This window comes from Bacillus sp. AFS023182 (genome assembly GCF_002560575.1).
Taxonomy (GTDB): Bacteria; Bacillota; Bacilli; order Bacillales; family Bacillaceae_G; genus Bacillus_A; species Bacillus_A arachidis.
Genome location: NZ_NTRO01000072.1, coordinates 1 through 57,671, shown reverse-complemented (window position 1 = coordinate 57,671; position 57,671 = coordinate 1). Strand labels below are relative to the sequence as shown.

The 57,671-nt window shown below is 35.6% G+C and carries 49 protein-coding genes and 1 pseudogene (1 of these 50 running past the window's edge); 30 read left to right on the top strand and 20 right to left on the bottom strand.

Annotated features, from left to right (window positions below; translation table 11 throughout):
* From CN288_RS24010 to CN288_RS23985, 5 genes are all read left to right on the top strand, one after another.
* On the top strand, positions 1-1,133 hold the 3' portion of the coding sequence (locus CN288_RS24010; protein WP_026592933.1) for a sugar ABC transporter ATP-binding protein. Its footprint begins 352 nt before the window's first position; only the last 1,133 of its 1,485 coding nucleotides appear in the window; its start codon lies off the left edge, out of view; the stop codon is at positions 1,131-1,133.
* A 3-nt stretch (positions 1,134-1,136) separates the two neighbouring features.
* A complete protein-coding gene (locus tag CN288_RS24005; RefSeq protein ID WP_026592934.1) occupies positions 1,137-2,072 on the top strand; it encodes an ABC transporter permease subunit in 936 nt (311 codons plus the stop codon).
* 14 nt (positions 2,073-2,086) lie between these two features.
* A complete protein-coding gene (rbsB, locus tag CN288_RS24000; protein ID WP_026592935.1) occupies positions 2,087-3,010 on the top strand; it encodes a ribose ABC transporter substrate-binding protein RbsB in 924 nt (307 codons plus the stop codon).
* A 35-nt stretch (positions 3,011-3,045) separates the two neighbouring features.
* Positions 3,046-3,693: a fructose-6-phosphate aldolase gene (gene fsa / locus CN288_RS23995; RefSeq protein WP_026592936.1), complete on the top strand. Its 648-nt coding sequence runs from the start codon at positions 3,046-3,048 to the stop codon at positions 3,691-3,693.
* Between the two features lie 1,019 nt (positions 3,694-4,712).
* On the top strand, positions 4,713-5,552 hold the full coding sequence (locus CN288_RS23985) for an N-acetylmuramoyl-L-alanine amidase (RefSeq protein WP_098303263.1): 840 nt from the start codon (positions 4,713-4,715) through the stop codon (positions 5,550-5,552).
* Between the two features lie 32 nt (positions 5,553-5,584).
* Here CN288_RS23985 and CN288_RS23980 read toward each other — a convergent pair whose 3' ends face one another.
* On the bottom strand, positions 5,585-6,739 hold the full coding sequence (locus CN288_RS23980) for an MFS transporter (RefSeq protein WP_090694187.1): 1,155 nt from the start codon (positions 6,737-6,739) through the stop codon (positions 5,585-5,587).
* A gap of 227 nt (positions 6,740-6,966) precedes the next feature.
* Between CN288_RS23980 and bdhA the strand changes: the two genes are divergently transcribed.
* The 5 genes and pseudogenes from bdhA (at position 6,967) to CN288_RS23955 (ending at position 12,211) form a co-directional block, all read left to right on the top strand.
* Positions 6,967-8,019, top strand: coding sequence for a (R,R)-butanediol dehydrogenase (bdhA, locus tag CN288_RS23975; RefSeq protein WP_026592939.1), 1,053 nt, complete (start codon positions 6,967-6,969; stop codon positions 8,017-8,019).
* A 287-nt stretch (positions 8,020-8,306) separates the two neighbouring features.
* Positions 8,307-8,472, top strand: a pseudogene (locus tag CN288_RS23970) (ion channel); the annotation flags it as partial.
* A gap of 226 nt (positions 8,473-8,698) precedes the next feature.
* Entirely contained in the window at positions 8,699-9,550 is an 852-nt protein-coding gene (gene cerA / locus CN288_RS23965) for a phospholipase CerA (protein ID WP_098303262.1), read from the top strand.
* A 187-nt stretch (positions 9,551-9,737) separates the two neighbouring features.
* Complete coding sequence (locus tag CN288_RS23960) at positions 9,738-10,910, top strand: amino acid deaminase/aldolase (RefSeq protein WP_026592941.1); 1,173 nt, start codon at positions 9,738-9,740, stop codon at positions 10,908-10,910.
* Complete coding sequence (locus tag CN288_RS23955) at positions 10,898-12,211, top strand: D-arabinono-1,4-lactone oxidase (RefSeq protein WP_026592942.1); 1,314 nt, start codon at positions 10,898-10,900, stop codon at positions 12,209-12,211. The genes CN288_RS23960 and CN288_RS23955 overlap by 13 nt, the downstream gene beginning before the upstream one ends.
* Positions 12,212-12,215: 4 nt before the next feature.
* Here CN288_RS23955 and CN288_RS23950 read toward each other — a convergent pair whose 3' ends face one another.
* Both CN288_RS23950 and CN288_RS23945 read right to left on the bottom strand, forming a co-directional pair.
* Entirely contained in the window at positions 12,216-13,367 is a 1,152-nt protein-coding gene (locus CN288_RS23950; protein WP_026592943.1) for a VanZ family protein, read from the bottom strand.
* A gap of 324 nt (positions 13,368-13,691) precedes the next feature.
* Complete coding sequence (locus CN288_RS23945) at positions 13,692-13,994, bottom strand: hypothetical protein (RefSeq protein WP_098303261.1); 303 nt, start codon at positions 13,992-13,994, stop codon at positions 13,692-13,694.
* A gap of 690 nt (positions 13,995-14,684) precedes the next feature.
* On the opposite strand from CN288_RS23945, the gene CN288_RS23940 reads away from it, so the two are divergent.
* The 5 genes from CN288_RS23940 (at position 14,685) to CN288_RS23920 (ending at position 19,121) form a co-directional block, all read left to right on the top strand.
* Positions 14,685-15,968: a 3D domain-containing protein gene (locus CN288_RS23940; protein ID WP_026592945.1), complete on the top strand. Its 1,284-nt coding sequence runs from the start codon at positions 14,685-14,687 to the stop codon at positions 15,966-15,968.
* A 109-nt stretch (positions 15,969-16,077) separates the two neighbouring features.
* The gene (locus tag CN288_RS23935; protein ID WP_090694212.1) at positions 16,078-16,305 is read left to right on the top strand and encodes a helix-turn-helix transcriptional regulator; all 228 of its coding nucleotides are present in this window, start codon (positions 16,078-16,080) and stop codon (positions 16,303-16,305) included.
* Positions 16,298-16,771 carry a hypothetical protein gene (locus CN288_RS23930; protein WP_026592947.1) on the top strand — a complete coding sequence of 158 codons (474 nt, stop codon included), beginning with the start codon at positions 16,298-16,300 and terminating at the stop codon, positions 16,769-16,771. Before CN288_RS23935 ends, CN288_RS23930 begins: the two co-directional genes overlap by 8 nt.
* A gap of 136 nt (positions 16,772-16,907) precedes the next feature.
* Positions 16,908-18,344 (top strand): choice-of-anchor I domain-containing protein, encoded by a 1,437-nt coding sequence (locus CN288_RS23925; protein WP_035415342.1) that lies wholly within the window; start codon positions 16,908-16,910, stop codon positions 18,342-18,344.
* A gap of 144 nt (positions 18,345-18,488) precedes the next feature.
* Entirely contained in the window at positions 18,489-19,121 is a 633-nt protein-coding gene (locus CN288_RS23920) for a class A sortase (protein ID WP_026592949.1), read from the top strand.
* A 149-nt stretch (positions 19,122-19,270) separates the two neighbouring features.
* On the opposite strand, the gene CN288_RS23915 is transcribed toward CN288_RS23920, so the two are convergent.
* A complete protein-coding gene (locus CN288_RS23915) occupies positions 19,271-20,656 on the bottom strand; it encodes a peptide MFS transporter (RefSeq protein ID WP_098303260.1) in 1,386 nt (461 codons plus the stop codon).
* A 513-nt stretch (positions 20,657-21,169) separates the two neighbouring features.
* On the opposite strand from CN288_RS23915, the gene brnQ1 reads away from it, so the two are divergent.
* Positions 21,170-22,471, top strand: a complete 1,302-nt coding sequence (gene brnQ1 / locus CN288_RS23910) for a branched-chain amino acid transport system II carrier protein BrnQ1 (RefSeq protein WP_098303266.1) — start codon at positions 21,170-21,172, stop codon at positions 22,469-22,471.
* 42 nt (positions 22,472-22,513) lie between these two features.
* Here the strand turns inward: brnQ1 and CN288_RS23905 are convergent, their stop codons facing one another.
* On the bottom strand, positions 22,514-23,062 hold the full coding sequence (locus tag CN288_RS23905) for a DUF3916 domain-containing protein (protein WP_026592952.1): 549 nt from the start codon (positions 23,060-23,062) through the stop codon (positions 22,514-22,516).
* A 208-nt stretch (positions 23,063-23,270) separates the two neighbouring features.
* Between CN288_RS23905 and CN288_RS23900 the strand changes: the two genes are divergently transcribed.
* Positions 23,271-24,998 (top strand): DUF2339 domain-containing protein, encoded by a 1,728-nt coding sequence (locus tag CN288_RS23900; RefSeq protein ID WP_090694227.1) that lies wholly within the window; start codon positions 23,271-23,273, stop codon positions 24,996-24,998.
* 34 nt (positions 24,999-25,032) lie between these two features.
* Here the strand turns inward: CN288_RS23900 and CN288_RS23895 are convergent, their stop codons facing one another.
* Together CN288_RS23895 and CN288_RS23890 are read right to left on the bottom strand one after the other, a co-directional pair.
* A complete protein-coding gene (locus tag CN288_RS23895) occupies positions 25,033-26,580 on the bottom strand; it encodes a DNA-binding protein (RefSeq protein ID WP_026592954.1) in 1,548 nt (515 codons plus the stop codon).
* Between the two features lie 182 nt (positions 26,581-26,762).
* Positions 26,763-28,154: an amino acid permease gene (locus CN288_RS23890; RefSeq protein WP_026592955.1), complete on the bottom strand. Its 1,392-nt coding sequence runs from the start codon at positions 28,152-28,154 to the stop codon at positions 26,763-26,765.
* Between the two features lie 271 nt (positions 28,155-28,425).
* Here CN288_RS23890 and CN288_RS23885 point away from each other — a divergent pair, with 271 nt between their 5' ends.
* On the top strand, positions 28,426-29,718 hold the full coding sequence (locus tag CN288_RS23885; RefSeq protein ID WP_098303259.1) for an NCS2 family permease: 1,293 nt from the start codon (positions 28,426-28,428) through the stop codon (positions 29,716-29,718).
* Between the two features lie 167 nt (positions 29,719-29,885).
* Here CN288_RS23885 and CN288_RS23880 read toward each other — a convergent pair whose 3' ends face one another.
* The gene (locus tag CN288_RS23880) at positions 29,886-30,161 is read right to left on the bottom strand and encodes a hypothetical protein (RefSeq protein ID WP_026592957.1); all 276 of its coding nucleotides are present in this window, start codon (positions 30,159-30,161) and stop codon (positions 29,886-29,888) included.
* Positions 30,162-30,261: 100 nt separating this feature from the next.
* Here CN288_RS23880 and CN288_RS23875 point away from each other — a divergent pair, with 100 nt between their 5' ends.
* Positions 30,262-31,017, top strand: coding sequence for a prolipoprotein diacylglyceryl transferase (locus CN288_RS23875; protein WP_098303258.1), 756 nt, complete (start codon positions 30,262-30,264; stop codon positions 31,015-31,017).
* Positions 31,007-32,413 (top strand): radical SAM protein, encoded by a 1,407-nt coding sequence (locus tag CN288_RS23870; protein ID WP_098303257.1) that lies wholly within the window; start codon positions 31,007-31,009, stop codon positions 32,411-32,413. Before CN288_RS23875 ends, CN288_RS23870 begins: the two co-directional genes overlap by 11 nt.
* 19 nt (positions 32,414-32,432) lie before the next feature.
* Here CN288_RS23870 and CN288_RS23865 read toward each other — a convergent pair whose 3' ends face one another.
* The 8 genes from CN288_RS23865 to CN288_RS23830 all read right to left on the bottom strand — a co-directional run bounded on the left by CN288_RS23865 (position 32,433) and on the right by CN288_RS23830 (position 40,776).
* Complete coding sequence (locus tag CN288_RS23865) at positions 32,433-32,870, bottom strand: GNAT family N-acetyltransferase (protein ID WP_026592960.1); 438 nt, start codon at positions 32,868-32,870, stop codon at positions 32,433-32,435.
* A 16-nt stretch (positions 32,871-32,886) separates the two neighbouring features.
* Positions 32,887-33,120, bottom strand: a complete 234-nt coding sequence (locus tag CN288_RS23860; RefSeq protein WP_170833695.1) for a DUF4022 family protein — start codon at positions 33,118-33,120, stop codon at positions 32,887-32,889.
* A 133-nt stretch (positions 33,121-33,253) separates the two neighbouring features.
* A complete protein-coding gene (locus CN288_RS23855) occupies positions 33,254-35,083 on the bottom strand; it encodes a monovalent cation:proton antiporter family protein (protein WP_098303256.1) in 1,830 nt (609 codons plus the stop codon).
* Positions 35,084-35,300: 217 nt separating this feature from the next.
* Positions 35,301-35,612, bottom strand: coding sequence for a cytochrome aa3 quinol oxidase subunit IV (gene qoxD, locus CN288_RS23850; RefSeq protein WP_026592963.1), 312 nt, complete (start codon positions 35,610-35,612; stop codon positions 35,301-35,303).
* A gap of 2 nt (positions 35,613-35,614) precedes the next feature.
* Positions 35,615-36,217, bottom strand: a complete 603-nt coding sequence (qoxC, locus tag CN288_RS23845; protein WP_026592964.1) for a cytochrome aa3 quinol oxidase subunit III — start codon at positions 36,215-36,217, stop codon at positions 35,615-35,617.
* 13 nt (positions 36,218-36,230) lie between these two features.
* On the bottom strand, positions 36,231-38,165 hold the full coding sequence (gene qoxB, locus CN288_RS23840; protein WP_026592965.1) for a cytochrome aa3 quinol oxidase subunit I: 1,935 nt from the start codon (positions 38,163-38,165) through the stop codon (positions 36,231-36,233).
* 33 nt (positions 38,166-38,198) lie between these two features.
* A complete protein-coding gene (gene qoxA, locus CN288_RS23835) occupies positions 38,199-39,074 on the bottom strand; it encodes a cytochrome aa3 quinol oxidase subunit II (RefSeq protein ID WP_026592966.1) in 876 nt (291 codons plus the stop codon).
* Between the two features lie 283 nt (positions 39,075-39,357).
* Complete coding sequence (locus tag CN288_RS23830; RefSeq protein ID WP_026592967.1) at positions 39,358-40,776, bottom strand: amino acid permease; 1,419 nt, start codon at positions 40,774-40,776, stop codon at positions 39,358-39,360.
* Positions 40,777-41,199: 423 nt separating this feature from the next.
* Here CN288_RS23830 and CN288_RS23825 point away from each other — a divergent pair, with 423 nt between their 5' ends.
* The 6 genes from CN288_RS23825 (at position 41,200) to CN288_RS29870 (ending at position 47,476) form a co-directional block, all read left to right on the top strand.
* Positions 41,200-41,913, top strand: coding sequence for a C39 family peptidase (locus CN288_RS23825; RefSeq protein ID WP_090694268.1), 714 nt, complete (start codon positions 41,200-41,202; stop codon positions 41,911-41,913).
* A 125-nt stretch (positions 41,914-42,038) separates the two neighbouring features.
* Positions 42,039-43,214: a M20 family metallopeptidase gene (locus tag CN288_RS23820; RefSeq protein WP_098303255.1), complete on the top strand. Its 1,176-nt coding sequence runs from the start codon at positions 42,039-42,041 to the stop codon at positions 43,212-43,214.
* 308 nt (positions 43,215-43,522) lie between these two features.
* Positions 43,523-44,992 carry a spore germination protein gene (locus CN288_RS23815; protein WP_026592970.1) on the top strand — a complete coding sequence of 490 codons (1,470 nt, stop codon included), beginning with the start codon at positions 43,523-43,525 and terminating at the stop codon, positions 44,990-44,992.
* A gap of 1 nt (position 44,993) precedes the next feature.
* Positions 44,994-46,109: a GerAB/ArcD/ProY family transporter gene (locus CN288_RS23810; RefSeq protein WP_098303254.1), complete on the top strand. Its 1,116-nt coding sequence runs from the start codon at positions 44,994-44,996 to the stop codon at positions 46,107-46,109.
* Positions 46,093-47,268, top strand: a complete 1,176-nt coding sequence (locus CN288_RS23805) for a Ger(x)C family spore germination protein (protein WP_026592972.1) — start codon at positions 46,093-46,095, stop codon at positions 47,266-47,268. The genes CN288_RS23810 and CN288_RS23805 overlap by 17 nt, the downstream gene beginning before the upstream one ends.
* A gap of 79 nt (positions 47,269-47,347) precedes the next feature.
* Complete coding sequence (locus tag CN288_RS29870) at positions 47,348-47,476, top strand: hypothetical protein (RefSeq protein ID WP_255260049.1); 129 nt, start codon at positions 47,348-47,350, stop codon at positions 47,474-47,476.
* 114 nt (positions 47,477-47,590) lie between these two features.
* Here CN288_RS29870 and CN288_RS23795 read toward each other — a convergent pair whose 3' ends face one another.
* Genes CN288_RS23795 through CN288_RS23785 form a run of 3 tightly spaced genes read right to left on the bottom strand, consistent with a single transcriptional unit; the run spans position 47,591 to position 49,945 of the window.
* On the bottom strand, positions 47,591-48,991 hold the full coding sequence (locus tag CN288_RS23795) for a nucleoside recognition domain-containing protein (RefSeq protein WP_090694286.1): 1,401 nt from the start codon (positions 48,989-48,991) through the stop codon (positions 47,591-47,593).
* Positions 48,969-49,691, bottom strand: coding sequence for a FeoB small GTPase domain-containing protein (locus CN288_RS23790; protein WP_098303253.1), 723 nt, complete (start codon positions 49,689-49,691; stop codon positions 48,969-48,971). Before CN288_RS23790 ends, CN288_RS23795 begins: the two co-directional genes overlap by 23 nt.
* Complete coding sequence (locus tag CN288_RS23785) at positions 49,688-49,945, bottom strand: FeoA family protein (RefSeq protein WP_090694293.1); 258 nt, start codon at positions 49,943-49,945, stop codon at positions 49,688-49,690. Before CN288_RS23785 ends, CN288_RS23790 begins: the two co-directional genes overlap by 4 nt.
* A gap of 502 nt (positions 49,946-50,447) precedes the next feature.
* On the opposite strand from CN288_RS23785, the gene CN288_RS23780 reads away from it, so the two are divergent.
* From CN288_RS23780 to CN288_RS23765, 4 genes are all read left to right on the top strand, one after another.
* Positions 50,448-51,350 (top strand): phosphate ABC transporter substrate-binding protein PstS family protein, encoded by a 903-nt coding sequence (locus CN288_RS23780; RefSeq protein ID WP_090694296.1) that lies wholly within the window; start codon positions 50,448-50,450, stop codon positions 51,348-51,350.
* 70 nt (positions 51,351-51,420) lie between these two features.
* Entirely contained in the window at positions 51,421-52,311 is an 891-nt protein-coding gene (gene pstC / locus CN288_RS23775; RefSeq protein ID WP_026592977.1) for a phosphate ABC transporter permease subunit PstC, read from the top strand.
* A 2-nt stretch (positions 52,312-52,313) separates the two neighbouring features.
* Positions 52,314-53,231 (top strand): phosphate ABC transporter permease PstA, encoded by a 918-nt coding sequence (gene pstA, locus CN288_RS23770; protein WP_026592978.1) that lies wholly within the window; start codon positions 52,314-52,316, stop codon positions 53,229-53,231.
* Between the two features lie 171 nt (positions 53,232-53,402).
* Positions 53,403-53,927 carry an AAA family ATPase gene (locus tag CN288_RS23765; RefSeq protein WP_098303252.1) on the top strand — a complete coding sequence of 175 codons (525 nt, stop codon included), beginning with the start codon at positions 53,403-53,405 and terminating at the stop codon, positions 53,925-53,927.
* A 69-nt stretch (positions 53,928-53,996) separates the two neighbouring features.
* Here CN288_RS23765 and CN288_RS23760 read toward each other — a convergent pair whose 3' ends face one another.
* Positions 53,997-57,041 (bottom strand): efflux RND transporter permease subunit, encoded by a 3,045-nt coding sequence (locus CN288_RS23760; protein WP_098303251.1) that lies wholly within the window; start codon positions 57,039-57,041, stop codon positions 53,997-53,999.
* Positions 57,042-57,671: the final 630 nt, after the last annotated feature.

Sequence of the window (57,671 nt, the reverse complement as noted above, 5' to 3'; positions counted from 1 at the left end):
ATGACATCGCAGAGAGCCAATTAGCAAGTTTAGGACTTCACGTAAAAGGGGCTATGCTTGCCGGGGAATTATCAGTTGGGCAACAGCAAATTATTGAAATTGGTAAGGCTTTAATGACAAATGCGAGCGTTATTATTATGGACGAGCCGACAGCGGCATTAACGGACCGCGAAATTGAAACGCTCTTTACGGTTATAAATAAATTACGTAAAGAAGGTGTATCGTTCGTTTATATTTCGCATCGCATGGAAGAAATTTTTTCAATCTGTGACGCCATTACAATTTTACGTGATGGAGAATATGTTGGAACACGGTTAATTCCTGAAACATCATTTGATGAAGTAGTAAGTATGATGGTTGGCCGTAGCATTGGAGAACGTTATCCAGAGCGCGATGCTAAGATTGGCGAAGTCATCTTTGAAATGCGCAACGGAACGAAAGAAGGAAAGTTCGAAAATATTTCGTTTCAAGTGAGAAGAGGGGAAATTCTCGGTGTTGCTGGATTAATGGGGGCAGGGCGTACAGATATTATGAAAGCAATATTTGGACATGAACCGTTAGACTCAGGCCAAATATTTATGAACGGTCGAGAGGTAAAAATTGATAGCCCAATTGATGCAATACGGCAGCGAATTGCCTTTATTACAGAGGATAGAAAATCAGAAGGACTTGTATTAGATTTTTCAATTCGTGAAAATTTAGCATTGCCAAATTTAGAGAGCCTTTCAAAAGGTAGTGTGATGGATAATGGGGCAGAAGCACAGTTTACAGAGGACATGATGAAGCTCCTTAATGTAAAAGCGGCAAATGGAGAACAAGCTGTCAAATCGCTTTCTGGTGGGAATCAACAAAAAGTTGTGATTGCAAAATGGCTAGGAATCCATCCACAGCTGTTAATTTTAGATGAACCAACTCGAGGGGTTGATGTTGGAGCAAAAAAAGAAATTTATTCTATTATGAACAAGCTTACAAATCAAGGAGATGCCGTTATTATGGTTTCATCTGAACTTCCAGAAGTATTAGGGATGAGCGATCGAGTCCTTGTTATTCATGAAGGAAAAGTAGGCGGTATTTTAGAGAAAGATAAAGCAACACAAGAGTCCATTATGGCATTAGCTACAGGGGGAGAGTAAGGTATGGCTAAAAAGGGAAATATATTGCAGCAGCTAGGTTCTTTAATTGGATTGGTACTGATTATTGTAGTTATTACAGCATTAAATCCAGCTTTTATTGAGATTCCAAATTTATTTAATATTTTGCGACAAGTGTCGATTAATGCACTCATTGCATTTGGAATGACCTTCGTTATTTTAACTGGGGGTATTGACTTATCGGTAGGTTCTATTTTAGCATTATCAAGTGCACTTGTTGCTGGAATGATGGCAAGTGGCATGGATCCGTTCCTTGCAATGGCAATTGGATTGTTAGCAGGTCTTGTAATGGGGATTGTAAACGGTATCATTATTACAAAAGGAAAAGTGGCACCATTTATTGCGACATTAGCAACAATGACCATTTTCCGAGGGCTCACGCTTGTTTACATGGACGGACGTCCGATCACTGGCCTTGGTGATCACTTAATGTTTCAAATGTTTGGTCGTGGTTATTTCCTTGGTATTCCTGTACCAGCTGTAACGATGATGATTGCTTTCGCAGTTCTGTACTTTATTTTAAAGAAAACAACATTTGGTCGCCGTACTTTTGCAATTGGTGGGAATGAAGAAGCAGCGGCACTATCAGGTATTAATGTAACGAGAATAAAAATAATGATTTACGGTCTTTCTGGTATTTTGGCAGCGCTTGCAGGTATTGTGTTAACATCGCGCTTAGATTCTGCACAGCCAACTGCTGGTTCTTCTTACGAATTAGATGCAATTGCTGCAGTTGTTTTAGGAGGAACAAGTCTTTCGGGCGGAAGAGGATGGATTGTTGGTACATTCATCGGTGTACTTATTATCGGTGTATTAAACAACGGCTTAAATTTATTAGGGGTATCTTCTTTCTTCCAACAAGTTGTCAAAGGGCTTGTTATCTTACTTGCTGTATTAATTGATCGTCGAAAAGAAGCGTAATGGAGGGACAATTCATGAAAAAATGGTTGCTTATGCTCGTTGCATTTATCATGGTAATTACTGCCGGATGTTCAATGGAACCACCGGAATGGGCAAAGGATTCTGGCGAAAAAGGGAGAAATAAAACTATTAAAGTTGGATTTTCTGTTTCCACTTTAAATAATCCATTTTTCGTCACATTGAAAAAAGGTGCAGAAAAGAAAGCGAAAGAAAGTGATATCGAATTGATTGCTGTTGATGCACAAAATGATGCAGCTAAGCAAACAAATGATGTCGAAGATTTAATTCAAAAAGGCGTTGATGTAGTTGTTATTAACCCAACAGATTCAGATGCGGTTGCTTCAGCAGTGAGTGCAGCAAATGCGGCGAATATTCCTGTTATTACAGTAGACCGTGTTGCAAACTCAGGGAAAGTTGTTTCTCATATTGCTTCAGATAATATCGAAGGTGGCAAAATGGCAGGCGAATACATTCATGAACTTATTGGTGAAGGGGCAAGCGTTGCTGAGCTAGAAGGAATTCCTGGATCATCTGCTGCACGTGAGCGTGGGAAAGGATTCCATAAAGTAGCTGATAAGGGGTTAAAAGTTACTGCTAAGCAAGCTGCTGATTTTGACCGTGCCAAAGGATTGTCCGTTATGGAGAATATTTTACAAGCTAATAGCGATATTAAAGCAGTATTTGCTCATAATGATGAAATGGCATTAGGCGCACTTGAAGCATTAAAATCTGCTGGAAAAACAGATGTGGCTGTTGTTGGTTTTGATGCAACGGACGATGCTGTAAAAGCGGTTAATGAGGGACGTATGGCAGCAACTGTTGCACAAAAACCAGAATTAATCGGAGAGAAAGCGATGGAAACAGCAAAACAAGTGACCCAAGGTAAAAAAGTGGAAAAATTCATTCCGATTGAATTAGAGCTTATTAAGAAAAAATAAAATATAAACTTACATTTAGGAAGGAAGAATAACAAATGAAATTTTTTATTGATACAGCAAATATTAACGAGATCAAAGAAGCAAATGAACTAGGTGTATTAGCAGGCGTAACAACAAATCCATCACTTGTAGCAAAAGAAGGCGTGGATTTCCATGAACGCATTCGTGAAATTTGCAATGTTGTAGAAGGACCCGTAAGTGCAGAGGTTATTAGCCTAGAAGCAGATAAAATGATTGAAGAAGGAAAAGAATTAGCAAAAATCGCTCCAAACGTTGTTGTAAAAGTTCCAATGACAAAAGAAGGATTAAAAGCAGTAAAAGCATTCTCAGATTTAGGAATTCGTACAAACGTTACATTAGTGTTCTCTGCAGTACAAGCATTACTTGCAGCACGTGCTGGTGCAACATATGTATCTCCATTCTTAGGTCGCTTAGATGATATTGGTCATAATGGTATGGACTTAATTCGCCAAATTGCTGAGATTTTTGCAATTCACGGTATTGAAACAGAAATTATTGCAGCATCTGTACGTCATAGTGTTCACGTAACTGACGCAGCATTAAATGGCGCACACATCGCAACAATTCCAGCGAATGTAATCGGAGCATTAGTGAAACATCCGTTAACAGATCAAGGAATTGAGAAATTCTTAGCTGATTGGGAAAAAACACAAGAGAAATAAACATATAATAAAAAATCACAGCTCATTTGTTTGAGTTGTGATTTTTTTGTTATTTAGATGGTTAAAAATTCCTATAAATATGTTGCAACGATACTGAAAATAACAACAGATACCTGTAATAACATTTCTTTTTAAGTCATGAAGTGTCTATCAAATGTTGTAGGGAATAGGAATATTTCCGAGGAAATTGTCGAGATATAGTTGGTGTTTATGCATTTTAAAAAATGAGTGAAGAGTTATAGCTTTTACACAAGATTATTGGCATTTCTAATTATAAGATAGGGTTTCTTTTATTAAAAAGAAAGAAACAAAAGTAACGCCATTTTTAATTGCGATAGATATTTTTATTATTCCATTCTTTACCTTTATCTGGGCACGAATAAAAGAGTTAGTAGTCGATTATTTTTCTATTATAGGGCATGTACTCACTGCGCTTATATTTTTTCCTGTTTTGTTAAAAAGTACAATGCATTATGGATTATTAGGAGAGGGAAATTGACGGTGAAATCTTGAGATGTATGTTGAAATAAGGTGCTAAATAAAAATATCCATGTTCATGGGGGAAGATTGTATCAAGATGATTGGTATAGAAGAAAGAGGAGTTTCAACAAATTACAATGCGTAGTATTCGAATACGCTTATTACTGAAAAGTAAAAAAGAACAATAGGAATTTTTAAATATAGTAAATAAAAATCGGAAGTAATAAACTTATGAAACATGATAAAAATATATTTTTAAAATATAGAGACAAATAGAGTTTACCCCTTTTTTTAACGAGAATAAATACATATATTTCAAGATTTTACTAATTTTGAATCTAAAATAATAATTATTTATAAAAAACAAAATTATATATTGATTTTGTCTTTTATTTTGAGTAAAATTCAAAAGGATTAATAAGATAGTGATAGTTTAATAGTTTAATAGAAATCCTTTTTTAGGAAGAGGATGTAGAGTCTAGCAGACTTAGAATGTAGGGAATATTTGTAAATCCATACACAAAGGGAGAGTAAAGTAAGTGACAGCATTGAAAAAATTATCAGCTTTTGTGAAAGGTAGTATTGTTTTATTATGTGTAGCATGTATGTATTTTGCTATACCAACTACACATGCAAGTGCGGAGACAGTTAAGATTTATCTTGATCCAGGTCATGGCGGAACGGATACAGGAGCGATTGGAAATGGTTTAAGAGAAAAAGACTTAACATTAGATATTGCAACACGTATTCGTAACATTTTAAATGCAGAGTATACAGGTTATGAACTTAAAATGAGTCGTACGAGTGATGTATACCCTACGTTAACGCAGCGAACAACTGATGCAAATAATTGGGGAGCAGACTTTTTCTTATCTGTACATATTAATAGTGGTGGTGGCACTGGCTATGAAGATTATAGTTATCCAAATGCAGGAGCACCAACTACGACTTACCAAAATGTAATTCATCAAGAAATTATGAAAACAACTGACCTTTATGATAGAGGAGTTAAAACGAGTAATTTCCATGTGTTAAGAGAAACGAATATGCCAGCAGTATTAACTGAAAATGGATTTATTGATCGAGCAGAAGATGCACGAAAATTAGGTAATGCAACATTTAGAGAACAACTTGCAAGAGGGCATGTAAATGGCTTAGTAAAGGCATTTGGATTACAGAAGAAAACATTTTTAGTTCGTGTGAAAGCAGAAGAATTATATTATTATAATCAACCTGATTGGAATGCAAAGGCTGGTACTGTGAAAAAAGGTGATGTGTTCACTGTTGTGGAAACGTTAACTGTAAATGGTTCAAAAATGTATAAGCTAAAATCAGGAAACTATATAACTGCTAATCCTTCATATGTTGAGGTTTTATAATAAAGATTTAATTAAAAAAAGACAATGATGAGTTAATTCATCATTGTCTTTTTTATTTTTCCTCTGACATAAATCATTCCAGCAAATGTGAGTAAGAATGCTGTTCCAATTACAAAGCTTACACTTGGTGATGCACCGATTGCTCCAACTGTAAAGGATCCAGCGACAACGCCTAATGAGAAGAAAGCATAAAATAATCCGAATGCCTTCCCGCGTTTATCTTCAGTTGTATTTTCAACAAGTAAAGCATTAATAGATGGGAAGAGGATGGCGAATCCAATTCCGTAAATCATCATAACAACAAAGAGCATGCCTTTTGTTGTAAATATACCAAGTAATGATAAGGCAAGTGCCATGACTGCAATACCGATTAGCATCATCTTTGAACGGTCAAATCGATCATAAATACGATTTGTTGGTAGCAAGAAGAAGAGGATGGCAGTAATCCCAAAGACACTTAACATCATACCTGTTGTAGACGCTTTGAGTGCTAATGCCTCTACTTTTACAGGTAACATATATGTGACGATACCTTGTGAGAACATTAATGTAAAAGCGCCAATATAGGCTTGTAATAATGGTTCGGATCTTAGTAATCCTATCATATCTTCTTTGTTCATCATTTGCGTTCGTGATGTATCTTTTCTAGTCACATTGTTTGGTAATAAGAAAAGGGCCACGATTGTACCGAGTACCATTAAGAGCGAAATCGTAATAAAGACCCATTCAACGCCTACTTTTGCTTTCATAATTCCACTGAAGGCTGGACCAACGATAGCTGCTGTTCCGACAGCGGCACCAGATAGTGCCATTGCTTTTCCTTGTTTTGTTGATTTTGTTTGTTTAGATAAGAAAGTAAAGGCTGCAGGAATTAAGAAGCCGTCACTAAATCCATGTAAAAAGCGAACGATGAGTAATTGCTCGCCGCTCTGAACAACGGTATACAATAGTACTATGAAACTTGTAATTCCCATACTCATATAGAGAACTTTCTTTGCACCAAATTTATCAACAGATGCACCTGCGATAATATTTCCAATCATATTGGCAAACGAGTACATACCTACAACAAGGCCGATAATAAGAGGGGTTCCCCCGAGGCTTTGCGCGTAAGTACTCATAATTGGTAATTGTGAAAATGTATCTAAAAACGCTACGATAACAATAAAATAAATGAAATATTTCAAGTGATGTTCACCTCTCCTCTGCTATTATGGCATAATGCGAATTTCACCTGCAATGAAATTGAATTAACAGATGTGGAAAAAAGTACAAAGTGACAAAAAAGTGAACTTTTTTCGTTAAAATTTGGTGAATTTCAGTTTGGCTTTTTGAAATATATGGATAAAAGTACTATAATAGATTAGTAAACTTCACTAGGTTAAGTATATGTACATAGAGAGGGATGCATAAAATGAAAGCATTACTTTGGTATGATCAACGTGATGTAAGAGTAGAAGAAGTTCCAGAACCAGCTGTTCGGCCAGGAGCAGTAAAAATCAAAATTAAATGGTGTGGTATTTGTGGAACAGATTTACACGAATATTTAGCGGGACCTATTTTTATTCCAACAGAAGAACATCCATTAACACATGTGAAAGCACCTGTTATTTTAGGTCATGAATTTAGTGGGGAAGTAGTTGAAATTGGTGAAGGCGTTACAACTCATAAAGTTGGGGACCGCGTTGTTGTAGAACCTATTTATTCTTGTGGCAAATGTGAAGCTTGTAAACATGGTCATTACAACGTTTGTGAACAACTTGTTTTCCATGGTCTTGGTGGAGATGGCGGTGGCTTCTCTGAATATACTGTAGTTCCAGCAGATATGGTTCACCATATCCCGGATGAAATGACTTATGAACAAGGTGCACTTGTAGAACCAGCAGCAGTTGCAGTTCATGCAGTACGTCAAAGTAAATTAAAAGAAGGTGAAGCTGTAGCTGTATTTGGCTGTGGACCGATTGGACTTCTTGTTATCCAAGCTGTTAAAGCGGCAGGTGCAACGCCTGTTATCGCAGTTGAACTTTCTAAAGAACGTCAAGAGTTAGCAAAAATAGCGGGTGCTGATTATGTATTAAATCCAGCAGAACAAGAGGTACTAGCAGAAATCCGTAACTTAACAAACGGTTTAGGTGTAAATGTTAGCTTCGAAGTAACAGGTGTTGAAGTTGTACTTCGTCAAGCGATTGAAAGTACAAGCTTTGAAGGACAAACTGTAATTGTCAGTGTATGGGAAAAAGATGCGACAATTACCCCAAACAACTTAGTATTAAAAGAAAAAGAAATTGTAGGTATTCTTGGATACCGTCATATCTTCCCATCTGCTATTAAATTAATTAGCTCTGGACAAATTCAAGCAGAGAAATTAATTACGAAAAAAATTACTGTGGATCAAGTTGTAGAAGAAGGATTTGAAGCGCTCGTAAAAGATAAAAATCAAGTGAAAATTCTTGTTTCGCCTAAATAATGTATAATATAGAAGAAAGTAGCCTTTTTCTAGAAATAGAAGAGGGCTACTTTTTTTATGTATAGAAAGGTGATGGTTATGGTGCAAGAACTTCAAAACACTTGCAATGAATCTGTAAATCTTGAACGTACTGATACTATTACTTTAAAAAAGAGGCAGGATCGGTATGGAAACCAAAATTTGTTCAAAAGGAAGAAATTTCATATCTGTAGACCAGTATTACAAACAACAATCAGCAAGGTACTGGTGTATTGATGGTGAGGTAATGCCTTTGGGGATGGAGTGGAACATTAACGACAGTTGGCTATGGGGGGAACTCCGCAAATAGACTTTGGGAAAATCTTTACGATATTCTATATTTTCATTGGAATTGGTATAGTATTTGGGCTTGTTCACAAGCTCGCAGTAAATGTTCAATTGCCAAGTATATTAGCAGGGAGAAAGAAGGAGTAAAAGCAATCAGGATATGCACCTGGTTGCTTTATTTTTTTACAATATTTTAGCTGTTTCTTTGCAGAAAATTAATATTCGTTTACTAAAATATGAATGAGTCATGATGTGAACATTTGCATAATTTATTTTTCAATAGAAATGAATAGAAAGGCGGGATATTCTAATCTTAGATCAGTCATATGACCTACATATTTAAAGTAAAATAAATATAAGCGGAGGTTTTCATATGAAAAAGAAAGTATTGGCCCTAGCAGCAGCTATTACATTAGCAGCACCATTGCAAAGTGTAGCATTTGCCCATGAAAATGAGAGCGGAAATAAGGTAAGAGTAATTCAATATTGGTCTGCGGAAGATAAACATGCAGAAGGGACAAACTCCCATTTGTGGATTGTCAATCGTGCAATTGATATTATGTCCCGTAATACAGCAATTGTAAAACAAGATCAAGTCACCTTATTAAATGAATGGCGTACAGAGCTAGAGAATGGTATTTATGCTGCTGATTATGAAAACCCTTACTATGATAATAGTACATTTGCTTCTCATTTCTATGATCCTGATACAGGGAAGACGTATATTCCTTTCGCTAAGCAGGCAAAAGAAACGGGGGCTAAATACTTTAAACTTGCTGGTGAATCTTATCAAAAGCGAGATATGAAACAAGCATTCTTCTATTTAGGATTATCGCTGCATTACTTAGGAGATGTAAATCAACCAATGCATGCAGCAAACTTTACTAATCTTTCTTATCCACAAGGTTTCCATTCTAAATTTGAAAACTTTGTTGATACAGTAAAGGATAATTATAAAGTGACTGATGGAAATGGCTATTGGAATTGGAAAGGACTAAACCCTGAAGACTGGATTCATGGAGCTGCTGTAGCTGCTAAGCAAGATTATGCCGGTATTGTAAATGGCACTACAAAAGATTGGTTCGTAAGAGCGGCAGTTTCACAAGAATATGCAGATAAATGGCGTGCAGAAGTTACACCAACAGCAGGAAAACGTTTAGTAGAGGCGCAGCGTGTCACAGCGGGATATATTCAGCTTTGGTTTGATACATATGTAAATCGATAGAATGCTTGGTTACTTCTTAGTAATAAACATATACATATCATGACTCATGATCCAGTACAGGCAATCACTTCTATTGAAATAGTTAAAAAGTTTCTTCGTCAAGAAGAAACTTTTTTTGTTTAGACACAGGAGAATGATAGTTTCTTTCCAATATGTATAAGACATATATATAAGGGGAGAGAACGATGTGGAGCGTAACATATTTCAAAAGGTCCCATTACCATGTGCATTTCTTGATGAAGAAGCGTTAGAAAGAAATATTGAGTCCATTGTTCAATTGTGCCAAGGAAAGAAAGTTCGTATTGCTAGTAAATCATTACGATCTGTTCCAGTGATGAAGAAAATTTTAGCCTCTAATCGTTGTTTTCAAGGCATTATGTGTTTTTCACCACGAGAAGTAATATTTTTAATAAAACAAGGATTTAACGATTTGTTGCTTGGGTACCCTATACATGATGAACAAGCACTTCAAGAAATTAGTTTGCTTACAAAACAAGGATTGATAATCACTTGTATGGTAGATTGCGTAGAACATATTGCTTATTTAGAGACAATTGCAGAGGAAACAGGTGGGCGTTTTCGAATCTGTATTGATATCGATATGAGTAGTCATTTTTTTCAGCTTCATTTTGGTGTTAGACGTTCTCCTATACGTACTGCCGCTGAGGCTTTGGACGTTATTGAAAAAGCAATTCAATCTCCTGTTTTACAAATAGACGGTGTAATGGGCTATGAAGCACAGATTGCAGGAGTTGGAGACGATGTACCAAAGCAAGGTTTTAAAAATAAAATAGTTTCTTATTTAAAGAAAAAATCTGTATTTGAAGTGATGGAACGCAGACAGAGCATTGTACGAACAGTGCAAGAACAAGGGATTGCACTTCGTTTTGTAAATGGAGGTGGTACAGGAAGTATACAAACGACAATGCAAGATGAATCTGTTACAGAGATTACAATAGGTTCGGCTTTTTACTCTCCTAAACTCTTTGATTACTATAAAGATATTAAATTTGAACCAGCTGCTGGATTTGCATTGCCAATTGTTAGACAACCAGCCCCTCATATATATACTTGCCTAGGTGGTGGATATATTGCTTCAGGATCAGTTGGGAAAGACAAACAGCCGGAGATTTTGGAGCCAAGTGGAGCGAAGTTGTTAGCTTTAGAAGGAGCTGGAGAAGTACAAACGCCTGTTTATTATGATGGTTCAGAATACCTAACGGTTGGGGATGTCGTGTTATTTAGGCATAGTAAAGCCGGAGAACTATGTGAGCGTTTCTCATCGTTACATCGTATTGCAGGTAACAAAGTGATAGGGAAATATTCAACATACCGGGGGGATGGTCAATGCTTTCTGTAAAAGGGCAAAAATGGAGAAATTGGACAGGGAATGTAGAAGGAAATCCACAATATACGATGTACCCAAAAAGCATACAAGATGTAATAGAAGTAGTAAAGTTTGCAAAAGAACAGGGAAAGAGAATTCGTGTTGTTGGATCAGGTCATTCTTTTACACCTCTTGTTCAAACAGAAGAAATTTTAATTTCTTTAGATGAGCTACAAGGGATTTTGGATGTGGATTCACAATCATTCATAGTAGAAGTATGGGCCGGAACAAAGTTGTATAACTTAGGAAAACTGTTGGAAGAAAAGGGATATGCGCAGGAGAATTTAGGAGATATTGATTCACAATCTATTGCTGGAGCATTTAGTACAGGAACGCATGGAACAGGTATTCAATTTGGTAGTTTGGCAACACAAGTAGTAGAAATTACAGCTGTGCTGGCATCTGGAGAAATTATTGTTTGTTCTGAGAAAGAAAACCCTGAATTTTGGAAGGCATTTCAGTTATCTCTTGGTATGCTTGGAATTATTGTAAAAGTTAAATTAAAAGTCATTCCAGCTTATTCACTTATCTATGAAAGCAAAAAGGAATCGTTATCTACTGTAATAAGCAAATTAGAGGAATATAAGCAGCATCGTCATTTTGAATTTTTTGTGTTTCCGTATTCAGATGATGTTCAAGTGAAAATTACAAATGAAACGACAGTTAAAGGGATAGATTTAAAGTGGCATAAGTTCAAGACGGCACTACTTGAAAATATAATTTTTTCATTATTGTCTAAAGGATGCAAGTTACTTCCTTCTATAAGTAAGGGAGTTAGTAGGCTATCAGCAAAGGCAGTGCCGAATGCAAAAACAATTGGTTCAAGTTATCAAATATTTGCTACATCTCGTAATGTTCGTTTTTATGAAATGGAGTATAGTGTCCCAGCGCAGTATATGAAAGATGTAGTAGGGGAAATTTACAGTCTTATTGAAAAGAAGAAATTCCAAGTTCATTTTCCAATTGAATGTCGCTATGTAAGGGGAGATGATATATGGATAAGTACTGCCTATGGAAGAGATTCAGCGTATATCGCTGTGCATATGTATAAAGGAATGAAGTATGCTGCGTACTTCACAGCGATAGAACGTATTTTTCAAAAGTATGAAGGACGTCCACATTGGGGGAAAATGCATACAATGCGATATGAACAGTTGCAATGTGTTTATCCAAAGTTAAACTCTTTCTTGGAAGCTAGAGAAAAGGTAGATCCAATGGGAGTGTTTTTAAATCCATATGTAGCAAAAATGTTTTCTATTTATGAAAAAAGCTGACAAATTATTTGTCAGCTTTTTTGAGTGTAATTACATTTCGTGTATGACTCATTCGTTCGTAAAATAGTAATTTATCACGACTAAATACGTGCAGTAGAAAATGAATAACAAAGATACCGTTAATTGCAAACATGAATAATAATATAACAAGTAGAATTAAAGGATTCGTATGATTTAAAATAGAACTGCTAGAGAGAATATAGTTAATTCCTCCGAGAACAAAGTAAAACAGTCCATACCGAATGAATAATTCTTTTAATGTAATTCGTTCATTTCTTCCTTTTATATGAATACGAAGTAACGCCTTACCAATTGTTTTTCCGTTCATAAAATACGGAATGATGATGAAGTAGACGAGGACTGCACACGTAATAAAAATAAGATCATATAGATTGGTATAAGATTGCATTTTAGAAATGAAAATAGAATTCCCCTTATTTTTTATACCTGGCACAACAAGGGATAAGAAAATCCAATCAATTTGGAGTGCGATTAGGCGGCGGATAAATCCAACTGGTTTCGTAGCTAAATCGACATGTGCATCTAATTCATTTGATTTAGGAAGGAAGTACGTGAATATTGGCGCGATGAAATAACCAATTGCTCCCCCAAGTGTATTTAAAAATAAATCATCGATATCAAATAAACGATATGCACAATTGTATATACCGTATAACCCAGTCACTTGTGTCACTTCAAAAAATAGTGAGAGACAAAGTGAAAAGAAGATTGTTTGTAAAAAACTACGGCGGAAATAGTAACGTAAATATATGCCGAATGGAATCGTTAACACGGCATTAAATGCGACTTGTAAAAAGGCAGATTCTTTTAATAAGTAAAAATAGGTAGCAGGTTTTGCTAATATCGCTGCTGTATGATTGCTAATTTCTTGAATGAAATAAAACGGTACAAGCTGAACGTGCTGTGTGTTAGCTGGCTGAAGGCTACATGTATCATATGTTTGCGGTAGAGGTAAGACAACAAGAAAATAGGCGTTTAACAAATAAAGAAGCAAAGAGTATAAAATAAAAGAACGCCATTTATTTAGATAGCCATATTTTCTGTAATTAAATATTAGAAATGGAATCAATAGAACCATTGCTAAAAAAGGAAATAGAATAAATGCTGTTTTAATTGGAAATAAATAAGCTGTCAAAATGTGGCTCCTTTCGAAAAAATTAAGATTTTATTATAGCTTCAATAAAATGTAAAAGCAAACTTTATTTTTAGAGGCGGAAAGGGAATCTGAATTAAAAAGCAACATACCCCTTATTTTTTAGGGATGAGAGAGCATCCGTCCATGCATAGAAACGGTCAGGACATTTTTCAGCCCCATATTAAGCTTAAAACTAAAACAAAAATAGAAAATGAGTACGGGTCACTTTGGTTTAGACGTAGCCATGACTTATAGGTTGAAAATTTAAACTGGATGTATATAGATGAAAGAAGAGCCTTACTGCAAATTTGCAGAAGGCTCTTCTTAGTGGGGATATTTAATATGCGTAGCGTTGGATTTTGCCGAAAGGATACAGCTTTGGAATTGTTGTTTCCATGTTAAAGTGGTGGTTTCCTTTCTTTGAGAAATCCACTCGTGATAATCTTGTTGCGTTTTCCATAATATACGAACTATATACTCATTTCCATGTTCAGTATGCTTCGTACGAGAAAATTCTAGATTAATAAACCCGTATGTACCAGGGTTTGGATAGTATTGTTGTAGAGAACGAATCATTTTTTCTTCATAGCCAAATTTAATATGAATAAGTTTTGTAACAATAAACATGATTGCACCCCTTTTGTATTAGTAATAAGAAATTAGAGTGAGTATCCTGTTTCAGTCATAACATGTGCAATCCCTCCTGTTATTCTTACGAGGTTAGGGTGTGTTTGTAATATCGATTCATCCCGTTCGTAATTCATTTTTAAAGCATGATATATATTTAATATTATACTATTCTGAAAATTTAAAGTAAATAAAAGGAAGACGACAAATTTTTTATAGGAAAATAATCGTGAGTGTACCCGCGATGACACAATAGAAAGAGAAGGATTTTTAAGCTGAATCTTCTATAATGCCCATAATACTTAGTGATAAATCATCTAAGCTAACAGGAATATTTTTAAATTGATGAGGAATCGAAATAAACAAAAATTCACTCTAAAATATAAGAAAAGATAAGCGTGAAGCGAATTTGTAGCAGATTGTCATATGTTGCCAGAAGACTCATTTATGTATCGCTGCAATTTATGCAAGATTTGACAATGTTTTCAATGTCATGTAATCTGTTGTTTCTAATATACGAATCTAGGCCTTTGTAAGATTTGTATGAAAATAAGTTGTTAAAAGTTAAGAGTTTATTACATGTTACAGTTTGTTTTTATTATTTGTCATGAAAAATAAAGTGTATTTAATGAGTTTGTAAAGAAACTGTAAAATAAATCATGTATAACTGTATGAGAAGGGAGTCGGATTATGAACTATTTTAAGCGAATCAGTAGTCTAGTATTAGCAGGAATTATTGGTCTTTCTAGTACAGTTGCTGTCAAAGCTGAGTCAAACGACGAGAAACTAAACAACATGCAGCAGCAATTGCAGCAGAATAACAATGATATTCAGCAAAAAGAACAAGAGAAGCAAGCTGTTAATAAAGAAATACAAGGTATCGAAAGTGAACTACATAATTTAAATAAAACAATTACAAAAAACAAAGAGGAACAGGCTGCTATTCAACTCAAAATTGATGAAACACATAAGCAAATTGAACAGAAAAAGCAAGAAATTATCGTTTTAGAAGATAAGGTACTTGCTCGTAAAGATATTATGAAAAAACGTATGGTTTCTGTTCAAAATAGCTCAAATACAAGTTTAGTAGTAGAAGTTGTAGTAGAATCAAAGAATTTTGCTGATTTCTTACAACGTGTGACGGCAGTATCTACAATCCTAGAGGCAGATAAAGAGATTTTACGTCTTCAAGAACAAGATCTTCGTCAAATTGAAGAAGATAAAAAAGCAATTGACGAAAAAGAAGCATCTTTAGAAGTAGATAAACAAAAATTAGCAAAAGCACAAGCAACTTTACAAGAAAACTTGAAAAAACGTCAAGAAAACTTACAAGCTGTACAGACAAAATATAATCAACTTGCAGGACAAATTAATTTAGCTGAACAAGAAAAAGCGAAAATTGAAGCAAATATGAAAGAAGTCCAAGAAACGATTGCTCGTGAGCAAGAAGCAGCAAGATTAGCAGAAGAAGCTCGTGCAAAAGCAGAAGCGGATGCAAAAGCTGCAAGGGAAGAAGAGGAAAGAGCAAGAGCGGAAGTAGAAAAAGAGGCTGTTTCAAAGCCAGAATCAAAGCCAGAATCAAACCCAACTGAACCTGCCGTGAATAAATCACAGCCGGCACCAGCTCCAAAACCAGAGACAAAACCTGATCAGAAGCCAGGACAAGGCGGGCGTGAAATTTATGTAGAAGCGACTGCTTATACAGCGGATCCATCGGAAAATGGTTACAAATCAGGTGAACATGTGCATTCAGCAATGGGACATGATTTAACTGCAAACCCAGGAATGAAGTTAATTGCTGTAGATCCAAGAGTTATCCCGCTAGGTTCTCGTGTATATGTTGAAGGGTATGGAACCGCAATTGCAGGCGATACTGGTGGTGCAATTAAAGGTCATAGAATAGATGTATTAATGCCAGATAAAGGTTCATCTAGTGCTTGGGGTAGAAGAACAGTTCGTGTTGTAATTTTATAATTGAAAATCAAATCCAACTTTACAATATGTGAAGTTGGATTTTTTTGTAAATTTTAATGTTAAGTCGAGTTTACATTTTGTAAAGTTTAGCATACAATGATGGTGAGAGGTGGTAAAATTGACCATTTGTAATAGAGTAAAGGAGCTAAGAGCCCGTTTTAACTTCACGCAAAGCGTACTAGCTGAAAAGGTTGGTGTAACAAGGCAAACGATTGCTGCAATTGAAAAGGGGGATTACGTTCCATCGTTGTTATTAGCGCTAACGATTTGTGATGTATTTGATTTAAAGATGGAGGATGTGTTTGTTTTAAATAAGGAGGGAGAAAAAGATGAATAGAATCATGTTGTCGTATGTGGTGAATGTGTTATTTATTGGATTGGCTAGTTGGGCATTTATTGAACTCTATTATTTTGAGGTGGAATTTGCAAATATTATTCAAACAGAGAAAGTACCATTTGAAATATCAATGAGTCTTACACCGTTTTTATTGTTATTGATTGTAGCGATTGTATCAACTATTTTTTATAAAGTTCAAAAAAAGAAATATAAGAAATTATCTTTTTGGATGTTTCCTCTTTTATTTCCACAAGATGATGAGCGCGAAGAAGTCATTACAGCAAAAGCATGTCGTACGACTTTTATAGCGCTTTGGTTTGTTATACCGATTGGAGCTGCATTGCTTGTTATATATCCGATTGTAACCCCGTATATTCCTGCATACCCATTATATGTTGTATTTTTCATCTTCTTTATACAAATGACCGTATTCCATATATCACTTTATCGAAATAAAATTGCTTAAAGACGTGCCACGTGCACGTCTTTTTTTAGTAATAAAGCATCCTATTTTTTACAAAAAATTAACGCATGTCGAAGTGAAGATTTACAAATGCTTTTTATGATAGGAATTAGATTTATTGAATAAAGGGAGTGGGAAAATGAAAAAGAAGGTATTGGTATATGGCGTAATAATTGCAAGTGTATTATGGACAGGAAGTAATGTACATGCAGAAACATTAGAAAAGGATACAGAGCGGATTGTGAATACAATAGAGACGTTACCAAAGGGGAGTATATCTAACCCTGCATACCGCGGGAAAGTGGAACAGATGGTGACGGACTTTATTGGTAAAAAACATAAGGATACAAAGATTAATCGGATTGCCTCGTTTCAAATGCCTAGTAAGAAGGCTGAAATTACAGCATCAACGCCTGATGGGAATACACTAGTTGTTACAGAAGCTGATTTAGGTCAAATTCAAATACTATCAATTGCAGATTTAGAAAATATAAAAGTATTAGGAAATGTGAGTTTTAAAGACATTCATTCAGAAGCGGAAGTAACGAGTGTAACTGTGACACCAGACGGAAAGCACGCATTGGCCGCTTTTCGAACTGGAGATAACTTATATGATGCAAATAAAGGACAAGTGGCGGTAGTGGATTTAGCAGCGCAGAGAGTGGTAAAAACGTATGAAGTAGGTGTAGGACCAGATTCAGTAGCGTTAGCAGCAGATGGAAGAACACTTATTATTTGTAATGAAGATGAAGAAAACGATCCAAATGATGATAATGAAGTAAATATGAAAAAAACGAAACGACCAGGAAGTATTTCTATGATTACATTCCCTGATGGTGATGTTATGCGCGGGGAACATGTCGAGCTGCCAATCCATATGAGTAACATTGGTAATGGAGCGATCTATAAGCATGATCCACAGCCAGAGTATGTTGCGATTAATCCAAAAGGAGATAAAGCAGCTGTCACATTACAAGAAAATAATGCGGTGGCAATTGTCAATATTGCAGAAAAACGAATTGAAAATATATTTGGCCTTGGCACGACAACACATAAAACAGATTTAAAAAAGGATGGCACCATATCTTTTCAAGATGAGATAACTGCACGCCTAGAACCAGATGGTGTGACATGGGATCCATCAGGAGAATTTCTTATTACTGCTAATGAAGGGGACCTTGGTAAAAATGAATTTAAGGATGGTGTGAAATCAGGAGGAAGAAATATTTCTGTATGGAGTCAGACTGGATATCTTGTATACGATAGTATGAATCTTATTGATGAAAAAGTAGCGGCTGCTGGCCTATATCTTGATAATAGAAGTGAAAATCGGGGAAGTGAAGTCGAAAATGTGACAATTGGTAAGATAAAAGGAAATCCGATTTTAGCAGTGGCGGCTGAAAGAGCGAATGCTGTATTGTTCTTCGATATGACAATTCCAATGTTCCCGGTATACATTGGAATTGCGCCATCAGCAGGAGCGGCACCAGAAGGAATTCATAAAATAAATGGTCGAGATTTATTTGTGAGTGCAGATGAAGTAGATGGAGTGTTAAGTTTTTATCATATAAAGTGATGCGGGAAGACTGACTTATCGCGACCAAATAACGGGATAAGTTAATAAAGTGGCTTCTTCTTTTCGTCTTAGACTTGTACATATAGTCATCTTACTTTATCATCTTATATAGAAGTAAGATTCTGTAAAGGAAAGGGATTATGTATGAATAAACGAAGAATATATAGTATACTAGCAATTCTTTTATTTGTTGTAGGTGGTATCTTAATCGGTAAGCCATTTTATGACGGATATAAGGCAGAGAAGAAGCAAACAGAAAATGTACAAGCTGTTCAGAAAATGGAATACGAAAAGCATGAAACAAAATTTGTAGATGCATCTAAAATTGAACAACCAAATTTAGCGGAAGTTGCGAATGCATCGTTAGATAAAAAACAAGTAATTGGTCGTATTGAAATTCCGAGTATTTCATTAAGTTTACCTATTTTAAATGCTTCTACTGAGAAAAACTTATTATCAGGAGCAGCAACTGTTAAAGAGAAGCAAGAGATGGGAAAAGAAAATTATGCATTAGCAGGGCATAATATGTCTAAAAAAGGCGTCCTATTCAGTGATTTATCAACATTAAAAAAGAACGATAAAATCTATTTATATGATAATGAAAATGAATATGAGTACACTGTGACGAATGTATCAGAAGTAACGCCTGATAAATGGGAAGTCGTTGAAAACCATGGGAAAACGGAAGTAACGCTTATTACATGTGTATCTGTATCGGATAACTCAAAGCGTTTTGTTGTTACAGGAGAGTTTGTAAAAGCGAAAAAAATAAAGTGAAACTTTAATCAGTGAAGGGGGCTTCATTCCCCGCTGATTATTAGCTCTCATTAATTGGGCCTTAACGGGTAGTTGATGGGAGTCTTACTGCCCGTTAAGGCGGGATAAAAGGTTAAACAAAAAAGCTGAGGGGCAATCCCTCAGCTTTTTTAGTCCATCCATTTTACTAATTTTTTTGAAAGTAATAGTAATATACAACCTAAGAAAATAGCTACAACGCCAATGACTGTAAATACTTCTGAATAGCCAAGTGAAGTTGTAAAACTAGCGAGTTGACCACCTAAAATATTGGCAATTCCTGAACCAGCCAACCAAACGCCCATTAGTAATGAAGCGAGTTTTACTGGTGCAAGGGCACTGACCATTGATAATCCAACAGGTGATAAAAACAATTCACCTAATGTATGGAAAAGGTAAGTAAAGACAATGAATAATAGGTTTGCTTTCTCTGTAATATTATGTTCGTCACTACCTGTTTTTAATGTGGCAACCACTAGAACCATATAACCAATTCCAAGTAAAATCATACCGAGTCCCATTTTTGTTGGGATTTTTAAATCTCCACGTTTTGTTGTAGCAAGCTTAGCCCATAGTGCTGAAATAGCAGGAGCAAGCAAAATGATAAACAGTGGATTGACCGATTGGAACCAAGATGTTGGGATCTCCCACCCGAATACAGAACGATCAACAAACTTGTTTGTATATAGCGTTAGTGAACTACCAGCTTGTTCAAAACCAGCCCAAAAGAAGACAACGAAGCAAGTTAGAATAATGATAACCGCTGTATGCTGTTTTTCTTTTTTTGTAAGTGGTGTATTACCAGCTGTTTGTTCGCCGGATGGTGCTTGTAAATCTCTTGTTGGTTTTTTTCCGATATCGCCAAGGAAGCGATTAGATAGTGTTGTGAATAAAACTTGTCCAATAATCATACCGATTGAAGCGGCTAAGAATCCGTAACGAAAACCATAATGAACAACGCCATCTACTGTTGTTTTGAATAAATTTTCTGATAAAAATCCACAAACGAGTGGAGCTAAAAATGAACCGACGTTAATACCCATGTAGAAAATCGTAAATGCACTATCGCGTTTTGGATCATGTTCCTCATACAATTCTCCAACAAGCGTAGAAATATTTGGTTTAAAGAAACCATTACCAATAATAATAAGCGCCAGTCCAAGGTATAGGCCAACCTGGTTTTGTAGGGCAAATAGTGTAAGGTTACCGATTGCCATTGTTACGCCGCCTATTGTTATAGCTAAGCGTCTTCCTAGAAAACGGTCAGTTAAGTATCCGCCAATCATTGGAGTAAAATAACATGCTCCAGTATAAAATCCATAGATGGAAAGTGCCCACCCTGGACTAAACCCAAGACCGCCGCTTACTAAAGCTGTGGTTAAATATAATGTTAGTAATCCTCGTAATCCATAGTAACTAAATCGTTCCCACATTTCTGTGAAGAAGAGTAAGTATAAACCTGGAGGATGTTTTTTGTTTCGTTGTTGTTTCCTTTCAAGTTGTATCGCTGATTCCATTTAAGTTTCCTCCTGACACAAACAAAAACAAAGTGAATAGTTTTGTTTGTTTAATATTTTACTTTATTAACTATTGGATGTCAATAAAGGTCGATTTTTCAGAAGAAATTGGAAAACAGAGCAGATATAGAATGAGGATTTCTTTTGTGATAGACTATGGACTATGTTTGTTCTAGCATATAAGTGCAAGAAATTGAAAAACCATATAAAACCTTTCTTTTTTAGGCGGGAAGAGAGCATCCGTCTATGCATAGAAGCGGTCAGGATTCTTTTTAGCCCCATGCCGAGTAAAACAAAAGGAGAAAATGAGTGAAGGTCTGCTTTTGTTTACATAGCCGCAACTAATATGTTGGAAAATCAAAATCGAGTTATATACTTCCCTTTTTAGAGGGGAGAAGAGGAGTGCGAATCATCTTTTATTAGGCGTAGCGGCTATATGTTGAAAAATTAAAATGGGATTTATATAGGCTGAAAAGGATTCTACTTTATATGAAAGTAAAGAAGGAGAAAGAAATGAAATCACTACAGAAAAAAGAAATTTTGCTTATGAGCCTGATGTTATTTTCCATGTTTTTCGGAGCTGGAAATCTAATTTTTCCACCTTTCCTTGGATATGAAGCGGGGGAACATGTGTGGATTGCATTGTTCGGCTTTATTATATCAGCAACTGGACTTCCGATATTAGGTGTAATGGCAATTGCTAAAGCCGGAAGTTTTCAAGGATTGGCCAATCGTGTACATTCTTCTTTTGCAATTATTTTTCCATGTTTAATTTATTTGTTTATCGGTCCTGGACTTGGTATACCACGTGCCGGGAGTTTAGCTTTTGAAATGGGGCCAGGTCAGTTCTTCCCAGAGACTAGTAGTGTATTACTACTCATTTACACGGTCATCTTTTTTAGTATTGTATATTGGCTAAGTTTATCACCATCAAAATTGATGGGGCTGTTTGGAAAGATATTAACACCCTTATTATTGTGTATGATTGCTCTTATCTTTATAAAGAGTATGATTACACCAGCAGGAGATGTTCAAGCACCAGTAGGGAACTACGGACACGCTCCAGTATTTCAAGGTTTTTTAGATGGATATTTAACAATGGATGCTTTAGCGGCATTAATCTTTGGAATTGTTATGGCAAATACTTTGCGTGCTAAAGGAGTACAAGATGAAAAAGGACTAGCAAAGTATATGAGCATGGCAGGTATCGGTGCTGGTCTTTTATTATCTCTTATTTATGTCATTTTGGGATATGTTGGATCAATAAGTGGTTCGCTTGGAAAGTTCGATAATGGAGCACAAGTATTAGCTCATATTATGACTACATTATTTGGACAGGGCGGCATGGTATTATTAGGAATTATTTTTACTGTTGCTTGTTTATGTGTATCGATTGGACTTGTTACATCTTGTAGTCAGTTTTTTGCAGAAGTATTTCCGAAAGTATCTTATAAAGTGTGGGCTTTTGTCTTGAGTGTAGTTAGTATGATTCTTGCTAACCTAGGATTAACACAAATTTTAAAAGTATCAGTTCCTATTCTTGGGTTTATTTATCCGATTGCTTTAACACTTATTATTTTAGGACTATTTCATAAGTATATTAATAAGTATACGTATATATATCCAATGACAATTGGATTTGTAGCAGTGTTTAGCGGGATAGATATTTTAAATCGAAACGTGTTACTTTCAAAATGGACGCCTATATTAGAAAACATTCCTTTGTATACAGAAGGAGTAGGATGGATTATTCCAGCGATTGTAGGTGGCTGTTTAGGAATGATTGCCAGTATTTGTATCAATAAAAAAAATTAAAAGAAAAAGGTGTTTTCTATATTGGAAAACGCCTTTTTTTGTTTAATTTAATTCGCCTATAAACCATATTTCTTTGTCATTGTAATTATCGTCAGTAAAAATTTCTCTGTAGCCTTTTACCTGTAATTCTTTAGGTATATGTAAGCCAAATTCTTTTTCAATATCGCGTTCTTGTAGTAATGGAATCCACTGTGGTCCGTCCATGTATCCACTTAGAAAGCCTTCAAAAAATCGTTCGATCCCTTGCTTACTAAATACAATGAAGATATTAGAAGTGTGTAAGTTCGGAAAAGAGACACCCAAATAAATACGATACTCCTTTTCAACTTTAGTTTTCATATGAATGAAATGCTCTACTTGATTGATTGCGGTCTGTAAATAAAATCGTTTCATCGAGTTTGATTTACGTTTTGAATTCATATAAGAAGGATTGATGGGAAGATGGATAGACCAGCAACCTAAAGAAGATGTTTCAGTCGCATTTGGTAAAGAACTTGTATGTGCGATGGTAGATTTTAAAAAATTGCGGCATACTCTCCTTAAACCACGAATTTTCTTTTTTGAACGATGATTCCAAATTGGCGGTTTCAAACAAACACCTCATAAACATTATGTTTTAATTTTCATGAAAATAGAATAGGGATTGCCATTTGCTACTATAATAGCAGAAACTGGAGATTATTAGGGGAATTTTATTAAAAAATGAATAGATTAGGAGTATTATATAAATAACTGGTAATTTATCCAATTGTTATAATGCATTCTACTATTTTAACAGCATGATCAGAGGGGGGAGAAAATGAAACAAGATTTGGGTAAAAAAATAGAAGCCCTAGAAACAGCAATTGATACATTGCAGGAGACGCTCTATGAGTTAAAAGCACAGCAAAGAGAAATGGAAGAAGAAAGAGTTCAACAAGTAAAGGAACCTATTGAGAAGAAACAAGATGTTAGTATCCCTGTGCAAAATGTACGACAAGAAGAAAGAGTCATTAGCCAAGAAAGTGTGACGGAGCCGGAGATAAAGCAGGTGGATATATCTGCGTTTAAGCCTGAACCATTTGACATTATAAAATTTTGTCAAACATGGCTACCACGAATTTTCGTTGCAATTATGCTACTTGGGGTAATTTGGCTATTTAAAGCGGGGGTAGATGCAGGATTACTTACTCCAGCAATTCGTATTGTATTTGGCGTAGCATTATCAGTTGCTTTGTATTATGTAGGTGATATACAAATAAAAAAAGAACGTCAAGCGTTAGGTTTGGTATTAGCTGGAGGAAGTATTACAGGCATTGTTTTAACGACATTCGCTGCACATTATTTGTATCATTTCTTTCCGGCAATGATGGCATTTATATTCAACATTATTTGGATTATACTCGGTATCTATTTAGCTAAGCGATATCAATCAGAGTATCTCGCTATATTTGTATCTGTAGGCGCCTTTTTTGTACCGTTTTTATTAAATAGTACAACACCTAATTCTTACATTTTCTTTGGATATGAAACGGTGTTAACGATTAGTTTATTATGGTATGCGTATAAAAATCGCTATCAATATTTATATATGGTGTCTTACAGTGTTGCTGTGCTTGTAACGTTTTTCTTTTTTGTGATTATGACAGTATTATTAGGTCATTTACAAGTGCAATTAACGATTGTTTATGGATTGATTCATATTATGTTGTTTTGGCATATGTTTATTGATAAAAACTTTATTTACGAGCCCCGGATGGCGATATTTGGTGCTAATGCTATCTTTTTCGTTATGGCAATTGTGAAAATTCCAGACTTTACAACATGGGGATTGTTAATTTGTACAATTGTACACACTGTAATGTTTGTGGCTGACTATATGAAAAATAAAAAATCGCCATTTACAGATCTTTTATTTGGTTTTGCGATGGGGTCGTTTAGTTTAGCGATTTTATATGAATTTAGTTTAGTGAATGGAGCAATTGTATTGATGTTACAAGGTTTTTTAGGTATCGTTGCTTCTGCGAAATTAAAACAAGAAATCAAGTTTTATATTAGTGGAGTTATTTATGTAATCGGTATGTTGCAAACCCTTGTTAGCCCATTTGAGACATTCATGTCAGCGGCTTTTGTAGCCCACCTCATTTTAGTTGGAACATTTTATTATGGAATGATGAAAGTGAAACCAATGTTGAAACGCTTTGGGAAATATGTGTATTCGATGACGTTATATAGTTTTATGGTACTTGTATTTATTACGATTACTAGAATAGGAGAGGTTCTTTCAACAGACGGAAGTATTATCAGTGTACCTGTCTCTCTTGCATGGATGATATATGCTTTAGTTTCAGTTTGGTTTGGGCGTAATAGAGGAATGAATGAAATATTATACGCCGGATTAGTTGTGTTAGTTGTGACAGTGAGTAAGTTATTCTTCTTGGATTTACCAGAAGTATCAATGATGATTCGTGCAGTATTATTCTTACTTATTGGTGGACTAGGAATTGTTATTTCTAGAATGTTTTTCTCGAAAGAAAAAGGTGATTAGTAAAAAAAGCAATCCATTTAGGATTGCTTTTTTACTATTTATTATTAATAGTGACAGCTTCATTATATTTTGTCGTTGTATTTTGACGAAGACGTAAAGTGGCTTGTCCAGTTGTATTCGGTGCGAGTTGTACATTTACTACTTTTTCAGCAAAACCTAGGCTATTTGTTGTGAAAGAGAATACACTACTATATCCAAAAGTAGAAGGCCAAGTACCATTTTCATTTTGTACTTTCGCAATTTGTGTTCCTCCAGTTGTAAAAATCCCTAGAGAATAATTATTGTATGTCGCATTAGGTAATAAATTGTTTGCTTGAAGTCTTATTTGAAATACTTCGTTGCTTGGTAGAATACTAGGGCGAATGACTGTATAATCGCTAGTTGTTACAGTTCCCTTATATCCATAAGAACCAGGCTTAAATGTATTTGTATTGAACCATTGATATCCTTGATTTGGAGCGCTCCAAGGTTCTGGTTGTGGCTCAGTTGATAAATTAGGTTGCTCAAATGTTTGTAAAGGTGTTGGATTATCAAGTTGTAGGCCATTTACTTGATCTAAACTTGTATAAGTTTCTGGTTTAGATAACCAATTAACAATGTTTTCCAATAGAATAGCGTCATTTTCTTCTTTATATCCATCATATGTTTTTTTTGCTTGTCCTGTATCTTCACGAACATATTTTGGTGAGGCATCCTCAACAGGAGAAGAATCACCAATAAAGGCTGCTTTTCCAAGGCCAACTTTAGCAATTGCAGCATAAGGACCTTCTGCAATACCGCCACCATTATAAACACCGCTATCAACAGCGCTATTCCATTTTGATGGGTTTTCTGGAAGATATACGATTCCTTTCGCTAATTTAGGGTTTGTAATGGCAAGTGTAGAACCAGCATGCATAGCTACTGATGAAATCCCTTTTGTAATACCAAAGGATTGTTCAGGTGATACAATATTTTTGGCAGAAACATCTCCAAGCGCATTATAGCGAAAGCGAATACCAAAGTTTTGGGATAACCAATCGGAGCTTTCTACTCCTTGCATTGCTGGTGAGTTTGCTTCTTCATTAGACATCCCTTTTGCCGGGTTGTCCCATGCACCACGTCTGTATCCATTAAATACCTCTGAAGAATCCCAGCGATTCTTATTTCGGTCTGCATTATAATGATCTGCGATAAAGAAAATACTACCACCATTTTTAACATACTGTAACATGGCATCTTGTTCAGATTTTTTATAAGGAATATTTGCTTCAGGAACGATAAATACATGATAATCTTTTAAATTTTCATATGTAATAGGTGTAGATTGGCGAAGCTCTTTTACAAAATATCCGTTTTTAGCAATACCATTTCCAAAATCAGAAAAACCACCATCAATGACCCAATCGGCTGTACCGGCTGTTTGCCCGTGTGTATTATCAAATAATACTTTCTTCCCATTGTTTTGATTTACAACTTTTGCAGCAATCTCTGGTGCTGGATCTGTAGAACTTTCAGCGAAAGCTAGTGGAATAGAAGTGCTTCCGATACTGAATGTAATTGCTGTTGCTAAAGAAAGTTTAAGCCATTTTTTGTTCTTCATAGAAGAATCCCCCTAATAATAAATATATGTGCCTTAATAATGTAATGGATTTTTTTATGAAAATAAAGATGGAAAATGTAAAATATACAAAAGATTTGTAAAAATAACATGGATTTTGTTGATAAATATTTGTGTGAAAAATAAGAAAACCCCTTCCTCGCTATAAGGAAGGGGCAACATATTTAACTAATTTTTGAAGTTTGTGCAGCATCTATCTTATGAAATCCTTTTAAGTAATATACAACTACTAATGAAATCAACCAAATCGGACCAACAATTAATGCGATTCGTGTATCTTCTGAATAAGCCATAATTCCTAATACTAATGCAAGGAAAGCAAGTGAAAAATAAGAACTTAATGGATATAAAGGCATTTTGTACGTTAAATTTTGCTTAGTTTGTGCTGGTAATCCTTTTCTGAATCGGATTTGAGTAACTAATATGATCCCCCATGTCCAAATTGCACCGAACGTTGAAATACTAGTAAGCCATGTAAATACTTTTGCAGGAACAAGATAGTTTAAAATAACACCAACCAGTAAGACTAAGGAAGTTGCTATAATTCCACTACTTGGAATGCCATTTTTATTTAAACGGCCGAATTTTTCAGGCGCCTTTTTTTGCTCTGCCAATGTAAATAACATACGTCCTGTACTAAATAAACCACCGTTACAAGAAGAAAGAGCTGCCGTTAAAACAACGAAGTTAATAATTCCCGCTGCTTTTGCTATACCAATTTGTTGGAATGTTAATACAAACGGACTTCCTTTATCGCCAAGTTCATTCCATGGATAAATTGCCATCATAACAAATAATGCTCCAACGTAGAACAGTAAAATGCGCCAAAATACGTTATCAATTGCTTTTGCAAGTGTTTTCTTCGGATTTTGTGCCTCACCAGCTGTGACACCGATAAGTTCGACTCCTAGATAAGCAAATAAAACCATTTGTAAGGAAAGAAGTAACCCAGAAAAACCATTAGGGAACCATCCGCCGTGTGACCAAAGGTTCGAAATTCCAGTAGCGATGCCATCATTTCCAAATCCAAATAGAATAATTCCTGTCCCAATTACAATCATACAGATAATTGTGACAATTTTAATTAAAGCAAACCAAAATTCAAGCTCTCCAAATACTTTTACAGATAAAAAGTTAAATGCGCTCATTAATACGAGAGCCAATAACGCCCAAATCCAGCGCGGGATATCTGGAAACCAATATTCCATATAAATTCCAGCGGCAGTGATTTCAGCCATACAAGTAACAACCCATAAAAACCAATAGTTCCATCCAGTTATATAACCTGCTAAGGGTCCTAAATAATCATGTGCGTATTTACTAAAAGAACCAGCAACTGGTTGTTCAATTGCTATTTCCCCAAGAGCACGCATAATGAAGAAGATAACGAGTCCAGCAATCATATAAGCTAATAGAATAGAAGGTCCAGCTAATTTGATAGCAGAAGCAGATCCTAAAAATAGTCCTACACCAATAGCGGATCCAAGAGACATCAATGTGATGTGTCTTTGTTTTAGACCGCGGTTTAAAGTTCCTGATTTGTTTGTTTGCTGCATAAAAAGCCTCCTTATAGGATGAAAAGATTGAATGCGCTTACTAGAAGTGCAACTATTTTAAATTATAAAACATTTCTGTCTGTTATGCTACAAAAATTGTCGATGTATGTTGTACTATATCTGTATTTGTCAGACCTAAACTTAAAATTCTAACTATTATTGAATACATTGACTCTTTCTTTTATTGATTGGTAAGATTAAGTATTACATTTTCTCGCATAATTATAAGAATGTGTGATAATAATTCATTGTGTAGGAAGGGTACTTAAGCATGTTTCAATTACAAAAGTATAACACTTCTGTGAAGCAAGAGATTTTAGCTGGCATCACAACATTTTTTACATTTGCGTACATTCTTGTCATCAATCCGAAAATACTATCTGATGCAGGTGTACCTTTTGATCAAGCATTTACGGCAACTATTATTGCGACAATTGTCGGAACATTATGTATGGCGTTTTTTGCAAATTATCCAATCGTCATTGCTCCAGCCATGGGGATGAATGCGTACTTTGCTTATTCTGTTGTACAAAAAGCAGAAGGCATTACATATGCTATTGCGTTTTCAGCAGTATTTGTAACGGGTATTATTTTTCTTTTATTGTCTTTTACATCATTTCGTCAAAAGCTTATTGTAGCAATTCCAGATAGTTTGAAGCATGCTATTGCAGGTGGGATTGGGTTATTTATTGCTTTCATTGGTCTTCGTTTATCTGGTATTATTGTTGATCATCCATCTAATTTAGTTACAATTGGAGATTTTCATTCACCGGCTGTTATTTTAGCACTGATTGGTTTAGTGTTAGCAGCAGTGTTAATGGCATTACGTGTGAGTGGTGCGCTATTTATAAGTATGATTGTAACGGGGATAATTGCCTTCTTTACAGGGCAATTGAAGTTTAGTGATCAAATTGCAGCGATTCCTCATTTACCAAAAGGGATTATCGTTTCCAATCCTATAACTGCATTTTCTGATGTAATGGAATATGGGTTATACGGCGTTGTTTTTTCATTCTTACTCGTACTTTTATTTGATACAACAGGGGCTTTGCTTGGTCTAATTAAACAAGCTGGTTTAAATACAGATAATGCTGAAAAGCGTTTCGGTAAAGCATTTATTGCTGATGCAATAGGTGGTACAACGGGAGCAGTGTTCGGGACAAGTCCGACAGCGGCAACGATTGAATCGTCAGCAGGAATTGCAGCAGGTGGTAAAACAGGATTAACAGGTATTGTAGTAATCTGCTTAACGATAGTTACAGCATTTTTCAGTCCTGTAATTGCTTCTTTATCAAGTGTGGCAGCAATTACGGCTCCCTCATTAATTATAGTAGGGAGTTTAATGGCACAAAGTATTCGTGATATTAACTGGAATGAATTTGAAGATGCATTGCCGGCATTTTTAATTTTTGTAGGGATTCCATTAACATCTAGTATTGCGAACGGAATTGCACTTGGATTTTTAATTTATCCAATTTTAAAAATTGTGAAAGGGAAAGGGATGGAAGTTCATCCGCTTCTGTATTTCTTTGCAATTTTATTTGGATGTCATTTGTTCTTATAATATAGAAAAGAGTATTTATTTGTAAGGATTTAACATTAATCGTGAAGTTTCTTTGTTTTTTGGTTCCCTCTTTATTATTTATAATTATAGAAGAATGATAAGAGCTAAAGAAGATAACTAAAGCATAGAAAAACCTTCCGGGCATATGGAAGGTTTTTTCATGTCTTTTAAAGAGAAAATATCAAGAATCCACCGCAAATAATAAAGAATACGAATCCTAAAATAAAGGGTGTACTAATAATTCCTAGTAAAATAAATGGTCGCCCTCGATATGCTTCGTATCCTCCCCAAGATAATAAAGAGACTCCTACAATAATAAATGTAATCTCAATCCAGCGAATAAGAACTCCAAATAATATGATGAGAGCTAGAAATGTAACTGCAAAGCCAATCATCCATTGTTGAAAAGGACGAGGTTTTTTTGATGAGTTTGTATTACTCATAAATACCTCCTGAAAATTCGGAATTGTTTTATAATAAGTATTATTTTACAATATATGTATTATTAAAGATAGATAATAGACGTAAGAAAGGTATAATTATATGGAATTTCCAATTTATTTACATGTATTTGGAGTAAAGCTACATCCTCATGCTATTTTTGAATCACTCGGTATGTTTCTTGGGTTTCGTTATTATTTAAAAAGTCGACGAAAAGAGAAGATTCCAGAAGTAAAAGCGCTATTCATCTTTTTAGGTGCTATATTTGGTGCTTTTCTTGGGGCGATTCTTTTGGCAACACTGGAGCATCTTCTGCAGGTTCAGAAAGTAATAGGGGAGAATGGCTGGCAAGGATTGATTCAAGGGAAAACAATTGTAGGCGGTTTGTTAGGTGGACTTATTGGTGTAGAAAGTGTGAAGAAAATGGTTGGTCATACAGAATCAACGGGTGATGATATGGTCATTCCTCTGGTACTAGGAATTGCAATTGGTAGAATTGGTTGTTTTTTAACTGGCATTGGAGATGAAACGGTAGGGATACAAACAACATGGTCAGTTGGAATTGATTTTGGTGATGGGATGCTCCGGCATCCGACACAATTATATGAGATTGGTTATTTATTTATCCTTATGATTTGCTGTATTTGGCTAAGTAGACATAAACCGTGGGAAGGGTTCGTTTTTCAAATCTTTATGTTGGCATATTTAAACTTTCGCTTTTTGGTTGAATGGCTCAGGCCGACAGATAAGTTATATGTGCATTTGAGTGCGATTCAATGGGCTTGTATTTTGGGTGTTTGTTATTATGTTGTGTTAGTTATGAAAAAGAGAAAAGGGGAAAGACGACATGCCAAATAGGGACTATTTATATTATGACCTAACGAGTAGTGTGTGCTCCACATGTTTACAGAAAGTAGAAGCGAAGATCATTATACAAGATGAAAGAGTCTATATGGTAAAGCATTGTATGTTGCATGGCCGAGAAAAGGTGCTCATTTCAACAGATGTCTCGTATTATAAGCAATGCCGCGAATTTATTAAGCCGAGTGAAATGCCATATCGTTGGAATACACCTATTAAATACGGGTGCCCTTATGATTGTGGACTTTGTCTGGATCATGAGCAACACAGTTGCTTAAGTATTATTGAAATTACAGATGTATGCAATTTACAGTGTCCGATTTGTTATGCAGAATCATCACCAAAGCGCACTACATGGCGAACAGTAGAACATGTGGAGAGGATGTTAGATGCCGTTGTAAAAAACGAAAAGAATCCAGATGTTGTTCAAATTAGCGGTGGTGAGCCAACGCTTCATCCTCATTTCTTTGATATATTAAATATTGCAAAACAAAAACCAATTAAACATATTATGATTAATACGAACGGTTTACGCATTGCACAGGATATTACGTTTGTAGAAAAGTTAGTAAAATATACACCTGGATTTGAAATATATTTACAGTTTGATAGCTTGGAAAAAGAAGCACTGCAGAGTTTACGCGGGGTTGATTTACGTGAAATAAGAAGAAGAGCGATTGAGAACTTAAATAAATACAATATTTCTACAACCCTTGTTGTTACATTGAAAAAAGGAGTAAATGATAAGGAAATAGGTGAGATATTACAATATGCAATACAACAAAAATGTGTACGGGGTGTTACATTTCAACCTATTCAGCAAGCGGGACGAACAGAAGATTTTAATCCTGAAACCAATCGTTTAACATTAAGTGAAGTACGTCAAATGATTATCGAACAATCTTCGTTATTTACAGAAGACGATATAATACCGGTTCCTTGTCATCCGGATAGTTTGGCGATGGCATACGCATTAAAATTAGATGGATCTATTTTTCCACTAACCAGTATAATTGATCGAAATATTTTATTAGAAGGAGAGCGGAATACGATTGTTTTTGAAAGTGATGAGCAATTAAAAGGACAAATCTTTAAGTTATTTAGCTTAAATCATTCACCAGAAAGTGGCTATGATTCATTAAAAGAATTGCTCTGTTGCTTGCCAAAAGTTAGTCTTCCAACAGGGATTGGTTATGAGAATGTATTCCGCGTATTAATTATGAAGTTTATGGATAATTATGATTTAGATATACGTTCGGTAAAGAAATCCTGTGTTCATATTGTACATCCTGATGGAAGAATTATTCCGTTTGATACGTATAATTTATTTTACCGTGATGAGAAAGAAGAGTATTTAAAAGAGCTACAAGGAGAGGGGGGAATTATAAAATAAAGAGGATGACCTCTTTATTTTATAATGTTTTATACATTAATTTATGAAGTCCAATTGGATGAATATCAAATATTTCGCCATGCTCAAGAAATCCTAAACGTTTATAGTAATCTGTAACGGTAATACGAGCATTACACCACAATAGCTCTGCTTCACGCTCTTTTAACATTACTTCAGCTTGCTGGATTAATGAGCTACCAGCATGTTGTTTTCGAAAGCTAGGCATTGTAGCCATGCCTCGCAAACGATAGTGATTATTACCTTGTAAGGAAGGTTCTGATTCAGCTGAGAAAGATGCGATGCTAATGAGTTCAGCATGTAAGAAAGCACCGAGATGAAAGGAATTTGTTTCGTAATCAGATGGGTATTTACAATCTTCCAACTGTTGAGTTGGACGTAAAATTTTTTGACGTAGTTCGTATGTTTCAGAGGCATCAATACATCTAATTGTAACCATACAGAATCCACCTTTCTTATGACGCTTTTTCTATGAGTTGTAAAAAGAAATAGGCCGGTGCAACACAAAGACCTAATATACTACAAGTACCAATGAGAAGAGAAAGAAAGAGACAAAAGTATTTCGTTCCATTTGTCTTTTTCCATCCATAACTGCAAATTTCAATGCTAATACCGATGAGAATAATGGCAACGAGTACTTCTGCGAGTAGCAAAAGAGCTAAAGTTGAAATAGACATAGTGTGATTCATCCCCAGAATATTTGATAGTAATATTTTACCATTAAAAAACGAGAATCTTAAGAAAAAGTTTGAAAGTGTATGGTGAAAGGAATAAGTGTTATGTAAGCAGAAAGTCCCCTCGTGATGAAAAGGGGACTTTCTGCTATTCTAATATGCTTTTCATTGTATCAATATGTTCTTTTGAACCTGTTACAAGAAGCGTATCACCATGTTGTAATGTTGTATCACCATGAGGTACCAATGCTTTATTACCTCGGTAAATTTGAATGATGAGTACATCACCTAGGAATGGTAAGCGACGAAGCGCTAAACCATTATATTTATTACTACGTAATTCGATCTCACGAACCGTTTCGTTTGCAGTTGTAATTAAACGAACGAGACTTGGTTTATCGATAAGTGCACGTAATAAAATTCTTGTAGAGTTGATGGTTGAGAATACGGCAATATGTTCTTGCGTTGCTTTTTCTTGTAGAAGAGGATCCTCTACACTTGCAATGACGTGTTCAACACCTAATTCTTTCGCATGTTCTGCTAATAATAAGTTTTGTTCATCATCACTTGTTGCGACAACAACTCGATCTACATTGAATGCTTTGTGTTCGCCTAATTGTTCTATCGTAATTGTATCTAATTTTACAATAGGGAAGTCATGAGATGTTGCTTCCTCTGCATTTACTTTATTTTGACGCATCATGTATAATGTTACATCATAATCTTCACGTTTTAAATCAAGTGATAATGGAAGAGTGATTCGACTTGCTCCAATGATAGAAACTTTTGGTTTTGGTGTTTCAACCCTTGGAAACATCTTTTTAAATAACACAGGTGCAAAAATACATGTAATAACTGCACTTAAAATAAGTGAAGCAGATAGACTCGGACTAATGATATTTAGCTTTTCACCAATTTGTGCCGCAGCGATAACTAATGAAAGTGTAGATGTTAATAAAATGGCACTTCCGAGTACAATGTTACGTGGATACCATTTTCTTAGTACAAGCGATGGCAATAATTTTGAAATAAAGAGTCCAACAATTAAAATGGGAATCATTAGCATACTAGAAGGCTCTTTAAAAATCGACCATACTTCTAAATTAACCCCAACCATAACGAAGAAAATGGGAATGAAGAAACCATATCCGATGGAATCAAGTTTTTCGACCATATCTTCATTTGGTGATAGTAAGGATACGAGCACGCCTGCTAAAAAGGCTCCTAAAATATTTTCTGCACCAACAGATTCAGATAATCCGACTAATATTAAAATGAGTGCAAAAACAGCACGTGTGTCAATTTGTACACTACCAGCTTTTAGGCTTTCTAAGTATGGAATATTTTTAAAGCGTCTTGCCACAAAGTAAATGACAATACCTGCGCCAAATAGAACGAGAAGAAGCCACATGCTCTGACCACTTTCGGAATTTAACCCGACAAATACAGCGAGTAGAATCATTGTAACTAAGTCAGCAATCACAGCGACTAATAAAATAATTTGGCCGATTGCTGTTTTTCCTAAGTTATTTTCTTTTAATGTCGGTACAACAACACCTAAAGAAATCGTTGAGATAATTAATGTCATGAACATTGCATTATCGACAAATCCAAGCCATACAAATATAAGTGATAGGGCATAGGATAAGATGAAAATGAATAAAAAGATAATGCTTGCGGCTTGGAACGTATTTGGTTCATTTGTCGTATTCTTTTTTCCTTTTTGTTTAAAGATCGAAAAGTCAATTTCTAAACCGCTTAAGAACATTAAGAAAATAAATCCTAGTGTTGATAAGACTTGAAGCCACATATCTGGCTCAATAACGTTAAACCCACTTTTTCCTACAAAAATTCCTGCAATAATTTCTGCAACAACGACAGGAATTGCTTTTAACTTAAAGCGTTGCAACAAAAGGGGAACGAAAAACGCGATTGCGACGACAATCATAAGTGATAAGACTGAAGAATGTTGTTCCATTGCGTTCTCTCCCTTCAAATAATATAGTACATATTTTAGCTATATTATTTGAAGAAAAGCAATGCATATGAACTCGATTCCATAAAGAAAGAGTTTTCTTAACATTTGTCATAATAAGTATAGTTTACATGATAATGTTGTAATTTCCGTAATATGGTGGAGGAGGGGATAAATAAAAAGACTGCTGAGATTATCTCAGCAGTCTTTTTCATGTCCATTACATAGAGAAGAAAATCCATACAGTAAGACCAACTGTTGCAATTGCAACGAAGAAACTGTATATCATTGTAACAATTTGAATTGTACCTTCTCCTTCTCTTAAGTGCATGAACATAATTAATTGTAATAAACCTTGCGCAAGTGCCATTACGATAATTGTTGTTAATATCGTCGAAAGTGGCAAGTCTGTGTAAAGCGCAACGTATAAAGCAAGGAACGTTAGTCCAAGCGATAAAATGAACCCGAAAACGTGTGACCATGGAAACCCGCTATGCGTGTGTCCATTTGCTTGTGTATTGTTTTGTCCCATTATTACGCCACCATCCCGTTCAAGTAAACTAGTGTGTAAATAAAGATCCAAACAAGGTCAAGGAAATGCCAGTATAAGCTGATAATAAATACTTTACGAGCTGTAACTGGTGTTAATCCGCGTTTTAAAATTTGGATGATTACACAAGTTGCCCAAATGATACCACCCGTTACGTGGGCACCGTGTGTTCCAAGAAGAACGAAGAATCCAGATAAGAATGCGCTTGTTTGGATCGTAGCGCCTTCTCCAACATACATGATGAACTCTTCAATTTCAAAGAATAGGAAGCCTGCACCTAAAAGCAATGTGAAAAGGAACCATCCTAACATAGCTTTTTGGTTGTTTTTACGCATTTCATGAATTACGATACCGCATGTAAAACTACTTGTTAAAAGTAGTAATGTTTGAATTAAAAGTGTTTTAACTTCAAACAAGTCTGCTGGTGTTGGGCCATCCGCCGTACGACCAGCAAGGACTAGATAAGAGGCGAAAAGTGTTGCGAACAGCATAATTTCAGCCCCTAGGAAAATCCAGAACCCTAGAATATTCAATCTGCTTTGTTCAGATTGATATTCTAAAGGTAAGCTTTTATCTAAAGCCGCCATTTCGTTTCACCTCTCATGCTACATGTTCTGTTTTTTTAATTTCATCAACGCTTACGTAGTAACCATCGTCATAATCAAATGAACGGTAGATCATACAAGCTAGCATACCGATACCACCAATAATTGCTAACCAGAACCAGCTAAATACTAACGCAAAACCAGCAAGACCGATAAAGCTAGACATAATAATAGGAACACCTGAATTGCTTGGCATGTGAATTGGTTTTAATTCATCTGCTTTTGGTGTAATTGTTTCTCCACGTTTCTTCATGAACCAGAAAGCATCAGCTTCTTTAATTTCAGGAAGTTTAGCGAAGTTATAATGTTGTACAGGAGATTGAGTTGCCCACTCAAGTGTACGGCCATCCCATGGATCTCCAGTAGTGTCACGTTCACCGTGACGAGCACTCCAAATTACGTTGTAACATAGTAATATGAAACCAATACCCATCATTACTGCACCTACAGATGCGATTTGGTTTAACCAACCCCATCCAAGGCTTTCTGAGTAAGTGTACATACGACGAGTCATACCATCTAAACCTAAGAAGTACATTGGGAAGAAACAGATGTTAAATCCGCTCATAAAGATCCAGAATGTCCATTTACCTAGGCGTTCGTTTAACATATGACCAGTCATTTTTGGATACCAGAACGTAAATCCAGCAAGCATTGCGAATACTGTACCTGCGATTAATACGTAGTGGAAATGGGCGATTAGGAAGTAGCTGTTATGGTATTGATAGTCAGCTGCTGCCATTCCAAGCATAACCCCTGTAACCCCACCGATTACGAAGTTTGGAATAAATGCTAATGACCAAAGCATTGGCACTGTAAAACGAATACGTCCTTTATACAGTGTAAACAACCAGTTAAAGATCTTAACCCCGGTTGGAATCGAAATCGCCATTGTCGAAATCGAGAAGAATGAGTTAACAGCTGGACCAGATCCCATTGTAAAGAAGTGGTGAAGCCATACTAAGAAACTCAGTAAAGAAATTGCAATCATTGAGTACACCATCGCACTGTAACCGAATAGACGTTTACGTGAGAATGTACTAATGATTTCAGAGAAAATACCGAATGCCGGTAAGATAACAATGTATACTTCAGGGTGACCCCATACCCAGAATAGGTTGGCCCAAAGCATTGGCATACCGCCGCTCGCCATCGTAAAGAAGTGAGCATCAAATAGACGGTCAAATGTCATTAATGCAAGAGCAACTGTTAATACTGGGAAAGCGAAAATAATGATAATTGTTGTAATTAAGATTGACCAAGTAAACATTGGCATTTTCATTAATGTCATACCAGGTGTACGCATTTTTAAAATCGTAACCAGGAAGTTAATACCGGTCATTAATGTACCAAGACCTGAAATCTGCAGTGCAATTGCGTAGAAGTTATTTCCTACGCCAGGCGTAAATTCGGTACCAGCCATTGGGAAGTATGATGTCCACCCAGCGTCTGGAGAACCTCCGATAACGAAAGCGATGTTAAATAACATTGCCCCAATAAAGAATAACCAAAAACTTAATGCGTTTAAGAATGGATATGCAACGTCACGAGCACCAATTTGTAATGGTACAACAACGTTCATTAATCCCATAACGAATGGCATCGCCATGAAAAGAATCATAACTGTACCATGCGTTGTAAAGATTCCGTTATAGTGTTCAGCGTTTAAATATGTTGTATCCGGGAATGTTAATTGTGCACGGATCATTAAACCGTCCATACCACCACGGAATAACATTAAAACTGCCGATATAATATACATTATACCGATTTTTTTATGGTCAACAGTTGTTAACCATTCATCCCAAAGCCATTTCCATTTTTTATACTTTGTCAGTACGAAAATGATTGCTAATGTCACAAGAACGATAGATGCGTCAGCTCCGTAAATTATCGGATCACCTGTGACAAAAAATTCATCAAGCTTCACTGTGTTCACTCCAATCTGTTGGAATAGTATCTATTACTTTTTGTTTTTGTAGTAGTTGTAATCACAGTATTCAAGTGATTTTGGATCTACATACTTTAAGTGGTGACTAGAGAATGTCATACGCCCTACTACACCAGGTTTAATGATTTCGTTATATTTTTCTTCTGTCAGTGGTTTAGCAGTTTCTTTTACTTCTTTTACCCACTTGTCATAATCTTCTTTTTTCTTTGCTTCAAGCTCAAATTCCATGTGAGTAAATCCTTCACCGGAGAAGTTCGAGCTACGACCAAGGTAAGATCCTGGCTTATCAGCTTGTAGGAATAAATCCATGATCATGCCGTCCATTGTGTATTTCATACCACCAAGTTCTGGAACCCAGAAGGCGTTCATTGGACCAACAGATGTTAATTTAAACTGGATTGGTGTACCAGCTGGTACGTTTAAATAGTTAACGGTTTCAATATTTTCCTCTGGATAACTGAATAACCATTTCCAGTTGGCAGATGTAACATAAATTTCAACTGGTTTAATATGTTTAGACTCTTTTGGCACTTCTTCTGATGCATAAGTTGCTTTTACCGTTGGAATTGATAATGCGATAACGATAATAACTGGGAAGAGTGTCCAAATAATTTCTAATAATGTGTTACCGTGTTGATCAGGTGGCTCATAGTCCATGTTTTCTGGTTTTTCACGATAACGAATCAAAATGACTGTAAACAAGATGAATACAATTGCAATAATCAACAACATAAGTACGAATGACCAAACGATCAGATCATACTGTGCTTTTGCAACAGGCCCCTGTGGATTTAATACTGCAAGTTTTTTCTCACAGCCACCGAGGAACAAGAGTAGTGATAAAGGAAGAAGTGAAGCCAACTTCCAAAACGATTTCTTTAGTTGCACGATTGAAAATCTCCTTTCTCCTTGGATTGAAACTATGCCAATAAAACAATATAAACCTATTAATTTATAGAAGGCAATAGTTTTTGTCATATTGTTAAAAAATAGACACAAATGCACGCTTTTTACGGTGAATATCATTTGCAACCTGATAACATTGTAAACTATTTTTTTGATGAAAACATGATTGTAAAAATTTTAAGATAAATAAAGTTATACCAACATATCCAATAAATAGAAAAAAACTATCTTATCATAAAATAAGATAGTTGAATATTTTATATATTTAGTTTATTTCTTGTGTAATCTTTTGTTGTTGTTCAAATGTGACGATTTTTTTATATTTAATTTGATATAAGATATAGCAAATAATCATAAATGGAATCCCGCAATAAAGGGCGATTCTTTGATCTGGAATGAAAGCCAAACTAACGAATGTAATAAAATTTAAAGAGAAAGCTAAAATTGGAACAATTGGATAAAGAGGTGTACGGTATTTTAAATCGTTTATATTTCCGCCATTCTTTATAAATTCTCTTCGGAAGAAAAATTGTGAAGCTGCAATTGACATCCAGACAACAACTGCTGCCATTGCGGCAATCGATGTTAGAACTAAAAAGACAGTGTCTGCAGCAAATACACTTGTTAAAAGTGAGAGACTTGCAAAGATAAGGCTGAAAATTAAAGCGTTCAGTGGTACTCCCTTCTTTGTTAATTTCGCAAATGCAGGACTTGCCATACCTTGTTTTGACATAGCCCAAAGCATACGAGAATTAGCATATAGCCCTGAATTCGCTACTGATAGTACAGCGGTAATGATAACAAAGTTCATAATGTCAGCTGCATATGGAATCCCAACTGTATCAAAGACAAGCACAAATGGGCTTTCTACAAGATTAGCCTCCTGCCATGGGAGTAGGCCTACAACAACTGCAATTGCTAATACGAAAAAGAATAAAGTACGCCAAATTGTATTTTTAATTGCTTTTGGAATTGTTTTTTCAGGGTTTTCGCTTTCACCTGAAGCAATTCCAATTAGTTCCGTTCCCTGGAAGGAATAATTTACAGTAATCATTGTAAGAAGAACAGCTAAGGCACCATTTGGAAATAACCCACCATTTTCAGTGAAGTTATGAAGCATTGGTGCGGGTTTCCCATTGAAATCTAAGAACCCAAACATAACAGCGCCTCCAAGTATAATGAAGACAACGATTGTTGTGACTTTTACACTGGAAAACCAAAATTCTGCCTCTGCAAATGCTTTCGTTGATAAAGCGTTTACAATGAAAAGGATTGCTGCAAATGTAACACACCAAATCCATGAAGAAACATCTGGAAACCAGCGCTTCATTAAAATACTAACAGTTGTCAGTTCTACGCCAACTGTAACAGCCCAGTTCAGCCAATACATCCAGCCAACGACAAATCCAAAACCAGGTGAAATAAATTTGCTTGCATAACTTTGAAATGAGCCTGCTTCTGGCATGGCAACAGATAGTTCACCGAGACAGAGCATGGTTAAATACATCACGAAACCACCAACTAAAAATGCAAGGATCGCTCCGCCAGGTCCAGCGTTATGGACAATTTGTCCTGATCCCATAAAGAGTCCTGTGCCAATGACACCTCCAAGTGCAATCATAAAAAGGTGTCGACTTTTCATTGTACGTTGTAAGCTAGTTTGTTCTGTAGTTGTTTGATTCATATTCTCTTCACCCCGTATTTCTTTCCTTATTTGTTTTACTCAATGAGTATCGAGCGTGCTTCGTTTCACTAATCATCAGTGGGGGATGAAAAACATACTAATAGTAGTTTTCTTTATATCACTATAGAAATCGATTATGTATACTTTCTGGGTGTAAGAGTGGTGATACAAATAACTATGATTAGCTTCATGTAATCTTACGTCTTGTGAATGAAAGAGGATTCTTTCTTCTAAGTATTTTTAATTATAGCGAAATATTCTGAAAATGTATATTTATTTTTCTTTTTATTACAAAAAATAAGAATTTTAAAACATATTAATCGAATACTAATTCATATAATCTTTCTAGCAAACTGGGTAGAAGAAAGGTACAATAAAAAGAGTAGCGTTTGCTGAAAATAATGATGTAATGGAGTTTTGAATATGTTAAAGAAATTTAAATATATGTGTATTGTAGCGATTGTACTTGTTGTTGCTATTTTTGTAGGGAAAAATAAAATTCTTCAAAAAGTACACGAGTTACGCGTGAGTTTTTTGTTTGATATGAAAGAAACAGCTATGATTGAAAATGTTCCATTTATAAAACAACTTCCAGAACTGCAGCGAGGTTGTGAGGTTACGAGTCTAGCAATGTTATTGCAGTATAAAGGTGTACAAGTAGATAAGATGCAACTTGCAAGTGAAGTCAATAAAGTTCCATTTAAAGAAAATAATCTTCGCGGAAATCCTCATGAAGGATTTGTAGGGAATATTTATACGAAATCTGAACCAGGTTACGGTGTTTATCATCAGCCAATTTTTAAACTTGCAGAAAAATATGTACCTGAAAAAACGATTAATTTAACTGGAAGAGAGATTGAAGATATATATAAAGTCATTAGTTCGGGTTCACCAGTATGGGTCATTGCAAATACAACGTTTCAACCGCTAGCTGAGGATAGTTTTGAAACATGGAATACAAATAAAGGCGATGTAAAAATTACATATTATGAGCATAGTGTTGTGGTAGTTGGATATGATCAAAATTATGTATATATGAATGATCCATTAGCTAATAATCCGAATAAAAAAGTATCACGTTCTGAATTTGAAAGAGCATGGGAACAAATGGGCAAGCAAGCAATTACTATTTTATAAAAGAAAAAGCTATCTAATATGGTAGCTTTTTCTTTTATGTGAATTAAATGTTCTGAATATTATTTCTTTTATGTTAGATTGGGGTTATACTAACAGCTAACTTAGTGAAGAAAGGAAGAGGATAGATGGATGAAGTAAAAGAAAGTGTTCTTTTTAAAGAACAATTAATAGAATGGAGAAGGCATTTTCACAGATATCCAGAGTTATCTTTTCAAGAGGAAAAAACATCGCAGTTCATATACGACATACTTCAAACAATTCCTCACCTAGAAATTTCAAGGCCGACAAAGTATAGCATTATGGCAAGATTAACTGGTAAGAGGCCAGGGAAAACAATTGCAATTCGTGCAGATATGGATGCACTTCCCATACGAGAAGAAAATCAGTTTGAATTTGTTTCTAAAAATCTAGGAGTGATGCATGCCTGCGGGCACGACGGTCATATTGCAATGCTTCTGGGCACTGTATATACGCTCGTAGAACAAAGGGAAAAAATCCAAGGTGAAATTCGTTTCCTATTTCAACATGCCGAAGAGAATTTTCCAGGTGGGGCTGGGGAGATGGTTGCTGCAGGCGTAATGGAAGATGTTGATTATATTATTGGAGCACACCTTTGGGCTTCTTTAGAAGTTGGGAAAGTTGGGGTTATTTATGGTCCAGCGATGGCAGCGCCTGATGTGTTTAAAATTACAATAGAAGGAAAAGGTGGGCATGCAGGTATTCCTCATGAAACAGTTGATAGCATTGCCATTGGTACGCAGGTCGTTACGCAGCTTCAGCAAATCGTATCGCGTCTTACGAATCCGTTAGATTCTCTCGTTTTATCTGTAACGCAGTTTCATGCGGGTACAACGCATAATGTAATTCCTGAGCAGGCGAAAATCGAAGGTACGGTAAGAAGTTTAAAGCATGAATTAAGAGAACAAACCGCCCAGCAGATTGAAAATATTGTGAAGCATATTACAGAAGCGTACGGTGCTACATATCATTATTCTTATGAATATGGTTATCGTCCGGTTGTGAATGATGAATGGGTTACACAACTTGTGGAAAATACAGCACTAGAGCTTTATGGAAGAGAACGAGTAAGTAGGTTGCAACCTACGATGGCAGGGGAAGATTTTTCAGCCTTTTTACAAAAGGCGCCGGGTACGTTTTTCTTTATTGGCGCTGGAAATAAAGAAAAAGGCATTGTGTATCCACATCATCATCCGCGTTTTACAATTGATGAAGATGCCTTACCAATTGGGGTAGAAGTTTTTGTGAAGTCTGTTTTGAACTGTATGAGAAAAGGGGAATGAGATAAAAAAATACACGTACTAGCACGTATTCCTATTTTTTTGCTTAGTTATTGGACCAGTATTTACAAAGTTTGTCTTTATTTTTCGGTATTGTGGCGTTAATCAGAAACATCATTGTCATGTTTGGAGTTAGTATGATAACTAGAAATGTTGAAGTGCGATACAATTCTACTGCGTTAGAGAAGTAAGAATAGTATGCAATGAAAAAGCTATCTTTCTAAAGGGAGATAGCTTTTTTCATTGCATACATTTTCCCGAGATGGAGAAATATAACGGTAACATCTTGAGAGGGAAGTTAGGTGAAGTAGATGACGAATTTAGAGGGAAGCTTATCTGCAATTACAAACTCTATTCGAGAAACATTGCAGTCTCCTAATGATTTAACAGTGCGGGAGTTTGCGCTTTCTTGCTCATCTACTCGGTGTGCTGTTGTATTTCTATGTGGGCTTACTGATAAAGACTTGATTTATCGATTTATTATTCGTCCACTACAACAAGAAGAGATTCCGAACAAAGTCCCAATCATGCAAACCTTATTAGATAGATTTATTTCTATAGGTGAAGTAAATATAGTTGAGACATTTTCAGATGTTATTAATTCTGTTCTAGTAGGAGATACGGTTGTTTTAATTGATGGAATTTCTCATGCATTAGTGATTAATAGCCGAGCGTGGGAAAGACGAAGTTTAGAGCCACCGATTACAGAAAATATCATTCGGGGTCCTAAAATAGGTTTCACTGAGGATATTGCAACAAATAAGATGCTAATTCGGCGTGAGTTGCGTGACCCGAAACTTCGATTTCAATCCTACATTATGGGAAAACGCTCTCAAAAAGAAGTTACATTAATTTATATTGAAGATATAATCAATCCTTATATCGTAAATGAATTGAATCGGCGCTTACAGTCGATTGAGACGGATGTGATATTAGATTCTGGGAAAGTTGAGCACCTATTGGAGGAAAATACTCTATCTCCTTTCCCACAATTTTTAAATACGGAAAGACCAGACAGAGCGATAGCTTCTTTGGCAAAAGGAAAGGCGGTTATTTTAGTAGACGGGTCGCCTTTTGCTGTCATCGCGCCTATGGTTATTGTAGATATTTTTCAATCGCCAGAAGATCATTACGAGAGATGGATTATTGGGACCTTATTAAGAGGACTTCGTATGTTAGCTGGACTTATGGCAATCTTACTTCCAGCGGTATATGTTGCGCTTGTTTCCTATCATCAAGGACTTATTCCATCTAATCTTGCATATTCAATTGCTGGGGCAAGGGAAGGAGTACCGTTTCCCGCCTATATTGAAACTATCATTATGACATTAACAATGGAATTAATTAGAGAAGCAGGGCTTCGTTTACCTAAGCAAATCGGACAAACTGTCGGGATTGTAGGAGGACTTGTTATTGGTGAAGCGGCGGTAAGCGCGGGGATTGTCAATCCTTTTATGGTTATTGTCATTGCCGTTACGGCGATTGCTACCTTTTCTTTGCCTGTTTATAGTATAACAATTACATTTCGTTTCTTGTTATTTGCGTTTATTTTAGCTGCTACCCTATTTGGGCTATATGGAATTATTTTGGCGTTAATTACATTAGCAATCCATATTATGAATTTAAAAAGTGTTGGAATTCCGTATTTTACGCCGTTAGCTCCTGCTTTTTATAAGGATTGGAAAGAAGAAGTTGCATTGTTACCAAGGGCAATGTTAAAAACGAGACCAGATTATTTACAGACGAAAGATAAAACATTACGTTCAAAGGAGAGAAAATAAATTGAAACCGTTTGAATACGGCGATGAAGAAATTGGATCTCGGGAGCTAACATTTACAGTATCTTCGATCATCATAGGTACGGGAGCACTTTCGATGCCCCGTGTGATTGCAGAGCAGACTCTTTTCACAGATGGATGGATCATATTATTTCTCGGTGGTTTGATTTGTGCGGTTTTTGCTTGGATAATTACAAAAATAGCAAATTTATTTCCAAACCAAACGTTTTTTCAATATACAAGTGTCTACTTATCGAAGCCAATAGCTTATGGTGTCACCGGTATTTTAGTGCTAACATTTGCTGGAATTACGGCGTATCAAGCGCGAGCCATTTCAATTATTGCACAAACATATTTATTTGGTAAAACGCCTATTGAACTTTTATCATTTTTCTACTTACTGGTTGTTATTTATGGAGTAAGTGGTTCTAGAGCGGCATTACTCCGTCTTAACATGTTATTTTTGCCAATTGTAGTGAGTGCCATTTTAGCTTTGTCGTTATTAAATATAAATTTAATGGATACTCATAATTTGTTGCCGCTTTTTCAAACAAAATGGAGCCAATATGCTGATGGGATGAAGGAATCTATATTTACATTCATTGGATTTGAAGCAGTTTTATTTTATTCTTCAATTGTGAAACAAAAAGACAAAGCGCCTTTGGCTGCCGCAAAGGGAGTAATGATTACCAATTTATTATATATTCTCATCTATCTTACTTGTATTATTGTCTTTTCTAATTCTACGACGAAGAATTTAACGTACCCTGTTATTGAATTAGGAAAGGAGATTGAGATTGCTGGAGGATTTTTAGAACGTTTCGATGCGATTTTCTTTACGACTTGGATTATTACAATTTTCAATACGACTGCTATGTATTATGATATATCGATAATAGGTTTTCGTTCGATGTTTCCTTCTATTAAAAAGAAAATATTTATTTTTGTAAGTGCACCTATAATTTATCTGTTGAACATGCTTCCTGAAAATGTTACGAAGGTAACTCGGTATGGTACCTACTTAGCTTGGGTTGATATGGCATGCGTTATCATTGTTCCGCTGCTCGTTTTCATTATCTATAAAATAAAGGGGGGCAAAAATAGTGAATCATCTTCATAAGTGTATTTGCTGTATTGCCTTGTTTATATATATGAGTGGTTGTTCAGAGCGAAAAGAGATTGAAGAGAGAGGTTTTGTTGTAGGAGTAGCTTTTGATGTTGCAAAAGAAGAAAGTAAATCAAAGAAACCACTTCGTATGAAAGGGACGTATCAACTTGTCTTGCCGAGTTCGTTAGCTCAACAGGGTGGGGGGAAAAGTCAAGGAGGAGCTAATTATATTAATATAAGTGCAACTTCTGATAGTGTATTTGCACAAATCCGAGAGATATCTAAAAAAATTAGTCGCTCTTTATTTTTTCCACATATTCAAGTTATCGTTTTCTCAAAAGACTTATTAAAACATCCAATGGTTTTAGAACAAACGTTAGATGTCTTTTTTCGTGATCATGAAATGAGGAGGAATATTCGGATTTTTGTTTCTAAAGAACGAGCGGATCGTATTTTACAACAAAGTGCTAAACCGGAAAATTTACCAGCGAAATATATTGATTTGCTAGCAGATCACGCAGACGCGAATGCATATATGTTAGAAGCGGTTCGCACTGGTGATGTACAAGAAACGATGGTTGCTAAGAGAAGTTTTGTGCTTCCGATTTTACAATTAACAAAACAAGGTGTGAAAATGGAAGGCGCTGCTATGTTTCAAGGGAAGGATAATAAATTGATCGGCCTTTTAACTGGAAAAAATACGCAAGGATTAAACTATATAATTGGAAAGAAAGCGAGTGGTTTTGTAACTATTCGGAAAGAGAAAAAAACGTTCACGTATGAAATTCACAAAATAAGACGAAAAATACATGCTTCTTTCGCAGAACCACGTCGTCCCAAGTTTACAGTTGATATTTATCCTGAAGGTGTATTAGCAGAGGTACAGTTAGGAGGAGATGGAAAGGCGTGGAGTGACAAGCAAATGAAGACATCTGTCTCCAAAGAGATGGAGAGTATAGTGATGGGAACAATAAAAACAGTGCAGAAGTCTTTTGAAACAGATGTTCTTGGATTAGGAGATTATTATAAGCGGCATAATTATAAAGAGTGGAAGAAGATAGAAAAAAATTGGGATGAGGGAGAGAACTATTTTACTAAGAGCAACATAGTTGTTCGTGTTCACCCGGTGGTAGAACATTCAGGTTCTTTGATGCCAAAAGGTGGTCAGTAATGTGAAATGAAGAAGCTTTTGCTGATATATAGCATCTTTAAATGGAAAGAGGAGCGATGATATGAAGATGCCCTCAACTTTGACAATTATAAATACGATTTTAATGGGAATTACTCCATATACGATTCACTTTTTGAATAAAAAAATTAAAAAATACGGCGCACAGCCGTGGGAAAGTCCAAGTGAAGATGAAAAAGGAGACCTGTAGTCTAGGTTTCCTTTTATGTATTATTACTATCAATTTTAGCGGAATCTAAGAATCTAATTGGTGAAAAGCAACCATCAGTGGAGGAAGAATCCTCCTACTGATGGAAGTTTCACTTTATACAAGTCCTAACCAATGTACCAATTGCGTTGTGAGAAATGTAACTGCAATGGCGATAACAGTAGGGATTGCAAATGATAAAAATGTCCATTTTGGACTTTTTGTTTCTTTATAAATGTTAACTAATGTTGTTCCGCATGGGAAATGAAGAAGAGAGAACAGCATTGTATTTAACGCAGTGAGCCAAGTCCAGCCGTGTTCTAAGAACAAGTTTTTAATTTGATTTAAATCATCTAGTTCGGTTAAAGCACCAGTTGATAAATAAGACATTAATAAAATTGGAATGACAATTTCGTTAGCTGGTAATCCAAGGATAAATGCAGCTAGAATGAATCCGTCAAGGCCGAGTAATTTAGCGAATGGATCTAAGAAATTTACAAAATACATAAGTAGGCTTGTGTCGCCTACATAAATATTTGCTAATATCCAAGTTAATACAGCCGCAGGTGCAGCTACAATCACTGCACGTTTTAACACATATAATGATTTATCAAGTGTGGAACGTACAATTGTATTCCAAATTTTCGGCTTACGGTATGGTGGTAATTCTAACGTATAGTGGGTTGGGACACCTTTTAAAGCAGTTTTTGATAATACCCAAGATACTGTTAATGTTACAATAACCCCTATTACAACCATTCCGACTACAACACCAGCTGTAACAAGTGTTTGCATGCTGCCGGTATATCCAGCAGCCATAAATAATGATGCCATTAATATTAATGTAGGCCAACGTCCGTTACATGGAACAAAATTGTTTGTTAAGATTGCTAACATACGCTCACGTGGTGACTCGATAATACGTGTTGACATAATGGCAGCAGCGTTACAACCAAATCCCATTGCCATTGTTAAGGATTGTTTTCCGTGAGCGCCAGAACGTTTAAATAAACGATCCATGTTAAAAGCGACACGTGGTAAGTATCCATAGTTTTCTAATAAGGCAAACATAGGGAAGAAAATAGCCATAGGTGGTAACATAACGCTAATTACAGCTCCAGTACCACGGAATAAGCCAAGAATTAAAATACCTTGTAGCCATTCTGGAGCGTTCATTGCTTGAAACCAAGTGGTTAAATGACCTTCTGCCCATCCAAAAAATTCAGCAATCATATCAGACGGCACATTAGCTCCTGCAATTGTAAGATAAAAAATAATAGATAAAATTCCGAGCATGATTGGGAAGCCAAATATAGGAGAAGTGAAAATTTTATCTAGCTTCTCTGAACGGTATAACTTATCGGTGTTCGTGTATTGAACAGCTTCTTTACATATACTTGCGGAAGTTCGATAAATATCACCAACAATATCATCTCGTATATCCTCTTTTGTAAGGGTTTGTGCATGCTGAACAATATAATCTAATGGAAGAGCTTTACTGGCTGAGTGAGATTCCATTTATTACGACCTCCCTTACAAGCGGCTCCTTATGATGTTTTTGGAGTGTTGCTAGAAAATTTTTATCTCCATCTAATATACGGAGTGCCACCCAGCGTGCGGGATAAGTATCTCCGAATACTTTGTAGATTTCTGGTTCTAATTTCTGAATCATATTTTCAATTTGTTCATTATAAGTAATTTGAATTGGCGTAGGGATTAATTTTTTATTTGCCACTTTCGCTATTACATTTAGTAAATGACCAATTCCAATTCTGTTTCGAGCGGAAATTTTAACTACAGGAACTCCGAGTGACTTTGCTAATTTTTTTTCATCGATAATAATTCCCTTTTTTTCAGCCTCATCTATTAAGTTAATGCAAACTACAACGTCTTTTGTCATTTCCATAACTTGCAGTGCTAAGTTTAAATTTCTTTCCATTGCAGTTGCATCCACAACAACGATAGTTACGTCAGGTTTTTCAAAAATGATATAATCGCGTGCTACTTCCTCATCTGCAGAATTTGAATAAAGAGAGTATGTTCCTGGTAAATCAATGAGGGTATACAACCCCTCGTTATGTTCATATTCACCTTCTGCCTTTAATACGGTTTTTCCAGTCCAGTTTCCAGTATGTTGCTTTAATCCTGTTAATGTATTAAACAATGTGCTTTTTCCGGTATTTGGGTTTCCTGCTAGCGCAATGCGATGGTTTTTCATTCTAAATCATCTCCTATTGATTTCACGAAAATAAGGGAACTTTCTTCATTACGCAGTGCAATGGTTGTATTGCTTACTTGATATGCAATTGGATCTCCAAGTGGGCTTTTTTGCAATACTTTAATAGTAGCTCCAGGAATAAAGCCTAAATCTAATAAACGACGTTTCATAGTTCCTTCTAATTGTATCTTCTCGATTTGTACAAACTGCCCTGTTTGGAAATTTGAAAGGGGTTTGATATTAGCCGATACCATAAAAGTTACCTCTTCTCTATATTTTTAGTGTTAGTTTAAAAAGTTTGCCGAGGGAAACTTTTTGTTAGTAATATAGTAGACTACATGAAATGATGTTGTCAATTGGTACTTTAAAAATATTCAATTATTTTTAGAATTGTTCCAATTTATTTTGTTGTACAGAAAAATATTCCTGAAATTACGTGGAGTAACATCAATAAAGTTAAAAAAAGGAATGGATTTGTAAATGTATTTTTAACATCGGTAGTGAAAAAAAGAATTTTATTTACGATAAATTTACATTGTTAAGATTAAATTTACAATCAGAGCTAATTTGTGTGGGTTCTTTTGGTTTTTTAAATAAAAAGAGGTGAAATATATAGGTTTTGAGTTGGATTGTCTCTCTTTACTTAAAATTAAAAATTGCTTAACACTAACATAATATTATTGTCCTACAATGAATTTGTGTTCGAAAGAAGTAAGTGAATGTGAAAAAGCGATAATCCAAATGGGGGTACAAGACATGGTTATGAAAAAAGGTATTAAATTTTCTTTAGCGGCATTAGTAGTTGCGGGTGCTTTAGTTGGGTGTGGGAAATCAGAGAGCACAGATAGTAATGGAACTGCTAAAGGTAATAATGATTCAAAACAAGAATTGTCGGGTACAATTGCGGCAGCTGGTTCTACGGCTCTTCAACCGCTTGCTGAAGAAGCTGGTAAAAAATTCATGGAAAAGAATCCAAGCGTTTCTATTCAAGTTCAAGGTGGCGGTAGTGGAACAGGGATTAACCAAGTAGCTTCCGGTGCGGTTCAAATCGGTAACTCTGATGTTCCGGCTGCAGATAAAATAAAAGATGCGGAAAAAGCGAAAGAATTAGTAGATAACAAAGTGGCAGGTATTGCATTTGCACTTGTTGTAAATAAAGATGTGAAGGTCGACAACTTAACTGTGAAACAAGTACAAGATATTTTCAGCGGGAAAGTTACAAACTGGAAAGAGTTAGGCGGTAAAGATGAGAAAATTAACGTGATTAACCGTCCGGCATCTTCTGGTACACGTGCTACATTTGAAAAAACAGTTATGAAAGACGCGAAGATTAACGATGGAACAGGTACAACACAAGATTCTAACGGTGCGGTAGAACAAGCAATTAACTCTACTCCAGGTTCTATTAGTTATCTTGCAATGTCTTATATGGTAGGCGATAAAAAAGGTGCATTACAAACTGTGAAAATTGATGGTGCAGAGCCAAAAGTTGAAAACATTTCTTCTGGTAAATATCCATTTTGGTCTTATGAGTACATGGTAACAAAAGGGGAAGCAAAAGAAGCTACAAAAGCTTATATCGATTATGTAAAAGGTAAAGACTTCGAAAAACAAGTTGAAGATATGGGTTATATTCCAATGTCTAAACTGAATAAGTAAACGTTCAACGGGGCTGGCTGCAAGGCCAGCCTTGTTCATTTCAATCTATGAAGTGGGGTTGTGTCCTGTGATGAAGGGGAAAAAACAAATTAATTATGTAAAAAGTGAATATATCGGAAGAACGCTTGTTACATTTTGCGGTATATTTATTGTTCTTGTTACATTGGCAATTATTGCATTTATTTGCGGAAAAGGAATTCAATCCTTTACGCAAAGTGGTATTTCATTTTCTGAGGTGCTAACATCAACAAATTGGAATCCGAATGCTGATAAGGGATCATTTGGTGCTGTTATCTTTATTGTTGGTTCAACGCTTGTTTCGTTAGGGGCAGTCGTTATTAGTGCGCCAATCGCACTTGCACTTGCGATATTTATGAATTTAATTTCACCGAAGTTTGGTAATAAAGTATTAAAGCCTGTTTTGGAATTATTAGTTGGAATTCCTTCAGTAGTATACGGTTTGTTAGGGGTTACGATTTTAGTTCCGCTTTTACGCGATTCATTCGGCGGTGTTGGTTTTAGTTTGATTGCGGGTATTATCGTACTTAGTATTATGATTTTGCCTACTATTGCTAGTATTGCTTCTGATGCAATACGTTCAGTTCCGTTTGATTACCTAGAGGCCTCTTATGGTTTAGGTTCGACGAAATGGCAAGCGATTAGCCGTGTGATTGTTCCAGCTGCAAAAAAAGGTATTTTAACAGGGGTTGTTCTAGGATTAGCTCGTGCTTTCGGTGAAGCGTTAGCGGTTCAAATGGTAATTGGGAATACAGTTAAATTACCTGAAGGGATATATAGCCCAACGGCAACATTGACAGGTATTTTGACAATGGATATGACGAATACGTTAAATGGAACTGCCTGGAATAATGCTTTATGGACATTGGCAATGATATTACTTGTTATTTCATTCCTATTTATTTTAGTAATTCGAGCAATTGGCCAAAGAGGTGAGCGATAACGATGAATGCAAGAAAAGTAAATAATATTTGGACGGGTATTTTATATGCGGTTGCAGCGTTTGTAGTAGCTTTACTTGTTTTCTTAGTATACGAAATTTTACAAAAGGGCTGGGGATTTTGGGATCCAAGTTTCTTGTTCGGAGAACCAAGCAATACAAGAGCAGGTGGTGGAATTGGTCCGCAATTATTCAATTCTTTCTATATGCTTGTTATTACCCTAATTATTTCAATTCCGCTTGGATTAGGAGCGGGGATTTATCTTGCGGAATATGCGAAACAAGGGCGTTTTTTAGGATTTGTTCGTTTATGTATTGAAACGATGGCATCACTACCATCCATTGTTGTTGGGTTATTTGGTTTATTAGTATTTGTTACAATGACTGGTTGGGGTTATACGGTAATGGGAGGAGCACTTGCTTTAACGATTTTAAATTTACCAGGCCTAACGCGTGTTTGTGAAAATGCGATTACGGAAGTTCCATCTAATGTAAAAGAAGCGAGTCTTGGGCTTGGTGCAACAAAGTGGCAAACGATTGTACGAATTATTATTCCGACATCATTACCACAAATTATTACAGGAATTATTTTAGCTGCAGGACGTATATTTGGTGAAGCCGCAGCATTAATTTATACAGCGGGATTAACATCGCCAATTCTAAATTCAGCAGCTGATTTTTCAAGTCCTGCACATCCGTTGAATCCATTTCGCCCAGCTGAAACATTAGCAGTTCATATTTGGAAATTAAACTCTGAAGGGATTATTCCAGATGCGAAGTTAATTGCGACAAAATCAGCAGCAGTCTTAATTATTATGGTATTACTGTTTAATATTATTGCTCGTTTTACTGCATCTGTACTTCATAAACGTTTTACGGGAGCGAAGAAATCTCGTAAAGTAACAAAAGCAAAAGCAGCTTAAATGCTTGTACCCTATATTAATAAAGGACTCTCTGCTTAAATAGGCAGGGAGTTTTTGTTTCGTTCTGTTTTGTGGAGAGGATAGAGGATAATTCCTATGATAAAATGATGTATATGTAAATATATGAATGAACTGTGGGATAGAAAATAATATAAGGAAGGTGTGCTTTTTATGTTTTTTCTTCAAATGTCAGGTTTTCCGGGTTCGGGAAAATCGACACTTTCTAAATGTATAGCGAAAAATACAGGGGCAATTGTGATTGATCATGACATTGTAAAAACGGCCTTACTAGAGTCGTTGGAAACTCGTCAGATTGAAACAACGGCCGCTGGTGGAATTTCGTACGAGATCGAATGGGCATTAATAGATTTTCATTTATCCCAGGGGCATAGTGTAATACTGGATAGCCCGTGTCTCTATACAGAAATGTTAGAAAAGGGAATAAAGTTGTCTAAGAAGTATAATGTGAAGTATAAATATGTTGAGTGCTACCTTAATGATATAGAAGAAATTAATAATAGATTAAAGAAGCGAAAACGAATGATAAGTCAAATTAGGAAAGTGGAATCTGAAGAAGTGTTTGGAAAAGGGTTAGATGGTAGTAAACGGCCATCTGATTTTACATATATTATTGTAGATTCTAGACAACCGTTAGAAGATTATATAAATAAAGTGATGACTTATATGAATGATTGATCATGAAATTATATTTATAGTAGAAAGAAAAAACGTTATCTTCAAAACGGAAGATAACGTTTTTTCTTATTAAGCTTTTGGTGTCTCTATAGAAGGTTCTACTTTTCTGCGTGAGCTTCGTTTTTTACCGAATTTATCTAACAGTTCATACATAACAGGGACGACGACTAGTGTGAGTACAGTTGAAACTGCTAAACCACCGATTACAACAACCGCTAAACTTTTTGATACCATACTGCCGGCTTGTGATTGGCTGAATAATAATGGTAACATCGCTACTATTGTTGTAATGGCTGTCATAATAATTGGTCGTAGCCTTGTAGAGCCTGCTTCTAGTAAAGCTTCCCGCGTTGTCATACCTTGTTCTTTATTTTGTTGAACGCGTTCTATTAGTACGATGGCATTTGTAACTACAATCCCAATTAACATTAATGCACCGATTAGTGCGTTTAAATCGACTGGTGTTCTTGAAATGATTAATCCTAAAATACCGCCAACAGCAGCTAGTGGTAAAGAGAATAAAATCGCAAATGGAGCGCGTGCTTGCCCAAAAGTAATGACCATAATTAAATAAACAATGCCGATTGCGATCCCCATGATTTTGAATAAATTTGTAAAGTCCTCTTGCATTGCTTCGGTTGCACCAGCAATTTTAACTTTCGCACCGTTTGGTAGGTCTAATTCTGAAATAGCTTTGTTCACTTCAGTATTCACTTTGCTTAAATCTTCATTTGTTGCTTCGGCAGTTATTTGAATGGTTTCTTTCCCGTCTTTATGGAAAATCTCAGTTTGCAATCGTTTTTCTGAAATGGTTGCAATATCTTTTAAAGGAATTGGTCCTGCTATAGGTGACATAATATTTGTGTTAAGAATATCTTCCTTGTTACTTATCTTTTTTTGTTTATGTTCGAGCATAATGGTCGTTTTCTCTTCATTAATTGTCAGTTGCCCAATTGGTGATTTTTTCATAAGGAATGCAACTTGTTGTCCGGCTGTTTCTGGTGTTAATCCAACTTGTTCAGCTTTCTTTTGATCAATATCGATTTGCCATTCTTTCTTTGACTCTTCTAGATTTGTTTTTATTTTAGAAAGGCTGTCTATACTTTTAAGTTTTGTTTCAACGACATCAGCAGCTTTTTTTAAATTTGTTTCATTGTTTGCTGTCACGTTAAATTGCAAGCTGTTTCCACCGCCAGAACCAGAATAGCTTGCCTTTGTATAATCGAATTCGGCTGGTTTAAAGTCTGCCTGCCCTTTTTTTAGTTCTTTGATATATTGATCGATATCTGTTCCTTTTTTGAAGACTACAGCAATAGATGCAAGGTTATTTTTAGTTGAAAATCCAAACTGTGCATCTTCAGCACTGGAACCCATTCGTAAAATAACATCTTTTACATTGCTGTTAGAAAGTAATTTTTTTTCAAAATCAAAGGCTGTTTGCTTTCTAGATTCAAATTCGTAACTTGCTGGGAATGTCATCTGAATTGAAAGCATCGTGTCATCTTCTGATTTTATATTTGCTTTTGGTAGTAATACATAGGCAGCAATTGATCCCGCAAATAATAGGAAAGAAGAGAATAAAATAATAAACTTATGCGAAAGTGCCCATTTTAACGTAGCTGTATACTTTCTTGAAGGCTTCGGTGTACGCTGCCTTGTTTTCTTCAGCAATAAAAATGCCATAAGTGGAACAACGGTTAAGGCCACCACTAGTGAAGAAAGTATAGAGTATACAACGGCTAATACCATAGGTAACATTAGCTTACCGATTGTACCTGACACAAGACCGATAGGTAAGAAGACAGCGACTGTTGTTAAAGTAGAGGAGGTAATTGCGACGGCTACCTCTTTTGTGGCGTCTAAAATGATGTCTTTTGAAAAATGTTCCTTTTGTAAGCGCCGAAAGATATTTTCAATGACAACAATACTATCGTCAACAAGTCGACCAACCGCTACCGCTAAGCCCCCGAGAGTTAAAATGTTTAATGTAACATGAGATTGATCAAGTAAAAATAGTGTTAGTAAAATAGATAACGGAATACTAACGACAGCGATAAGGGTTGTTCGAACGCTGCGTAAAAAGATTAAAATAATAAATGTCGCAGCAATGGCTCCTAAAATGACTTCTTTCCCCATACTCACAACTGCATTTTCAACTTGTTCGTGAGTAGAGGATATTAATTTAATTTTATAAGTATCGTTATATTCTTTGTTTATAGTTTTTATTTTTTTATCGATTTCTTTTCCGATTGCAACTGCATTTTTGCTAGGTTCTTTCATTATAACTAATCCAGTTCCTTCATCGCCATTTACATGTGTAACGGTATCAAAATGTTGTTTTATTTCTACTTGAGCTATATCTTGTAATTTGATTTGAGGTGTAAGTGACATGTTTTTTATTTCATCTACATTTTTGACATTTCCAATGACGCGGAGGCTGTGGTCTTCGTTATTGACAGTAACTTGACCAACTGGAGTGGAAGCTTCTTTTCCTTGTAAAGCGGCTAATACCTGCTGTGGTGTTACGTTTTTATTTTTCATTTCATTTGGATCTAATATGATAGATAACTCGGATGTTGATTTACCGTAATACATGACGTTAGCGACGCCGTCGATATTTTCAAGTTGCGGGATGATCTCTTCTTCAATCTGTTTTTCGTCTGCTTTTGTAAAACCATTCTGTTTTTGAACGGTAATTTGTGCAAGTGGAATCATAGAGGTATTAAGTTGGCTGACGACGGGTTTTGTAATCTCCTTTGGGAAATTTACATTGTTGGTAATTTTCTCGACCTCGAGCGTGGCATCTTTCATATTAGCTTTAGATGTATACGTGATATCGATACGAGATAAACCTTCATAAGTAGAAGAAGTGATTGTATCGACGTGGTCCAAATTTCGAAACTTTTTCTCGAGCGGTTCAGTTACTTCTTTTGTCAATGTTTCAGCATCTAATCCTTGCGACATTGTAGTGACAGTTATTGCGGGGTTGTCGACACTAGGTAGAAATTCCATTGGTAATTTCGAACCAGAATAAACACCGAGTACAGAAATGAGTAAAACCATGATGATGATAGCGGCTCGGTTTTTTAATGAGAATTTTGTTAACCTCTCCATAAAAGTAATTCCTCCGTTTAAGTTGTTTTTTAGCCTACTTTGTTACTATATAACAAAATCTGGATTTTTTTCATTAATTAAATGTAAAAAAATTCTAAATTTATTCTTAAATAAGAAAATTGTGATGTGATGGTTATCTTGTAATAAGAGTTAGAGGGTGATGGATGGAAAGATAAATGAGAGATAACGAGTTAATCACTATTTGCAGTTCAATCATATTTTTATCCCAAAGTTCAGTAAGAGTAGGGAAGATAGGTCAGCGGGGAGATTAATAGCTTGTAAAATGAAGATTAGTGAAGAAATGTATTCTGTACGGACTAAAGTTTCAATTTATAAACATTCGGTATGCAGAAATATTTATCTGTAAATGAAATAAGGTTGTTTGATAAATAGGATGCTGATCCAGTAAATATGAAATAAGGGGACTTTTGTTAGGTAATAAACTTTTTTATATTTTTTTTAAAAAACACTTGTGATTTAAAAGTTAGGGTGGTATATTAATAAGCGTCGCTGATGCGGGACACGCAGAAAGCGAAAAAAGAAATTAAAAAACTTAGTTGACATCGAAAAACGAAGATGCTAACATAAGGAAGTCGCCAATCGGCGATGGACAAGTTCTTTGAAAACTGA

Bases quoted from the DNA above. Each gene is read 5' to 3' on its own strand.
- CN288_RS24005 (WP_026592934.1), top strand. From the start codon at position 1,137: ATGGCTAAAAAGGGAAATATATTGCAGCAGCTAGGTTCTTTAATTGGA.
- rbsB (WP_026592935.1), top strand. From the start codon at position 2,087: ATGAAAAAATGGTTGCTTATGCTCGTTGCATTTATCATGGTAATTACT.
- fsa (WP_026592936.1), top strand. From the start codon at position 3,046: ATGAAATTTTTTATTGATACAGCAAATATTAACGAGATCAAAGAAGCA.
- bdhA (WP_026592939.1), top strand. From the start codon at position 6,967: ATGAAAGCATTACTTTGGTATGATCAACGTGATGTAAGAGTAGAAGAA.
- cerA (WP_098303262.1), top strand. From the start codon at position 8,699: ATGAAAAAGAAAGTATTGGCCCTAGCAGCAGCTATTACATTAGCAGCA.
- CN288_RS23955 (WP_026592942.1), top strand. From the start codon at position 10,898: ATGCTTTCTGTAAAAGGGCAAAAATGGAGAAATTGGACAGGGAATGTA.
- CN288_RS23945 (WP_098303261.1), bottom strand. From the start codon at position 13,994: ATGTTTATTGTTACAAAACTTATTCATATTAAATTTGGCTATGAAGAA.
- CN288_RS23940 (WP_026592945.1), top strand. From the start codon at position 14,685: ATGAACTATTTTAAGCGAATCAGTAGTCTAGTATTAGCAGGAATTATT.
- CN288_RS23930 (WP_026592947.1), top strand. From the start codon at position 16,298: ATGAATAGAATCATGTTGTCGTATGTGGTGAATGTGTTATTTATTGGA.
- CN288_RS23925 (WP_035415342.1), top strand. From the start codon at position 16,908: ATGAAAAAGAAGGTATTGGTATATGGCGTAATAATTGCAAGTGTATTA.
- CN288_RS23920 (WP_026592949.1), top strand. From the start codon at position 18,489: ATGAATAAACGAAGAATATATAGTATACTAGCAATTCTTTTATTTGTT.
- CN288_RS23915 (WP_098303260.1), bottom strand. From the start codon at position 20,656: ATGGAATCAGCGATACAACTTGAAAGGAAACAACAACGAAACAAAAAA.
- brnQ1 (WP_098303266.1), top strand. From the start codon at position 21,170: ATGAAATCACTACAGAAAAAAGAAATTTTGCTTATGAGCCTGATGTTA.
- CN288_RS23900 (WP_090694227.1), top strand. From the start codon at position 23,271: ATGAAACAAGATTTGGGTAAAAAAATAGAAGCCCTAGAAACAGCAATT.
- CN288_RS23895 (WP_026592954.1), bottom strand. From the start codon at position 26,580: ATGAAGAACAAAAAATGGCTTAAACTTTCTTTAGCAACAGCAATTACA.
- CN288_RS23890 (WP_026592955.1), bottom strand. From the start codon at position 28,154: ATGCAGCAAACAAACAAATCAGGAACTTTAAACCGCGGTCTAAAACAA.
- CN288_RS23885 (WP_098303259.1), top strand. From the start codon at position 28,426: ATGTTTCAATTACAAAAGTATAACACTTCTGTGAAGCAAGAGATTTTA.
- CN288_RS23880 (WP_026592957.1), bottom strand. From the start codon at position 30,161: ATGAGTAATACAAACTCATCAAAAAAACCTCGTCCTTTTCAACAATGG.
- CN288_RS23875 (WP_098303258.1), top strand. From the start codon at position 30,262: ATGGAATTTCCAATTTATTTACATGTATTTGGAGTAAAGCTACATCCT.
- CN288_RS23870 (WP_098303257.1), top strand. From the start codon at position 31,007: ATGCCAAATAGGGACTATTTATATTATGACCTAACGAGTAGTGTGTGC.
- CN288_RS23865 (WP_026592960.1), bottom strand. From the start codon at position 32,870: ATGGTTACAATTAGATGTATTGATGCCTCTGAAACATACGAACTACGT.
- CN288_RS23860 (WP_170833695.1), bottom strand. From the start codon at position 33,120: ATGAATCACACTATGTCTATTTCAACTTTAGCTCTTTTGCTACTCGCA.
- CN288_RS23855 (WP_098303256.1), bottom strand. From the start codon at position 35,083: ATGGAACAACATTCTTCAGTCTTATCACTTATGATTGTCGTCGCAATC.
- qoxD (WP_026592963.1), bottom strand. From the start codon at position 35,612: ATGGGACAAAACAATACACAAGCAAATGGACACACGCATAGCGGGTTT.
- qoxC (WP_026592964.1), bottom strand. From the start codon at position 36,217: ATGGCGGCTTTAGATAAAAGCTTACCTTTAGAATATCAATCTGAACAA.
- CN288_RS23830 (WP_026592967.1), bottom strand. From the start codon at position 40,776: ATGAATCAAACAACTACAGAACAAACTAGCTTACAACGTACAATGAAA.
- CN288_RS23825 (WP_090694268.1), top strand. From the start codon at position 41,200: ATGTTAAAGAAATTTAAATATATGTGTATTGTAGCGATTGTACTTGTT.
- CN288_RS23820 (WP_098303255.1), top strand. From the start codon at position 42,039: ATGGATGAAGTAAAAGAAAGTGTTCTTTTTAAAGAACAATTAATAGAA.
- CN288_RS23815 (WP_026592970.1), top strand. From the start codon at position 43,523: ATGACGAATTTAGAGGGAAGCTTATCTGCAATTACAAACTCTATTCGA.
- CN288_RS23795 (WP_090694286.1), bottom strand. From the start codon at position 48,991: ATGGAATCTCACTCAGCCAGTAAAGCTCTTCCATTAGATTATATTGTT.
- CN288_RS23790 (WP_098303253.1), bottom strand. From the start codon at position 49,691: ATGAAAAACCATCGCATTGCGCTAGCAGGAAACCCAAATACCGGAAAA.
- CN288_RS23785 (WP_090694293.1), bottom strand. From the start codon at position 49,945: ATGGTATCGGCTAATATCAAACCCCTTTCAAATTTCCAAACAGGGCAG.
- CN288_RS23780 (WP_090694296.1), top strand. From the start codon at position 50,448: ATGGTTATGAAAAAAGGTATTAAATTTTCTTTAGCGGCATTAGTAGTT.
- pstC (WP_026592977.1), top strand. From the start codon at position 51,421: ATGAAGGGGAAAAAACAAATTAATTATGTAAAAAGTGAATATATCGGA.
- pstA (WP_026592978.1), top strand. From the start codon at position 52,314: ATGAATGCAAGAAAAGTAAATAATATTTGGACGGGTATTTTATATGCG.
- CN288_RS23765 (WP_098303252.1), top strand. From the start codon at position 53,403: ATGTTTTTTCTTCAAATGTCAGGTTTTCCGGGTTCGGGAAAATCGACA.
- CN288_RS23760 (WP_098303251.1), bottom strand. From the start codon at position 57,041: ATGGAGAGGTTAACAAAATTCTCATTAAAAAACCGAGCCGCTATCATC.